This window comes from Methylomonas sp. MS20, from assembly GCF_050275925.1.
In the GTDB taxonomy this organism is placed as follows: domain Bacteria; phylum Pseudomonadota; class Gammaproteobacteria; order Methylococcales; family Methylomonadaceae; genus Methylomonas; species Methylomonas koyamae_A.
Map to the genome: position 1 here is coordinate 3,103,716 of NZ_CP189962.1, position 56,496 is coordinate 3,160,211.

The window sequence follows — 56,496 nt, forward strand, 5'->3', positions numbered from 1 at the left end:
TCAACCCAGTTCCAAAGGCCTTTACGAACGTAGCCGTTGCCGAATTTGCCCGGCTCGTAAGCGTAATTGCCGCCCATCAGCGTGCCATCCGGTCCTACTTCGCTATGGGTCACCTCGGCGTTACTCCCCAGTTTGTTCCATAACACCACATTACCTGTTTCGGCTATGCCGATGGTTGGGGTCGATAAACCCGGCACAATCAGCAGGCAAGCGACCGCAAGGCTTGGTTTGTGTTTGATCTTATTCATAAGAGCCTCCTTGATGGAGTAATGAAATGCGATTTGCCCAAATCCGTTGATACTGTCGGCCAGTCCGGGTGGGCAGGAGAAATTTAGACTTGTTGTAAAAACCAGGATGAAGCCAGACGCCTTTGCCGGCAACCCGCCGAAAAAAGCCAAAATGAGCGTCAAAAATTACGGTATTAAATATAGGGTAATTTAACCCCATTGACCAGCGTTTTCATTCAGTGGCTGGAAAACCGGCTAGGTGTGCTGGTTAATTGTGTTTTGCCGGGTTGAAATTACGTCCTTACAGTGGCCGGGCGATAGCAAAATCAGCCGGCAACTTGATATTGCCGATCGGCTTTCAGCCGACTCCGGGCGGTCATTGAATTTCGAAACGGCGGGCTTTGTGACGTTGCAGACAGCGCAAGCGGTGGGGAAGAAGGTTTCGCGGGCATTGTCGCTGTAACAGCACCTGCATTTGCTTGAAGTATTCTGGACAATAAAAAACCCGCTAAGCCAGACAGCTTGCGGGTTTTTGGACTTCGTTGCACTTGCGTGCATTAATCTGTGGTACGAGGGTCGGAACCTTAATATTCTTAAATAATTGATTTATATGTAATGATTTTTCAACACTTCAAATAAGGACACACTCAAGGACACAGCTCAATCTCCTGTCGGTTGCTTTTCGACAGAAAACAATCAAATCTCGATCGCGAAATTTGCCCTGATTTATCGCCTTCCCGATCCAGAAACCTTGATCTCTCGAATTCCTGAAATCTGCCAATTTGCGCCATTGAAATGTTTACCGTAGTGAGACGCCACGCGGCTTACAGTCTTTCGGTGGCGGATCGACGCAAATCCATGGAAAAAACATTTCGGCACTTAAAGCCATAAATATCAATTATTTAAGAAAAATCGCCGGTTTTTTCGGTGTGCCGTTTGGCCTGTCGAAATGGCGCAAACCGTCAATGATCGGCACTTTGTGAATTTTGCAAATCGGGTAAAAACGCTTCGCTTTGGTGTCTGCAAGCCGCTGCTTTCCTGGCTCTCCGGCAACTTGTCCCGGTTTAAGCCCTTCAAAACGAAATTCGCGTGCAATTTTTTGTGCAAAACCCGCGCAGGTGAGGATGAGTGAATTTAGCCGCTGGTAGCGGTGTCGCAGCGACTGTACCGGTACCGAGCAAGCCGCCATCAGATCCAGGTCGCGAACTCAGGACGTCGAGACGTTACGCCACTTGGGAAAGCCCTCGCGCAGGGTGGTTGGTAGATGAGTTGGACATAGGGTTGAGCAACACCGCATCCTTCAGATGATCCGGCGCCAAGTGGGCGTAGCGCATCGTCATGCTGATGTCGGCATGGCCCAGGATTTTTTGCAGGCTCAAGACGTTGCCGCCATTCATCACGAAATGGCTGGCGAACGAGTGCCGCAATATATGGGTGGCCTGTCCGCGTGGGAATGCCAGCTCGCTACGCTTGGCCGCGCGTCGGAACCGGCCCTTCAATTCAAGGGCGTAGGCCGCATACAGTGCATCGACGCGGGACGGGCAACGTGAGGCTGAAAGAAAAAAAATCGGTATTTAGCCATTAGTAGACTATCAAAATACCTTGATAAATATACAAACACCTTGATAATCTAACCCGCATGAAAAAACTGAGCTTTATCGGTTCCAGCCTGGACGACCTTAAAAACTTTCCCGCCGAAGCTCGCCGCGATGCGGGTTTTGAGCTGGATGCCGTGCAGCGTGGCGTCATGCCATCCGACTTTAAGCCGTTGCTGTCCGTCGGCCCCGGCGCGTACGAGATTCGCATTCATGTGCTGGGCGAGTGGCGGGTAGTCTATGTCGCCAAGTTCGATAACGCGGTGTACGTACTGCATGCTTTTCATAAGAAAACACAAAAAACGCGGCGCGAAGATATTGAGCTGGCCGCTCGTCGTTATAAACAACTGGGGAATATCGATGGATAAAGAACCTGTAATTGAATCATGCGGCAATGTGTTTGCCGACTTGGGCTTTTCGCCGGAAGAGGCCACCTTGCTGGCAATGCGCGCCGAGTTGATGGCACGGTTGCGCGAAACCATCACTGAACGCGGCTGGACGCAAATTCAGGCCGCCGAGCATTTAGGTATTGGGCAATCGCGCGTGTCCGATCTGGTACGCGGCAAGCGCGATAAATTCAGTCTGGACATGCTGGTAACGCTGGCTACCCGAGCCGGCAGACGGGTTGAATTGACGGCGGCATAACATGCCGCATCGAGTAGCGAGAGCGGCTTGAGTTTAACCCGCTTGCTGTATGGCGCGTTCGGCGTTGGCTGTATTCAGTGATTTTTTGCTTGCGCGGCGTATAGTTTTAAACCTCGCCCATTCATCCGGAACGCTCATATGACTGTCTATTGCTCCAACTGCCAACAAAAAGCCCGCATCACGTCCCGCAACAATCTGAACGACGAAAAAACCGTCGCCGATTTGTACTGCCAGTACCTCAATGTCAAGGAATGCGGGGCGACGTTCGTCACCATGCTAGGCTTTAAGCACTACCTCAACCCGCCGGCTCAGTCCACGCTGCAATTGGCGGCCAACTTGTTGAATACTCTCACCAAGGCCGAACGCGCTGCGCTGTTGCAAGGCATGCCACCCGGCTGATCGCCAAACTGGCTTCCACTTCATTGCATTGATTTTCCGCGCGCGTTGTCTTATCGATCGCTTCGGCTGTTGATGATGGCTTTGACAATGCCCAGGATCGGAACGCCGACCAAGGCTATGGATACCGAAGGATGCGCGCCAAAATAGGCGGTGATGGATGCCGCCACAACGGCTGACAAGGCAATGACAAATCCCAGCCATTGGCCGCGTCGGTTGTCCTGGCGTATGGCCTCGAATTTAGCGAGTTCGTACTTGATGGTTTCGGCTTCTCTGGCCAGGCGAGCAGCTTGCTCGGTTTCGGCCATTTTAAGGATGCGTTCGGCGCCGTTTTCTATGGTTGCATCGAATCGTTGAAGCGCGGCGGGTGGCGGTAATGGGCCGCTTCAGCCGACCGATACTTGGGTGTCTGTGTGGAGGTTATGTGCGACGGGCTTTTTCTTGCGCGGATTTTTCACGTTGGATTGCCTTTTTGAAGTCGCCGCCGATTCTCAACCAGTCCCCACGCATATTGTCGAGATCATGTTTTTTTTCGGATATGGACAGGGGAAGATCCGGATAACGAGCATCTGAGTAAAGCATACCGGCAGCGCTCAATCCGCTAAGCAATCCCTTAAAGGTGGATTTATTCATAATTTGCCGTTTGTCCGATAACATTCAATAGGGTTCAACGCAATTCATTCTATAACAGAACGACCGACATTCCCAATCTGGCTTTAAGCCTGGCGCGGGAACTGAATCACCTGCGCGCCGTTTTTGAGGGCGTCCAGGTAATCGGCCCAGGCCTGCATCATCCGTCGACGTTCGTCGAGATATTGCGCGCGGTTGTAGGCGGCGCGGACTTGGTCCTTGGGCATGTGGCACAGTTGCCGCTCGATCGCGTCCGGCGACCAGCCTTGTTCGTTGAGCAAGGTGGACGCGGTGGTTCTGAAACCGTGGGCGCTCATTTCGTCGCGTTCGTAGCCCAGGGTCTTTAACGCGGTACGAATGGTGCCGTCGGACATTGGCCGGCCGTCTCCCCTACTGGACGGGAAGACATAGCGGCCGGCACCGGTTAACAGCTTGATGGCCTCCAATATCTCAATCGCTTGCGCCGATAGCGGAACAATGTGCTGGGTTTCAGTTTTGGTGACGAAGTAGCGCCATTCTTTGGCGGCCATGTCGATGTCTTTCCATTCCATTTGCCGGATTTCGCCGGGCCGCTGAAATAGGTAGGGCGAAAGCCTTAAGGCGCATTGCACGATAAAGGTGCCTTGGTATTGGCCAATGTCGCGCAGCAGCTGCCCAACTTGCTTTGGCTCGGTGACGGCCGCGTTGTGTTTGACCTTTTGCGCCGGAATTTGGGCGCCGACGGCTTGAGCGGGATCGTAGTCGGTAAAGCCGTGAGCGATCGCGTAGGCAAAGGCGGCGCTGATGTCGGCGCGAACCCGATGGGCGGTTTCCAGTTGCTTTTTGATGATCAGCGGCCGGATCACCGCAAAGATGTCTGGCGACTTAACGTCGCCTATCGGTATTTGGCCGATTTCCGGAAACACGTAGAGTTCGAAGCGGCGGTTTTTCTTGTGGTGCGTGGTCGCGCACGGTATGGGCCGTGGATTCCAACCACTGCCTGGTAATGTCTTCGAAGCTGTTGGCGATGGGCAAGCCGGCGGTCACGCGGCTTTTATTTTCTGCGGCTTGGGTTGCTTCCGCCCGCGCTTGTTTTCTGGTCTCGCTTGGATCGGTGCCATTGGCAAGGCTATTGCGTGCGTCTTCGGCTTTGCGTCTGGCGTTTTCTAAGGTGGTATCCGGATACACGCCAAATGAAAGTTTCTTCCGCTTGCCCTCGAAGGAATAGATGAACTTCCAGATCTTGGTGCCGTTTTTGCCGACCACCAGATAGAGGCCACCACCGTCATTGATAAAGTAATCTTTATCACGCGCCTTTGCCGCCCTGTAGACCGTGTCTTTATTGAGGTGAAGCGCCATAGTGTGTCCTCGGTTGTGTCCTCGCCGAGCGCCATTATAGGTAAGGACACAATGAAGGACACACTTTTGCTTGCATGCCCCTGCATTTCGTTGCACTTCTTTGCACAATAAAAAACCCGCTAAGCCAGACAGCTTGCGGGTTTTTGGACTTCGTTGCACTTGCGTGCATAAATCTGTGGTACCGAGGGTCGGAATCGAACCGACACTCCCGAAGGAACCGGATTTTGAATCCGGCGCGTCTACCAGTTTCACCACCCCGGCACAGAAGTAACCATTATACTGCAATTTTATTACCGCGCAACCTCTTTTTAATTGCGAGGTTTAGAGTTTTCATTTTCGCCTCGCCCTACTTAGAGCGCGGTGCGTCCTTGTCGCATTGAAAACCCTAGCGTGTCCTTAAGCTTCCAGCATCACCGCCGCTTTAAGTTTTTTCATCGCGTTTTGTTCGAGCTGACGTATCCGCTCGGCGGAGACCTGATAGCGCTCGGCCAGATCATGCAAGGTGGCTTTTTGTTCCACCAGCCAGCGGCTGGCGAGAATATCGCGGCTGCGCTCGTCCAATCCCGCCATCGCGTCCAGCAATAACTCTTCCTTACGGTGTTCCCAATCGCTGGTCTCCAATAGTAAGGCCGGATCGGCGCCCTGCTGCTCCAGATAGGCAATCGGCGCCGGCGAGTTGTCGCTATCGTCGTCGCTGGGCTCCAATCCCACGTCTCTCCCGTCCAGACGGCGTTCCATCTCGTAAACGGTTTTGACGTCGACATCCAGATTTTCGGCAATCGCCTCGGCATCGTCGCGGCTCAGGTAGCTCAGGTCTTTCTTCAGCTTCCGCAAATTGAAGAACAATTTACGTTGCGCCTTGGTGGTAGCCACCTTAACGATACGCCAGTTTTTGATCACGTATTCGTGTATTTCCGCTTTGATCCAATGCACCGCGAACGACACCAGCCGCACGCCCAGATCCGGATCGAAACGTTTGACCGCTTTCATCAAACCGATATTGCCTTCCTGAACGATGTCCGCCATCGGCAAGCCGTAACCGGCGTAACCGCGCGCAACGTGGGCGACAAAACGTAAATTGGACATAACCAGTTCCTTGGCGGCTTCCAGATCGCCGAGGTCGCGATAACGGACCGCCAACGCATATTCGTGCTCGGCGCTCAATTTGGGCATCCGGGCAATCACGCTTAAATAATTATCGAATGTCCCGACCGACAAGTTGATCGGCAAAGCCAAAGAGTTATTCATAACAGCCTAGACTCCGTTGATGGTTTATGTGTTGACAGAATTCTAGCACTCGAATACAGAGAGTGCTAATAATTTGATAAAAATCTTCTCAGTCAAAAAGTTAGCAGCATTTTCGGCGAATATTCGCCGCGTCCGGACCGGTTCGGCCACTTTGCGAGTACCGTTTAAACTCGTTAAAATGGCCGACAGTGTTCAACCCCGCGAAATTTGCGGCTTTATCCAATTTCCTGTTTCCTACTCCATGTCAGCGACCGATAGCCCCGTTTCTTCGAATTTCATCCGCCACATCATCGCCGAGGATTTGGCCGCCGCTAAAAACAACGGCAGGGTCGCCACCCGCTTCCCGCCCGAGCCCAATGGCTATCTGCATATCGGCCACGCCAAATCGATCTGCTTGAACTTTACGCTAGCCGCCGAAAACAACGGCACCTGCAATCTGCGTTTCGACGATACCAATCCGGAAAAGGAAAGCGTCGAATATATGGAATCGATCGAGCGCGACGTGGCTTGGCTGGGCTTCCAATGGGCCGGCAAATACCACGCTTCCGATTATTTCGAGACCTTGTACGACTATGCGGTGCAATTGATAAATCAAGGGCAGGCTTACGTGGACAGTTCCACGCCGGAACAAATGCGCCTGGATCGCGGCACGCTGACCGAACCCGGTAAGCCTAGCCCGGACCGCGACCGCGCTATCGAAGAAAACCTGGACCTGTTCCAACGCATGCGCGCCGGCGAATTCGCCGACGGCCAATACGTGCTGCGCGCCAAGATCGACATGGCCTCGCCCAACATTAATATGCGCGACCCGGCGATTTACCGCATCCGCCGTGCTCATCACCACCGCACTGGCGACGCCTGGTGCATCTATCCGATGTACGACTACACCCACTGTTTGTCGGACATGCTGGAGGGCATCACCCACTCGATCTGCACGCTGGAGTTCGAAGACCACCGCCCGCTTTACGACTGGGTGTTGGACGAACTGAAAACGCCGTGCCATCCGCAGCAAATCGAGTTCGCCCGCCTGCAACTGGAATACACCATCGTCAGCAAGCGCAAACTACTGCAACTGGTCACCGAAAAACACGTCACCGGCTGGGACGACCCGCGCATGCCGACCATCTCCGGCCTGCGCCGCGCCGGCGTACCGCCGGAAGCGATCCGCGATTTCTGCGAGCGCATCGGCGTGACCAAGAAAAACTCCTGGATCAAAATGAGCTTTCTGGAGACCTGCATCCGCGACAACCTCAACGAAAACGCGTTGCGGGCGATGGCGGTCTTGCGACCGTTGCGCGTCGTCATCACTAACTGGGAAGACGGCAAGAGCGAGACTTACCAAATCGCCAACCACCCGCAAAAACCGGAAATGGGCAGCCGCGAAGTGGCGTTCGGCAAAGTGATATTGATCGAACAAGACGACTTCATGGAAAACCCGCCGAAAGACTTCAAACGTCTGGTGCCGGGCGGCGAAGTGCGCTTGCGCGGTTCCTACGTGATCAAATGCGAGGAAGTCATTAAAGACGCCGCCGGCAATGTCGTCGAACTGCGTTGCAGCTACGACCCGGCCACGCTGGGCAAGAACCCGGAAGGCCGCAAGGTCAAGGGCGTGATTCACTGGGTCTCCGAGCAACACGCACTGTCGGCGGAAATCCGCCTCTACGACCGCCTGTTCAGCCACCCTAACCCGGACACCCTGGACAACTTCCTGGACGGCATCAACCCCGACTCGCTGGAAGTCTTGACAGACGCCCGCGTCGAAGCCAGCCTAGCCAACGCCACGCCCCATACCCGTTACCAATTCGAACGCACCGGCTATTTCTGCGCCGACAGCGTCGATAGCCAATCTGGGAAATTAGTGTTTAACCGGACGGTGACGTTGAGGGATAGTTGGGGGAAGTGATTGACGTGTCAGATATTCGCATTAGGAATATTCCTCTCATGCCAAGTTTTCTAAATTGGACTTCACTGACCTTCATCGTCAGTATTGTCGGTATTGCAGTGCCAATTTGGCTTTGGCAAGCAGACTTACATGCAAAGTCCCTTTCCTTCCGACTTGCTTCTCAAGTTCCTCTGACCGCCGAGACCACTGGTACTATCAAGGGGCTAGAAGTCTTGATGGACGGTATCAAGATTCAATCGCCGATCCTCTCTGTCGTAACACTTGTAAATGATGGAAAGAAGCCGCTACCAACAACGGACTTCGAATCACCACTTCAACTCCGAGTGCTTGAAGGTTCATCGATTGTCCGCGCAGAAGTAACGTCAACATACCCTAAAGATATTGAAGCAAAAATAACTTGGGATAAAACGGCCGTGAGTTTTAAGCCTGTACTTCTCAATCCTGAAGAAACCATAACCATTTCTATCCTCTCGGAGGGAAAACAACCGGATTTTTCGCCTCGCGCGCGAGTCATCGGGATTTCTAGCGTTGAGTTCGTTGATAGCACCAAGAAAGGTCCGGCTTGGCAACGTTCTGCAATGTTCCTTGTGACAGCCATATTCCTTTTTGCGGCATCTGATATAGCCGACGTAAACTATGTTGGCGGCCCAAAGATCGTCTACGTTCGGAAGAGGGCTGCGTTGCTATTGAAGATAGTCTGTACTCTCGCCGGAATGGGTGCTTTCTTTATTTTTACTCAGATCGCAGATCTGAACGGCTTATGGACAGTGATCACCTCTCTCACTGGAACAATTCTTACTGGCATAGCAATCGGCACCGCTTTGAATTTCGGAGCTAAAAACATAGCCGAGTAGGGTACGCAACGCGTACCATCTCGGGGCGTTGCCATTCCGATGGCTAAAAAGATACCTCTGAGCGGGACGGGGTTTGTAACCCCGTCCCCAACGTTTCAACAAGGCGTTGCCGTAAATCAAACGCTTAAGGACGGGTTGAATAACCCGTCCCGCTCGTTCGTTGATCCGAATACCTTGCGCTTTCGGAGCTACAAAAATATTAACGCAAGCTTTTAAAAGAGACCCACCATGTCTGACAACATCAAAAGCAGTCGGATTAGCCCCAGGTGGCAGTCGGGACTTTTAGGATAGCTGTGCAAACGGAGTCTAGGAGACAATCAATTTACAACCTAATGCTTCGACAATTTTGGCGATGGTTTCAAATCGGGGATTACCGCCTTCCGCCAAGGATTTGTAAAGGCTGGCTCTAGTGACTCCAGCTTGCTTAGCAACTTCGCTCATACCTTTGGCGCGAGCGGCAATATTAAGTGCGTGTATAAAATCGGAAGGACTGCCGTTGCTTGCCGTTTCCCGCAAAAATTCACGGACATCGGCTTCTGTTTCCAAATGTTCGGCAATATCAAAAGCGGTAATAGTGTCAGGCATGGTTTAATCCTCCAAGGAATTCAATATAGCTTTGGCTTTTTCAATGTCTTTGTTTTGGCTGGATTTGTCGCCACCAGTTAGCAATAAAACAATTCGTGATTACGGATTGTGTAATACAACCTAATGCCGCCACCAAAAAAGCAGCGTAGCTCAAACAAATTTGCGGACAAGGTTTTGCTGTCGCCGAAATTGCCGTTCTCAATCCGTGCCAGCCTGGACAGCAACTGGTTTTTAACCGTCTTGTCCTTGTGCCTGGAGAACCATTCGGCAAATGTCTGCGTGCTTTGCAATTCGTATTTCATGACTGACATTGTTTCCCAAAGGAAACAAAAGTCAAGCCTTGCGTTGGCGGGTTTCGGGTATTTTCAAGCGCTGCCAAGCCGAACTTACGTGAGGCAGAAGCCGATAGGCGCATCGTTCGAGAGCATTGCGCCTCGGCCAGGCACGACCTATCCGGGATGCGAGCCTTATCGCGTTGCAGCTTGGCCCGCAAAACAGGCCGGTCAACCGGAAACCAAACCGTTACGCAATTTGATTTGCTCCGTTACGCTCCGGTACCAATAACTTTCAGCGTCTGGCCGCCACATGACTCCTCGAATTCATCCTACCCACGCTAAAACCTCACTGAAGGTTATGCTGTCGATTCTTGCGGTTTCGGTAATGCCCTTTGCATACTCATTTTATGCCGCATATCAGCTGAACGACGAATCGCTGGAGACAATAAGCATTGCCGTGCTAATGATGATGTGGATTTTTGTGATGCTGATCGGAGCGCTGCGTATGTACGTCGCCAAGTGCCCGACTTGCAACCGATGGATGCGCCGGCGCACTAAACAGCTTAGCGCGCCTGAGACCATTCACTTCACCTGCGAAAAATGCCGTATCGACTGGGATTCGACAATCGCGAAGAGCGATTAGCCCGCCACTGGTGTCCGGCACATCCGCGCATAAACCGCAACGCCGATTCGCCGATTGCAAAACCCGGCAATCCTATCAACAATAGGGAATATCTTTAGCCTAAGGATCAGGAGCGTCCCATGTCCGTACCCCTACCAAAATCCAACTACATCGGCCCGGAAGATTATCTGGAAATGGAGTTGTCCAGCCCTGTCAAACACGAATATCTAGCCGGCGAGGTGTTCGCGATAACCGGCACCAGCGACAGCCATAACCTCATCGCCGGCAACCTCTACATGCTGTTTCGGGAGCACTTGCGCGGCACGCCGTGCCGAGTGTTCATGTCCGACGTCAAATTGAAGGTCGCCGCGGCGGACGCGTATTTTTACCCCGATCTGATGGTCACTTGCGAGACCGCGCCGGATAGCCATTTCCGCGAACAGCCGAAACTGGTCGTCGAAGTGCTGTCCGATTCCACCGCCAAATTCGACCGCGAGGACAAGCGCCAGCTATACCAGTCACTGGACAGCCTGCAAGAATATGTACTGGTCGCGCAAAGCTGCATGGACGTGCGCGTTTACCGGCGTACCGACGACGGTTGGGACATGAAAATATACACCGACGGCGCCACGATCCCGCTAGCATCGGTTGAACTGAATATCCCCATCGACAGCATTTACGAAACGGCTTGGGATTGACCCGCCGCACTGGAAACTAAATGACCCTGAACGCTGAACTATTACAACATTTGCAACAAACCACCGGCCGCACGCTGCAAAATCCGCGCATCGCTAGCGTCGGCGGCGGCGACATCAATGCCGCTTACCGCTTGCGAGCCGACGGGGTGGATTGGTTCGTCAAGCTGAACCGGGCCGCGCTGGCGGAGATGTTCGCCGCCGAGGCCGCCGGACTGCGCGAACTGCGCGAATCCGGCACGGTCGAGGTACCGGAACCGATTTGCCACGGCCGTTTCGCCGACCAATCCTACCTGGTGTTGCACTTTGTCGAGCTTGGCCCGCTGCATTCGGCCGCCGCCGGCCGTTTCGGCGAAGCGCTGGCGGCTTTGCATCGCATTCGCCAGCCCTGGTTCGGTTGGCACCGCGACAATACGATAGGTTCCACGCCGCAATTCAACCATCGCGCCGACGACTGGGTCGAGTTTTGGCGCGACCGCCGCTTGGGGGAACAATTGCGCATCGCCGCCGATCACGGCCATGGCGGCCCGCTGCAAAGCCTGGGCGAACGCTTGCGGGAACGCGTCGGCGAATTTTTCAGCGATTACCGCCCCCACCCTTCGCTGTTGCACGGCGATTTGTGGGGCGGCAACGCCGGCTGCGACGCGCAAGGCCAACCGCTGATGTACGATCCGGCGTGTTATTACGGCGACCGCGAAGCGGACATCGCGATGACCGAATTGTTCGGCGGTTTCAGTCGCGATTTCTACGCGGCCTACCAACGAGAGTATCCGCTGGACAGCGGCTACAAAACCCGAGTGACGCTATACAACCTGTACCACATCCTTAACCATCTGAATTTGTTCGGCGGCGGCTATCAAAGCCAGGCCAAGCGCATGATGGAGCAGCTCCTGGCGGAATTGGGTTAAACGCCGTCGATGCCCCGCTCCGCTCGCCGTTCCGGGGCGATTGCCGGCGCGTCGATCGCGGCGGAAGCCGCGCTCCGTTCTCCCGCGCTCCGGTGCTAGCTGAATTCGCCAGCCTCCGCCGCCGCTTGCAACAGCTCGGCGAAGGCAGCGCTATCCAAACAGTGGCCGAAAAAATAACCCTGCACTTCGTCGCACTCCAGTTCGCGTAAAAACGCCGCCTGTTCGGCGGTTTCGACGCCTTCGGCCAACACCGTCATCTTCAGACTTTGACCCAGGGCGAGAATGGCGCGGGTAATCGCGACGTCGTTGCTGTCTTGCGGAATGTCCATCACAAACGAGCGATCGATTTTCAGTTTGGCGACCGGCAGTCGCTTCAAGTATCCCAACGACGAATGCCCGGTACCGAAGTCGTCGATCGCCAAGGTCACGCCCAACGCGCGCAATTCTTCCAGCACGCCGACATTGGACTCGGCTTGACGCATGATGTAGGTCTCGGTGATTTCCAGTTCCAGACAGCTCGCGGGCAAGCCGGTCGAGGCCAGGGTCCGGCTGACCATCGCCAGTATATTGCCGCGTTCGATTTGCACGCCGGACAAATTCACCGCGACGCGAGGCAGATTCAAGCCGGAATCCAACCAACTCTTCATTTGCCGGCAAGCCATCAGCAACACCCATTCGCCGATCGGTACGATCAAACCGCAATCCTCGGCGATAGGAATGAATTTGTCGGGCGGGATCATGCCCAATTCGCGATGAAACCAACGCAGCAACACTTCCGCGCCGGCCAGACGGCCGTCGCCGACCCGGTATTGCGGCTGGTAATACAATGTCAGCTCGCCGCGCGCCACGGCTTCGCGCAACTCGCCTTCGAGATGCAGCCGTTCGTTGGCGCGGGCAGTCAAATGAGCTTCGTAAAACTGGAAATTGCCCCTGCCCTGTTCCTTGGCCCGGTACATCGCCAAATCGGCATGTTTGATCAGCGTGGTCGCATCGTTGCCGTCGCCGGGAAAGCGACTGATGCCTATCGAGGTGCCGATGTCCAGGCGATGGCCGGCGACGTTAAACGGCAGGGTCAGCGCGCCGAGAATTTTGGCGGCGATCCGTTCGATGTCCGGTTGGTGGCGAGTGTCTTCAAGCAGAACGATAAATTCGTCGCCGCCCAGACGGGCCACGGTATCGATTTCCCGCAAACTGTCCCTGAGACGCTGCGCCACCGCGCGCAACAGCTCGTCGCCGACCGGATGACCCAAGGTATCGTTGACGTGCTTGAAACGATCCAAATCCAGGAACAAGACCGCCAAGCCCTGGCCGTCGCGCTGCGCGCGCCGCAACGCGTGTTCGCAGCGCTCGTTCAGCAATTGGCGATTAGGCAGACCGGTCAACACGTCGTAATAGGCCAAGCGGTGAATGTGCTCGGCGTTGCGCTTTTGTTCGCTAAGATCGTAAAACACGCCGATGTAATGCAGCAAGCGGCCGTCCATCGCTCGCACCACCGAGATGCTCTGCCACAGAGGAACCACGCCGCCGTCGCGGCGGCGATCCCAAATCTCGCCTTGCCATTTGCCGTCGCGTTCCAGAGTGCGCCACAAATTCCGGTAAAAATGCGCGTCCTGATTACCGGATTTCAACAGTCTGGCTTTGTGGCCCAGCACCTCGGGCGGCGCGTAACCCAGGATTTCCGAAAACGCCCGATTCACCTTGATGATGCGGGTCTTCGCATCGGTAATCATGATGCCGTTCAAGCTGTTGTCGAACACGCTGGCCGCCAGTTCCTGCTCCGACTCGGCATCGCGCTGGGCCGTAATGTCCTGCACCGTGCCGAACGAGCGTAGCGGCCGGCCGTCGCTGTCGTAATGCGTGACGCAACGCTCGTGTACCCATTTGATTCGATCGCCGGCCAGCAACAAACGGTGATCGATCGCGAACGCGCACGGCGAGTTCAGCGACTCGGCGTAGGCCTGATCGACGGCGGCCCTGTCGTCCGGATGCACCAAGGCCAGAAACGCTTGATAGTTGGCCGGCGCCCGCGCCGCGTCCAACTCGAATATCCGGCAAACTTCCTCGGACCAAATCAAGCGGTCCGCCGCTAAATCCAGCTCCCAATGGCCCAACTGCGCGATATGTTGGGCTTCCTTCAACAGGCTTTCGCTACGCCGCAAACGGTTTTGCTGATTCTTCAACGCACTGATGTCGGTGGCGCAAATCACCGCGCCTTCTTCCTTACCCTGCGGGCTGTGCAGTAGGCTTGCTTCCATCCAATAATCGCGGAACGCGCCGCTCGAATCGGCCAGACGGTGCTCGGCCGCGTAACCGTCGGCCCGACGCAGGGTTTCGAACAACGGCGAATACACCGGCCACGGCAATTCCGGCAATTGGTCCATCAAGGTTTGCAATTCGTCGGGAAACAGCCATTCGTCCAAAACGCGACCCTCTATCGCCGCCGCTTGCTCGCCCATCGCTTCGGCACAACGCCGATTGATCTGGCTTATTCTGCCGTCCGGACCCAGCACGATCACTAGCGCGCCGGTGGTGTCCATCACCCGCTGGGTAAAATTGGTTTGATTGAGTTGCCGTAGATTCGCCGCCCTTAGCGCGCTGCTTTGCGTCTCCAACGCCCGAATCATCGCGTCGGTTTGCTCGGCACCCTTCACCATTTGCTGTTCCAACGCGGAATTCGCCAGCCGCAACGCGGCCAGCTCCAACCTTAGCCACTCCAATTCGGCTTGCAGGGCCTGGTCAGTCATCGCCGGCTCCGATGTAACTACGGATCAGCGCCACGGCCGGCGCCACGGCGGCCGCGACCGGCGCGGATAAACCCGGCCGAAAGGCCGACACGTCCGCGGATTCGACCGCGACGATACGGACGCGCGGCGGCGGCTCGGGCATCGCTTGCAAGGCTTGCAACAAATAGCCGACCCCGCCGCCGTGCCCGACCGGCGCGGCTTCGGTCAGCACATCGCCGGCCGTCAATTCCCGCAAGCGGCCCGGCTCGGCGCCCGGCGCCAGGCTATCGACGATGATGGCTTCGCCGCAGTCCCGAAACAACCACAGCGCGTTCAAGCCCGAGGTGCCGGCGTCGAACACCCGCCAGCCGTCCGGCAGCGGAGTTTCACTTAGGCGCGTATACACCGCCGCGCCGAAGCCGTCGTCGCCGTGCAGCGGATTGCCGAAACAAACGATATGCGGCATCAACGTCACCGTCACGGCAGGAAACGCCAGCGTTTGCCGGTTTCCAGCATATGCACGGTACAGACCAGGCAAGGGTCGTGAGAACGGATCACGTGGCCGATTTCAACCGGATCGTCGGGGTCGGCCACGCTCAGCCCCACCAGACTTTGCTCCCAGTGGCCGGGAAGCCCGGCGCTGTCGCGGGGCGAGGCGTTCCAGGCGGTCGGCGTGACGATCTGGTATTTTTCGATCACGCCGCCGCGTATCCGCAGCCAATGTCCCAGCGCCCCGCGCGCCGCCATGATCAGGCCGTAGCCTTCGCCGTCGATTTCGGCATGCTTGGCCGGATTGGCGATATGCGGCTCGCCGAGATGTTCGGCCAATTCGTGCAAATGCCGTTCGGCCTGCGCCAATTCGTAAGCGATGCGGCGAACCCTGGCAAATTGCCGCAACCAGGCGTTGCCGCCTTCGGTCGCGTAAAGATCGGCAATTAAGGCGTCGCCGCCGATCAGCAATTCGGCCAACGGGCCGGTTTGCACGACCTTGTCGGCGTAGCGCGGCGCTTTCGCCCAGGTGTAACGATCGCTGCCCGGTTGGTAATCCGGAATCGTCTCGCCCTGCCAGGGATGGCGACCGCCCGAATACGGCCGGAACCAGGAATGGCGGACGTGCTCGTTAATCAGCGCTTGGTCGAGTTCGGCAATACGCCCGGTATCGCCGTCGTAGAATCCGCCCGGCATCAATCGGGCGCTGTGCGGCGCATCCCAGTTGGCCGGATCGCACCAAGCGCCGAAGCTGATCATGTGCGGCGTACCGGCCGCCAACCTATGCAAACCCAGGTCGCGCGCGCAACGGCTCACCAAGCCCAATGCACTGGCGGCATGCGCCGGCCGCTCCAGCCACTCGAAATAACCGGCGGCGCTATCCAGCGCCAACCATTCGTCCAGCGGCGCGCCGATCACGATGCGCTCGTACCATTCGCGCACTTCGGCGAAGATCGTCCGGCAGGCAAGCAATCGGCGGGCATCGGCCGGCGAAGTGACGCCGCCCGGCACCATGTACGACGAATGCGGCCATTGCCCGCCGAAATGGGCGACGACTTCGACGACCCTTCGGGTAATCGCCAAGGTTTCCCGGTGCACGCGCCCGGCGAACGGCGCGAACTCAGCCTCCGCCGCCGCGAACCACGGCCGGTCGCGGTAACGGGCGTTGCGGAAATCCGGCGCGAAGAACAAGAAAGTTTGCCGCAAATCGTTTTGGATGCCTTCCGCGATTAGGCAAACGTTCCGAATCCGGGTGGCATTGGCCGGAACCGGCACGCGCCAGGCGTGCTCCAAGGCCAGCACCGCCGTGTACAAATGCGCGGTGCCACAAATCCCGCATACTCTCGGTGTGAGAACCAAGGCGTCGCGCGGACTACGTCCGACCAGAATTTGTTCGAAACCGCGATACAGCGTACCGACCGTGCGCGCTTCCACGACCACGCCATCTTCCAGACTCAGCGCCAGTTCCAGGTCGCCCTCGACCCGGTTCAAATTGACATTTAGCTCGACCCGCGCCATCAGACGTCCATATCCTTGCCCTCGACCCGCGCCGGCGCGGCCGCCCTAGCCAGATTCTTGTAAGCCATGTAACGCGCCCGTTCCACGCCCATCGGCAGCCGCACCGGAATGTCGCCGATTTTTTCCGTGCTGAACAAATCGACTTCACGCGGAAAATCCGGCGAAGTGCAGCCGAAACACGGCACGCCGGCGCGGGTCTTGCTGTTTACGCCGTTCCACAAGTCGCTGTTGCACACCGCTTGCGTCATCGGTCCCTGGCAACCCAGATTAAAAAACAGACACGCCTTGCCGCCGAATTCGGTATCTTCGATGTCGTATTCGTGGTACTCATTGCGGGTGCAACCTTGGTGCACGACAGTATTGAAAAAGGCCAGCGGCCGATTCAGCTCGTCCAGCGGCAAGGGCATGCCGGCCGCCAGCCAGGCCAGGGTTTGCGTCATGGTATGCGGATGGGCCGGACAGCCGGCCAGATTGACCACCGGCCAGCCGCGCCGCGAGCGCCATTCCGCCGGCAGCAGACCGCTCGGCAGGTCACGATCGAATTGCAAGCCGATGCAGTCGCTGGGATTCGGCGCGGCGGCATGCACGCCGCCGAACGCCGCGCAAGTCCCCATCGCCACCACGACGCCGGCGCGCTGGGCCAGCTCGCGGACAATCTCCATCCGTGCCCGCCCGCGATAACTGTCGTACAAGCCGGTGCCGCGCGGCGCGGTGACAATGCTGCCTTCGACGCAGAGAATATCCAGCGCCCGTTCTCCGGCGCCTATGGCTTCGATCAGGCGGTCGTGCTCGCGCATAGACGCGCTGGATAAGGACGGATGCCAGAGCAGCTCGACGCCGTGCGTCGCGAACAGTTGCTCGATGCTGGGCGATTGGGCACTGAGTATCGCCAGCGATTCGCCGCCGCATGCGCCGGTTTGTAACCAAAATAACGTCGCCACCACCACTCCCGAATACCGTTTGGGAGGCATTGTATTGAAATTGGCTCAGATCGGCCAATTTCGAGCAAACGGCTGATACATTGCCCGCACGTCGCTATCCCGCCGATACGGATTTAAGCGCCGCTCCGGCCGCGCCCGCGCCGGAGATTGACAGGATTGCCTCTAGGCGAGCGAGAATTAAACGCAACCCACCCTGCCCCGCGCAAACTCGGACCAGCCGCCGGCGACCATCTTGACCGCTAGCGCCGGGTGGCGTCGTATTGCTGACCGTCGTCGGTCACCGCGCTACCGCGCGTCGGCGGCACCATCACGCTGACCGCGCCCTGACAGGACAAACCGGCGTAGCTGGCGGTAAAAGCCACCCGATAAGCCCGGCCGTTGCCGGTGAAAGCCTGGTTTTTCGGTTGCAGGCCCTGGCGCTCCGCCCGCAATTGCAATACATCCAGCGCCAGCGGCTTTTTCGCGCTGCGCTTGGTGCGGGTGATTTTGGCGTCCGGACTGGTTTTGTCTTTCAGCGCCGGGTTTTTCAACGGTTCGTCCTGGCTTACCGCATCGATACGCAAATCGTAATTCGGTTTGGCGATATCAATACCGGGACCGGTGATACCCTGAATCAGCACTTTTTGCATCGCGCCGTTCGGCGACCATAAGTAGGTTTTGCTGGGCCTGGCTTGCGAGCAATCCAGCAAACCGTCGTCGTTGTTGACGACCACATCAACCGTCGCTTCGGCCGAGGCCGGGCTAGCCGCATCGTCGGTCACGGTCAGTTTGAAGCTCAGGGTTTCCGAGCCGCTGGCCAGCCAGGGCGCGGTGAAGCTGGCCGTAGCGCTTTGCGGGTTATGCAAGCTGACGGCGGTACCGCCGGTCTGCTCCCATTGATAACTCAAACCGTCGCCGTCGGCATCGCTGGCGCTGCCGGCCAAGGTCACCAGACTGGCTTCGGCCACCGACTGGTCGGCGCCGGCATCGACGCTGGGCGCGCGATTGCTTGGCGGCGGATTGTTATTGCCGGCGTTGACAGTGATCGTCACGGTATCCGGATCGCTTTGCAGACTACCGTCGCTGACGGCCAACGCGAACACCAGCGTGCCGGCGGTGGCCGGCGCGGTAAAACTGGGCCGTTGCGCGGTGGCGCTGGACAGCATCACCGTCTCGCCGGATAGCTGCGTCCATTGATAAGCGGCGATCGCGTCGCTGTCCGGATCGCTGCTAGCGCTGCCGTCCAGTTGCACGGTGGCGCCGGTATCGACGGCCGCATCCGCGCCGGCATCGGCGGTCGGCGCGTGATTGACGCTGGGCACGCCGGCCGCGATCACGACGGTCGGCACCGATTCTATCGTCTCGCCACCGGTCAGATTGGGCAGACTGCGCACCTTGACCGCCGCCAGTACCGTCGGCGCGCCGGCATCGGCACCGCCGCCGCGTATCGCCGCGACCAGTTTGTCTACCGTCAAGGCATTGGGCAGGCTACCGTCGTTCTGAAACTGAATATGGCCGACTTCGCCGACCGCCAAGCGGGCACCGACACTGCTCGGCGTCTCCGAACGCGGGAAACCCAATTCGCTGGTAAAGGTAAAGCCATCGACGGTGGCCACGTCTTCCTGCGGTTCCCAACGATCGGACTGGGCGCTGTCGTCGCCGAATTGTTCGACCACGATGCCGGGCAATTCCGGCGCGGTGTAGTCGAAGGCCAGCAACAGTCCCGAGATATAGCTGGTGGCGCCGACGCCCGGCACCAGATTGGACGCGACGTTGGTCAGCCGCAAATCGACGGCCGGCAAGCCGTTCGTGTCGATCACGTCCTCGAAATGCGCGGTGGCGACGGTCTGGCCGGTACCGGCGGCCGGCGTCAGCCGGTAATTGAATACCAGGTCCAGTGTGGCGGCGTCGGCCGCGCCGCCAATCAGAGTCGCGGCGATGCAAAGCGCCGATAATGGTTTGTTCATGGCGTCTCCGCGCAAAGCTTAAAATTTCAACCGCACGCCGACCCAGCCGCCGAACGGCGCGCCCGGTCCCAGAAAGCGCGGGTTGCTGTAGTTTTGAAAGCCCGGCAACTCGTTGGCTTCGCCCAACATGCCGAAGGACTCGTAATCGGTGTCGAACACGTTTTCCATGATCAGGAAGGTCGCCAGATTCGGCGTCCACTGATAATTGGCGTGCAGATTCATCACGAAATAGGGATCGGTCGAACCCAGGAAATTGCCTTCGTCGCCGCGCAGAAACTGCCCGGAATTGAACAGGCCGTCGCCGCCGACCGTCAGCGCCGTCGTGACCGGCACGGTCAAACCCAGTTTCAAACTGTGCTGCGGAATACCGGGAATCCGATCGCCTTTTTCCACCGGAATCACCGCGCTGTATTCGCCGTTGGCGCCGAAGGTTTCGATCCGGGCCGGATGGGTGGGACTGCTGACGAAGAAGTTGTTCTGGAAAGTGGCGTCAACGAAGCTGTAGCGCAAATACCAACGCCAATCTTCCCGGAATACGCCGGACAAACCGGCTTCCATGCCCACCCGGCGGGTATCGCCGACGTTCGAGAAAAACCCGACATTGGACGTCGCGCCGCCGGTGGATTGAAAAATGATGTCGTTTTTGTTGATGGTATGAAAAAACCCGACGTTCCAGGCCGTGTCCTTATCGAGCTGGCCGCGAAATCCGGCCTCGAAGCTTTCGGCGACGACCTGCTGCAAATGCGGATCGGCCAAAAAGGCGTTGGGCAGCCGGCATTCGGCGTTGGGATCGGAACAGGCCAGTTCGACGATGGTCGGCGCTCGCGCCGATTCGCTGTAACCGCCGTAAACGCCCAGTTTGTCGGTGACTTTCCAGGTCAAACCGGCTGACGGGTTGAAACGGCTGTAAGCGTGGTTGTCGTTCAATTCCGGACTGTTGCCCAAGCTGTCCAGCAAACGGATCACGGTATCGTTAAAGCGACCGCCGAAGCTCAAGGTCACGCGGTCGGTCAAGTCCAGCGCATCGTTGAAAAACGCCGACCAAGTCGTGGTCCCGCCTTTCAGGCCGGTGGCGTCGTCCGGAATGAAAATGCCGGAGCGGCTGGTACTGCGGTCTCCCAACAAACGGACGATTTCCACCTGCGAGCCATAGTTGACGACACCCCGGTTGTAACCGAAACCGGTAATCAACTGATTGTTCAAACCGAACAATTTATGCTGAAACGTGGCTTGACCGGTGGCACCGAAGCTTTTTTGCTTGCGGGTACTGATGTTGTTGATCGCGTTCAACGGGTGATCGGGATCGTCGTAACCGACCGGATTGCCGTTCTGGTCGCGGACTATCCATTGCGACAGGATGTCGGAACCGGCCATGCCGGCGATGTCGTCGGGACAGTCGCCCGGCTCGGCGCGTTCGCGGGAAATCCCCTGGCTGGCCAGGAAAGACCAAAAGCTATCGCCGCTGTAACCGTCGCTGCCAGGAAACAGCGGATAGGCCGGCAAGCCGTCGAGATTGCGGTCGTACAGCGCGCCGGCTTCGGAACAATCGATGTAGGCGGTATCGTCGCCGTTGAAGGATCGCGTCACCGTATCGCGGTAAAACGCGTTACCGGCCAGTTGCACCTTGTCGTTGAGCCAATGCGTGCCTTCCAACGTGAAAAATTTCATGTCGTTTTCGGTGCGGTCGGGCGAGGTAAATATCGCCGAGCGGTTGTCGCGCAACAATTCGGTGGGGACCGCGCCGTTGCCGATCAAGTCGCTGTTGCCGTACAAAGCGCTGAAATCCAGCGACGATTTGTCCGAGCGCCAGCCCAGCGAACCGTAGACATTGATGGCCTCGGACGGCGAGGAATCCCGCCAGCCGTCTTCGGCGAAGCGCCGAACATTCACGAAATATCCGAGACTGCCGTCGTTGCCGCCGCTTTCGGCCGACACCACGTTGCGGCCCCAGGCGCCGCCGTAAGCCTCCAACTCGTGGCCCGGCGAATTGAAACCGTTCTTGGTTTGCAGCGATACCGCGCCGCCCAAGGTATTCAAGCCGAACAAGGGATTGGCGCCGCTGAACACGTTCATGCTCTTGATCATCGATTCCGGCAGCATGTCCCAGTTGACGGTATCGCCGAACGGATCGTTATAGCGCACGCCATTCACATACACGCTCATCCCCATCGGTAAACCCAGCAACGGCGACGCGGTGAAGCCGCGAAAATTCAGGTCCGGTTGCAGCGGATTGTTTTGCGCGGCATTCAACGTCACACTGCCGGTGGTGCGATTCATGAACGAGGTCAGGTCGTTGGCTTCCGATCGATCCAAATCGCGGTCGGTGGCGGTTTGCACGTTGGCGGGAATTTTGTCCTTGTCCAGGCCGACGCCGTGTACCGGCGTCACGTCGACGACTTCGACCGCTTCCAGGGTATCGTGACCGGCCGTCTCGGATTCGGCGGCTTCGGCGCCGAACGCGGCGCACAGAAAGGCAAAGGCCACCGGCTTGGCGGACTGCTGTAATGGCTTCATGAACTTGATAAACATGGGGGGCTGCGACCGATAGGGCCGCAACCCGGTTGAACCGACGCGCCGACCGGGCGCGCGACTAGCTTTCAGCGCGACCGACGTTTGCCGATCAAACCGATGCCGGCCAGCGCCGATAAAAATAACGGCAGCGCGGCGGGCAACGGGACCGGCGCCATCGCCATCGCCAGCACGTTCAAACGATACTGCGCCGGATTGCCGCCGGTGGCCGAGTTACCCCAGAAGCCGCTGCCGGCAACGCCGCGCAAGGCGGGATCGGCGTTGCCGGTGCCGCGCAATTTGATCCAGCCCAGCGCGTCCGCTTGCTCCGGGTGCAAGGCGTTTTCGACGGCGTTGGCCGGATTCAGTAAATTCGCCACGCTGATGCCGGAAAAGCCGGCGCTGTTGTAAAGGTCTATCGTACTGCTGGTGCCGGCCAACAAGGTCTCGGCGCTGAAGTTGTACTCTTGTTCGAAGGCCGGATCGCCGGCCGCCGCGCCCCAACCGTCGGTGGCACCGTCTTCCTGCCATTCGATGCCGCCGCTCAAGCCGCCGGAAGTGACCGGCGCCAGATTGACGCCACTGACATAGCTCCAATGCTGGTTATTGAATTCGTAACCGTTGTCGGTGGAGGTGCCGGGAAAATTGAGTTCGAACGAAGAGATCCACACCTTGGTACCGGCCACGCCGCTGGAAAATTGCGCCAGGTCGCCGGCGGTCAATTGCACCCGCACGCCGCCGTAGCCCTCGCCGTTCAAGCCCAGATCGGCCAAATCGGTCACGGTAATGCTCGCGACGTTAGCGACGCCACTGCTGCCGTACAGATTGGTGGCGATGTAATTAAAGTTCAGGGTGGTGGTCGCTGCGGACGCGGCGGACAGGTTCAAAAGGGTTGCGCCGGCCACCAGCCAGGATTTCGTTGAAAGTTTCATCGTTATTATTGTTTGAATTGAAATGGAAAAAACAGCCAAGCATTAGCGGCCGCGCCGCCTCCCGGCGGGAGCAGTGCCTGGAGGCGGCGCGGCGCTAACAACGGTTTAAGCGCGGCGGCGGCGCAATACCCCGAAGCCGGCCAAGGCGGAGGCGAATAACGGCAACGCGGCCGGGACCGGCACCGGCGCGGCGGTCGGCTCGACGGCGCCGACCACCAAGGTCGCGACCGACTCGATATTTTCGCCGCCGGTAATCGCACCCAAGCTACGGACTTTGACGGCCGCCATGATGTCCGGAATAGCAGCGTCTGCCGACCCGCCGCGCAAGGCTTCGACCAACGAAGCGACGGTCAAGTCGCCCTGCTCGAGTCCGGTATCCCACCAAAACTGGATATGCGCGCTGTCGCCGACCCGCAAACTGGCCAAGCTGGTCGAGGAAGACGGATTCGAGGTGCCTTTGGGGAAACCCAATTCGCTGGTAAAGGTAAAGCCGTCGACGGTCGCGACGTCTTCTTGCGGCTCCCAGCGGTCGGATTGGGCGTTGTCGTCATCGAATTGCTCGATAATGATGTTGGGCAATTCTTCGTCGGCAAAATCGAAAGCCAGCAACAACCCGGAGATATAGCTGGTGGAGCCAACGCCGGGTACCTGATCCGACGCGACGTTGGTCAGGGTCAAGTCGATGCCTTTAAACCCGGTGCTGGTAATCACGTCTTCGAAATGAGCCGTGGCGATCGTGGTGCCCAGCGCGCCCGCGCCCGGCGTCATGCGGTAATTGAAATCCAGATCCAGCGTGGCCGCCGCCGCGCCTTGGCTCAAGGCCAGACCGATACCCAGAGCCAGCGAATTGACGGAACGGCTTAACGATTTTGGGAGGTAACTCATATTGCGTCCTTTTTTCCGAGATTAAGAAAGAATTTTTCTCGGCTATTCTCGGGAAGCGGCGCGAAATGGCTTAGGGAATTTTTCCCGGTATTTGACCGAATGTTTCCCGATGTTAAATTTGGTTAACGATTAACCAGTTAGCCGGCAAAAAGCCTGCTACGCGGCCGGATCGATCGCCGCCCTCATTGACGCCGATGAAAACCACGGCGCACGGATAGGCAAGGACCCGTCAAAATCGGCGCTTACCCGCGTTTCCAAAGGTCGCTAACGAACAATAAATTGAAGCCCGGTTTGTGGGAACACTCTGGCGTGACCGATAATAGAATCCAGCTGGAAGCCGAGAAAGCCGGGTATCGTTGCCGCTCCACCCGGTCCACCTCCATGGTTTTCCGGCGGCGTAAGCCTCGCCGATTGCCACAACAACCGCGATCGCGCCGGGCGCTTTTTAAGTCTTTCCGGCGGCGGCCGGCACTACGAGGACACAGCATGTACTACTCCAATATGTACGAATTCGGCGTACACAACACAACCGTCGGCGTCACCGGGTTTGTCACCTGCATCGGCGTCGTGTTCGTAACCAACCAACAGCTATACGCCATCCACATTCCTCAAACGCCGGCAAGATATGCCGACGCACACCGCGAATTTGGGATGTTCATCGCCCGTACCGAGGGACCTAGAATTCAGGGCGACATCCTGGTGTTCTGTAACAGTCCGCAGCGAGCGAACGTCGTCAATGAATTGCGGCCTTTAATCGGCGCCCTGAATGTGAATACCAGCACGCTCTACCGGCTGAATGGCCCCGGACTCAATAACGCGGCAAACGCCGCAGCGGTCCAGGTGGACCGGGTAGTTGCGGGCGTGGCCGGCTTTGGCGTGAGCGTGAAGTACGAAGTCAATAACAACATCGCCTGGGTTGCCGGGGGTACCGCGCCGAGCGGCCGATATGCGCCAGGCGGACTGGGTGGCGGCGTCGTCCCGAATGCACCGGCCAATTGGGTCAACGTCACCGCGCAGAATTGCCAAATATCCAACCCCTGGTGATTTTGCCCATCCCCAAGCGCCGAACTTGGGGATGCCTCGCCGGCAAGCTCCGCCCCTGCAAAGCCTGGGAACCGGTGGAATCGTCGGCACACTTGAGTCTGGCGCCAGCGGCGGTCTACATTAATAACTAATACATCGACGCCTTATCGGTAGCGAGATCATGGCTGGAAATACTTCCGTCACTTTAGGCGACCACTTTGATAACTTCGTGCAGGAAAAAATACAGCAAGGCCGTTCGCGCCGGTTTGCGTAAACTGGAAGAAGAGGAACTTAAGCTGCAAACATTGAGAGCCAAGCTACAAGCCGGCGAAGACAGCCCGTTGCAGGAGGATTTCAACCAAGAGCAATTTCTGGCCTCAATGCGAAAAAAACATAGCCAATGAAGCCCAGCTATCGTATTAGGCTGAACGCGACGGTCGGCATGTTCGGCGATTTGCAGGAGATTGAAGGTTTGGAAATGCGGGCGCTTGGAATAGATGATGAGTTGGAGTGAGCTATCGACCCGACGGTCGATCTGGTTCCCAAACTGCAGTTGGGGAACAAGCGGAAAATCTGACCATGAAACCGGAATGGGTTGAACTCGTCTAATGAAAGATTTTTAAGTACTGCTGATGTTTGGTATATTTCATTTAAGTATCTATTTCTTAGAAGGAAAATATGAGCCGCTTGAAATCTACGTTAACTGCATAATAATGAAAAGAAGATACCAGCAGTTTAACAACAAGCGCGTAATCAAAGAGCTAACTGTTTCCGAACGCCAACAATGCAAAGAGCTTGCGAAACAAGTGAAATACGTCGGCAATCCGGAACATAAACAAAACCCCGGCGACTTTGGACTTACACCGCCTAGCGGAGCGCGTCCGGGGAAATCTCTGTGCGATGCGGTCAATATATTTTCCAAGCGTATAGCCCAATCGTTATTGAAATTGGGCTTGCAAAAAGGACTGGTCAGCGAGCGTTATCACGGCGACTGGCCGCAAAATATCTGGTCAGTTACAGAAAAGGGCGAAGCATTGGAAGCGCAACTCGATAACAAAGAACAAGGCACTTATCACGGCTACCCTATGCCGGAATCCGACCCAATGGCAAACGAAGTGATTAAACGATGGAAGCTGTCTAATGGCTGAACTTAAATTTAACTTCGACTGGGCGGCTGCCGGACATGATGTCCCGGAACTCGCCAATACTATGGCTGAATTGGCTTTGCATGTCGGCAATGTCAACCTGACCAGAAACGACAACATTTGGGCCAAATCGGTACGCGATTCGGTTTTAGTATCTGCTTACCCTTTGGCAATGTGGCTAGCCTCGTCATGGTGGCGGCTCAATTTCGAACCTTTACCCGCCCATGGAAAACCGCCCTCTGTTGATTGGCGAATGGCACACGAAATCGGTGCCGCCAACCACGGCTTCGTATGGCCAAAAGCCGTATTTGCATCGGATAGCGAGGTCATACAAATTTGGGCCGAACCGTCCTGCGCTACGATTCAACAATCCGTCAAATACTTGAACAAGTTAGATGCCCACGCTTCTGTCAAATTGGCTGATTTTCAGCGTAGTGTAACTGGGTTTGTCGAGTCCGTTATAAGTCGCCTGGAAGCCGTCGATTGCAAGAACAGTCACTTGTATAACCTCTGGCAGTTAATTCAAGAAGAAATTGCCGATCCTCAGAGTGCCGACTACCGAAAGCTGGAAGCCGAATTAGGCTACGATCCGGACGAATGCCCTGACGCAATAATGGCGCATGCTCAAAAACTTGAGCAACGCATGGGAGCAGAAGCGCTAACCGAATTGGCGCCGGTATATGGCAGAACAGCCGGCACCGAACCTCTGAAAGCCATTGACGAGATAATCGAAGGTCCCGGACTAACCGGAAAGCCGGAAATGCCGCAGTTGGCCGAATCTGAATCCTCGACCGGGCTGCCGTGGCAACGAGCCATAGCCGCCGCAAGAAAATTGCGCCAATGTTTAAGTAACGAAGAAGCTGCCATCGACAACAAACAGCTTTACGGCTTGCTGGGCCTAACGGAAGACAACGTCGAAGGTTGGGTGCCTCTAACACGTAGTAGTGCCACTGTTGCAATACCTACAAACGGCGAGCACTTCAAGTTTGTACCACGAAAAAAACATCCTCAAGCAAAACGTTTTGAATTGGCACGCCTATTAGGCGATTTCGTTTTGACAAGCAACGCCAATCACCATTGGCTTACAAGCACCGATTTATCCACGTCGAGGCAAAAATATCAACGCGCATTCGCCGCCGAATTTCTTTGTCCGATAGATGCGCTGAAAGGTTTCTTGGACGGAGATTATTCGGAATCCGCAATTGAAGAAGCCGCTGAGCATTTCCGTGTAAGCCAAGCAACGGTCGACAGTTTGTTAAAGAATAACGGCCTTGTCTACTCCATGTTGGCCGGATATACGGACACCGCCTTACCTTATCGCTTAGGCGCTTAAATTCCGTAATGGTGGGCACGGATGTTTGTGCTCACGCAAAATATGGTTCGGAACTGGTGATAGTGTCGACTCCCAAGCCGGAGCTTGGAAATCCCAACTCTCAGAAGCGCGAGTTTCCGTTCCAACTAACTCTCCTTAGCCCATGACCCGCAGCCGCTACCGAGTCCTGCAAAATCCAAGCCCGCACTTCCTGACTGCGACGATCAACCGGTGGCTGCCGCTGTTTACTCGCCCGGCGACGGTAAATATCGTGCTGGGTTCCTGACGGACTTTGCCTTACGACAGCGGGTTCCAGCTTTACGGTTACGTGATGATGGAAAACCGTTTCAGCTGATCGCCGCGTCGACGGATTTGAGCCGGGACATGCAACGGTTTAATTCTTATTGGTCGGATTCTCGGTAGTGCTCGTCGTTTCGGCAGGGATTGCCGAAATCCGGACCTCACGGGCGGTTCGAAGCTTGCCAGCCATGGCACTGGATGCCCGCATCCCGGCGGACATGACGGCGTTGCTTAAATCTGACAAAGTAGGGTAAAGGCTTATACCCCCTAGCAAATCATCGGTCATTTGCAGCAACGCGGTTCGGCGCGGGTGCTGGAACTATTGGCATGGTCGAAGGCCGCGTAAGACTGAAAGCGCGCATCAAGTCCGGAACGATTACCACGCCCCGACTAGCGATCCCGGTTGTCCTGGCATAACGCATCGATCCCGGCGCCGTCGCCCAGCCGCCGGCCGAGGCTGTTTTTGCAGTTCGCGGACAGCGGCGAGAAACCGCAACGCAAGTCTTCTGTGACGGCTACGACATCGCCTTCTCCGACCTCGATCAGCGCCAGCGGCGCGTAGTGGTGCTCGACGCCGGCCGGCCGCTTGGACAACGCGACGCGGTTGCCCTGACCGTCGTCCCGGCCCGGCCATTCGATGTCGCCGGTGGCGGTGCGCGCCGGTATCAGCCAGTAATCGCCGCCGCGCAATTCGCCGTTAATCGTAAACCGGACTTCGATGCCGGCTTCGACCGGCAGCCATTCGTCCGGCTTGATCGCCAGACCTTCGGCATCGCCCTGCTGGTCCCAGCGCCGCAACAGCGGGTGCCGGTCAGCCCGATACACCAACGGATTGGTACCGGCCAAGGTGACGATTTTATTGACTCGATCGATCGCCGTAACCTGACATAGCGGAGAAACGGTGTTCAGCAACACGCTGTCGTCGTCTTGCAATTCCACCCAATCCTTTTCGGTTAAGGTCAACTTATCGTCGCGGCCCAAATGCTCCAGCGTCACGGTCAAGGTTGCGACGGCGGCATCGCTAACGAGGTTGGTCACCGGAAAGGCCACCGCGCCATTTTCCCGCGACCATTTGAAAGTCGCCGGGCTTTCGCCGCCGCCTGGGCTGTGAATCTCGATCCGATACAACTGATTTTCCTGGCCGCGATAGCGGGCGTCCGGCTGTTGGCAACAAGCATCGGTCGGCGCGTCAGCCGGTTTGACTTGCGCAGCCAGACAGGCTTGGCTGACGATCAACCGACTATTCAAGGCCTCCCGCCAATCCAGACCTTCCGGCAATTCCAAGGTTTTGACCTGCCACACCAATTGCGAGCGGCTAGCAGTATCGGCGCCGTTCAGGGCTTTTTCGCGGATATCGTCGTCTTCCAGATAGCTGATATGTCGTTCCCAAACGTCCAGATACGCCAGATAGCTGCCAAACTGCAACGGACCGGCTTTTTCGTCCAGACGATAGTTGGGCTGGCTGAGATAGGTCAGCCGCTGTGCTGGGTTTTCGCAGAGCAGGCCATCAACATAATAGCGCCCAGGTCCAATGTTGAAATCGCCGGCCTTGGGTTTGGGCTTGCTATTGATTTCAAAACCGAACGCCGCAGCCGGTCCGGCGTAAGGACCAATCAAATCGGTCGCCAGCGTCTGCAAATAGTGCAACAGGATCGCGCTTTGCTCGTTCCAGTCTGCATCCAACTGCACCCGGCCTTGTTGCATCAATACCCGCAGGAATTGCTTATCCGGGGTAAATGTCATTCTCGAAAAATTGCCTTTCATCTCGTTGTCCTCAATTATGCGGCGGCTTAGCTCGCCAAAATGATGTCGGCATCGGTGCCGGCCGGCGTGTATTCCTGGAGCCGCGTCCGCAAGTTGACCAGACGTTGCGGCTGAAACAAATCGTGAAACGCGCCCATTTCCGATTCGTCTTCGGCACCGCGCACGATTTCCACCGCGCAATCGGCGGCCAATTGCGCGTAGGCCGGCGTTCCGTAACGGCTGCTGCTGAAGTGCGGCACGACTCGCCGTTGTTCTAGCAGTTTGGCGTCGCCGCTCAACTCGGCGGTCGCCAAGTCCGGCTGGCAGTGGTAACGGCGCGGCGTCCGCGAAGTCGGCGGCGCGTAACAAAACCGCATGCAGCCCCATTGGCGGCGGGCCACGCAGACCGTGCCCATGAAAATACTGTCCTCCGCTAAAACCAGCGCATGCATGTTTACGCAACCGAACACGGTGGTTCTGACGATGGTCGCGCTGGCATGGGCAAAACCGGCACCTGGCGCGCCGATGGCTTCGCTTTCCGGGCCGTCGCCGTCCCAGCCGGTGGCATCGACGATGCTGTCGCTGATGTGCAGCTCCAGCGGCTCGGCGTTAACTTCGTCGTTGCCGATCTGTATCGAGCCGACGATGCTGTGTTCGATGCGGATACAAACCAGACTGTTGAGCACGGTCAAGCTGGGTTCGGCCGGCCGGCAAGGTTCGCAGGCGCAATCCAAGGACCAGCCCGGCACCAGCGTGCAATGGCGGATCACCAGACTGCCCAGCGGGCCTTCGACCAGCATGCCGCGCCCGGCAATCAGCAAACCGTCCAATACAAGATGGCTGTCGGCGCCGCCGCGGATGCTGAAGCTGTCGGGCTGGTCGGTCTGCCAATCCAGCAAGCGGATGATGGGCCGGCTGGCGTCGGCGGCGCGAATCTGCAGGACGTGGCCGGGCGCCAGTTCCAGATTGATCGGCAGCACGTAGACGCCGCTGTCGGCAATCTCGACCACGGCGCGGGCCGGCTGTAGCCCGGCGGCTTGGCCGGATTGCCAGGGCAGCAGGGCTTTTTGCAACTCGTCCTGCCCACACACCCGGATCAACTGGCTGGCGTCGGCCTGGCGCAGTTCGCGCGGATATTCGCCGCCGCCCAGCGGCGCGCTGAAGCCGTAGTAATACGACACCCAAACTTTTTTGGGTAACTGCTTACTCGGAAACGCCAGCCGGCCACGTTCGGTATCGATGGCCAATTGGCCCTTGGCCGGCACGAAGCGCCAATCGCTCAGATCGGCGCTGACCAGCAAATCCCTGGGCAAGGGCTGCGGCGTGTCTTTCTTCGGCCAACCCGGCGCCCAGATCGCAAAACTGCGGCCTTCGCCGTAATCGACCGGCGCGGCGGCGGTCTCGGCATGAAACAAGCGGCAGCGAATCGGTAGCGGCAACGCGGTTTCTTCGGCTATCGTATCGGCAACATCGGCCTGGGGCCGGTGATAGAGCGGACTGTCGTTGCCCAGCGCGCTAAACGTATAACAATGCGGCGCCACCTCTTCAACGCAGCAGGCCGAAGTCTTGCTGACCGAGTAGGCTTGAATTCGCCAGACGAACAAGCTCACCGCCGCCGGATGGTAACGTCCCGGCGAGTGACTTGAATGGATGCGCCGCACGTCCACGCCATGGGCAATGGCGTCGAACGGACCGTTCAATAAGGCCAAGGTCGCGCCTTGCCGGACATCGACGCTACGGCCCTGCGCCAGCCGCTGGTAATTCAGATGCTGAGTGCGGCTGAGCAGCGGTAAAAACTCCACGGCCCGCGCCGGCCAGCCGGCCACGTCGGCGGCCAGACTTTCCAGCAAAGCCAGGCTGCCCTTGCGGCGCCGATAGCGCAGGGTGTTGGCGATTTCCCGGCGCGGCGTCAAGGCCCGGTTCAGCAGCCGGCCTTGCGGCGTCGCGGCATCGCCGGGCCGGCCGGCCTCGGCGACCGGCTGGTAGCCGATCAAATCGCCCAAATACGGCACCACCCAATCGTCGCAAGTTTCGATGAACCAGTTTTCGTAGAGTTGGGCGATGTCGGCCTCCAGCAGATCGGCCTGTTCGGTTATCACCCGCAGCAGCGCCTTTAGCGGTTCGCCCTGTTCGGCATCGCGAATGCGGTGTATCGCCGGCAGTAATTCGTAGAGTCTATCGAGTGTCGCGTTCATGCCAGCCTCACAGTATCTGATTCAAGCTCAGGGTTTCCGGAATCTCGGTCGCCAACACCGCGATTTGCGCCGGCCGAATCGCGCCGTTCTCGAATTTGGCCAGATTCACGGCCAAATGCTGGGCCGGTTGGGTTTGCGCGGCGATGGCTTGCACCGCCTCGGCGATTTCGGCGGGCGTTTGCAAACGCCGACCCGCCGCCGCGTCGGGGATTTTTTCCGGCACGCCGCCGAAGGCGTCCACATCGACATACACCACCCCTGCCACACCTTGCATCGCACTAATCACTTCCGACAGACAAACGCCCTGCCCCAATTCGCGGCGCTCGAAACCAAAGGCTTCCAGCAATACCCCGCGCAACGCCGGCTCGACATTTTCCCAGCGGGAATCGGGCGCTATGCGAACCCTGGCGCTGACGACGATCAACAACAATTCCCGCACCGCCAGTTGCAGAGGCTGAAACGGATCGCCATAGTCGTGCAGCGCTTGCCGCAAGTTCAAAAACAAGTCGGAAGTCTCGTCGATGGGAATGTCTTCGGCGCCGGCCACCGTGACGTGAACGATTTGGCGGCGACCGTCGGACAACTCGACCGCGTAAGCCTTGCCGATGCCGGCGTAGGTCCGGGAAAAATCCTGGTAATCGCGTACCGACACCAACCGGTCCAACGCCGCCAGGGTCAGCGGCGCATTGATCCTGGCTTGGTCGCGGCTTTCCGGATCGGCGCCGCCAGAGGCCCGCAATGGATTGATCACATCCCGGACGCCCAACGGCCGGCTCAGCAACAGGTTGATTTGCTCGGCCTTGACATTGCCACCCTTGCCAATGCCGCTACGGTAAACCGCTTGAATATTTTCGACCCCGCTCGGCAAGCGCGCACCGTGCACACCGTCGCCGAAAATCAGCGAGGTTTTACCGTCATCGTCGGTTTGAGTTACAAAAGCGCGGCCAGTCGCGCTCAGACCGTTTAAAGCCTCGGCTTCCCGCCACTGCACGCCATTGACCGACACCGCCAGCGTGCTATCTATGCCGGCGGGATTGTTGGCGGCGACGAAGGTCAACGGCGATTGCTTTAACGTAAACCGTTGCAGGGCCTGGGCGCCGTTGCCGCTGCCCAGCACTTCCTTGCGGGTCTCGCCGTGGCTGGCCTTGACCACGTTGGCGTGTATCTTCACCGTGTCGCGTTTGAAGCAATAGGCCAGCGGTTTGGCTAGCTTGACGAAACTGTGGATGCGGTCGCCGGGCAAGCTGTACTCCAGTTTATCGACGCCGCCGTCTCGGCCGGCCAAACTGTAATAGGTCTGCCGATACAAATCCTGGCGCACCGAAGACAGCATCGCCAATTCGCTGAAACGCACGCCGGAAGTACCCGGCAGATCGGCGCGCTCGCCGCTGACGATGACCCAGCGACCGGCTTGCAAATCCTCGTGGTAGCGGTCCAACTCCAGCAACTCGCTATCGCCGCCGCACACCGGCGTGCTGATCGGCTCCTCGGCCAGGGCCAGGGCTTCGCTTTGAATGTGAACCGTCGTGGTACGCACCGTGGCGAACGGCTCCGGGTTGTTGCCGGTCGGTTCGCCGATCCAGGCCTTATCGCTCGGCAGGCTGACAGCCAGACTTTTACCGCTCAGCCCGTAAGCGGCCAGCGAGCGGTGTTGCAGGGTGTCCTTATCCAGGCGCACCACGATCTCGCTGCCGTTGGCTTTGGCAATGACGATCCAGCCGCCGGTGGTCAATGGATAATCGGCGTCCAGATATAGCGTGGTCGGCTGGTGGAATACCGCGCCGGTAACCGAACCGGTATTAGACGTGGTTGGCGTGTTATACGGGTTGGCTATTTGCCATTCTCGTAGCGTGTAATTACCGTTCGCGAAATCCGTCTGCCGCAACTGCGCGTTATGCCCGAACGGCGATGCCTTGCCGCGCAGCGCATACACCGTCACCGGCCCATCCAGCGTGATCCGGGTATTGGCGGTCGCGGCGGCCAGATGCGTGCGTAAGGCCGGACTGAAGCGCTTGGCGATGGCGTTGTTGGCGTCGGCCACCGCATTCAAGCCCTGGGTCGCGTAGCGAGCAGCGACATCGACCGTTAACGGTCGGGCACGGAAGCGAAGTTCGCCCCCATTTCCGCCGGTATCCCCGCCGCCCGCGCCGCCGCCGGCACTGGGATCCAATAGCGGTGCGGCAAAGAACTGACCGGCCAAATTGCGCGTCAAGGTCGCCTGGTTGCGGGGCTGAAGCGACGGAGACTGCGTCAAGCCGGCGATGATTTGCCGGTAATCCTGCAAGCCTTCCAGGGAAATACGCAGATAGCTCAGTCCAGTCGCGCCGATACCGTCCACCGACTTGACCGCATAGCCCAGTTGCCGGCTGTTCCGGCTTAACACGATTTGGTGACCTTCGGCGCCGATCTGCAGCAACCAGGCCCCGCCGTCGGCCAGCGAATACAGCGTCAAGCCGTCAGCCTCCACCTGTTCGATGTCCACGTCGAAACGAAAATCGAAAAACCCCGGCTGGCCGCTGCCGTCGTCGAGCAGCAACAAGGCGTATTGATCGTTCAGTACATCTTGCCAATTTAAGACGGCGGCAATCGGCGTCACGCCAATCTGCAAACGCACCAGGGTGCGGTCGTGCTCGGGTTCCGGCAGGACTTCGCCGACCCGTAGCAGCGCTGGCTCGTTGCCGCCGATCTGGATCAGCAGCGGATCGTCGACGTTCAGCTTGGTACTGATGCCTTTCAGATAGACGCGCGGACCGCCGGGATCGAAGAACATCGACAGCGACGTTTGCGGGCGGCTCAGGCGCGGCTTCAGCGTATTCCAGGCGGCGCGCGCCTCCAGGTCGTCGCTGGTTTCAAAGGTTTGCGGCGACTCGCCGGGCGCCGGCAGACTCTGTACTTTCGCGCCTTTGGCTATCAGGCTGGGACCTTCGAATTTATCGTCCAAACCATAGGCCAAAAACACGCTGGCCGCGACGCCGGGCCGGGGCTGATAACCGATCAACCGGGCCAGTTCCAACACCGAGCGGCGCTCGGTGGCAGTGCGCAAATAGCCTTCGTTGGCGATGCGTTCCTGATAAAAGCTCAACACTTCGGCGAGGCTAGCCCAAGCTTGCAGCAGCGCAATCGAAAAGTCATCGGGCTGGCGACTGGTCAAGGCCTGCAAGGGATAACGGCCCGCTTCGCCCGGCTCGGCCAGATTCAGCGTGGACAGGCGCGCCAGCGCCGATTCCAGAAACCCGTGGTAATCGCCAATCCGGTAGTGTAAGGCCGGCAAGCCGGGCCGGTTCTCGATGGCCGCCGGCACCGAGACAGAGATGCCCGAGCAACAGCCGCAAGATGAGATGGTATTCATCGTCCGCCCTCCATATTCAGCGTCAATAAGCCGTGTTCCGGAAAACCTTTATCGTTATCCAGACGGGCGATTTCCAGCGGCGCCAGCGTCAACACGCCGGTGGCGATTGCATCGTCGGCGGCTTCGAACAAGCGCCGCAATTCGCTGACTTCGACGCCGGCGACGCCGGCCACCTTTTGTGCCGCCGCGACGATGCGACTCAAATACACGCCGTCGCCGAAACTCAGATTGTCCGGATGAAAAAAGCCGCGCTGGCCATCGGCCAAAACGCGGTTGCTGAACATGGTTTGCAGGCTCGCTTTAATCTGGCTTTGCAAAAAGCCGGGCCGAACGCAGACTTTCAAGATCAAGGCCAGCGGCACTTGCAGCGCGGCAACCACTTCCAGGTCGTGACCGATGCGCCGGTAGCGCCGCAAATGCCGGTCGATGCGGCACAGCAAGCTTCGGCAGTCGGCACTGGCCGCGTAGGCATCGACCACCACCAACACCCTGTAGCCGCTGCCGGTCCAGCGCAGCGTTGCGGCGGCTTTTTGTACCTCGGCGGCGAAATCGCGCATTACAATTTGCGCGTAATCGTCGCAAGTGACGGCGCGTTGCAACACTTGCCGAAACGCGTGCGGCGCCAATAAGCGCGCCTGAGCCACCGGCTCCGCCGCCACGCCGCCCTGGGCCGGCAAGGGATTGCGCACTGAAAGGGTCGCGCCGCTGGGAAAGCGATTACGAAATACGATGCGTGTGATGGTCTCGGCGCCGACCAGACCGGCCGGGCCGTTGCCCGTCCGGTAGCGGGCCGCGAAACGGGTACCGGGCTTGGGCATCCGGCCCTGTTGGCCGTCGCCGAAACGCAGCCAGGCAACCGCATCGTCGTCAATTTCGACGGTAAAGTGACGGTCGCCGGCGTTGCTGTTCAACAAATCGGCTTGCGCAGACCAAGTAGCCGGCTTATCGCAAGCGCCGAGATCGGTTTCGGTCAATTCCAGCCAAGGCAATGCCAGGCGTACATCCTGATCCGCTAAACCGCTGGCCGCGACGACTAGGTCGTGTGCGCCGCACGGATCGGACTGACGGCAGGCCGGCAGTGGCTGGACGTGGGTCAATTCGGGCTTGCTCAAACGTGGCCGGTAACGCAACGGCAACGCCGTCGGTTCGCGCACGCCGCAATCGTCGCAATCCGGCCACTGCCAACTGCCGGGCACCGCTTCCAGCGTTTCGGTCACCGTTTCGCCGTGATCGACCAGCACCACATTGCCACGCGCCACGCTGACGCCGGTCAGCGGCGAACAATCTTCGTCCTTGACCGCCGACAAACACAGTGCAAAAGGCAACGCATCGGCCCGGCTCCAGCGAATATCAACGATGAAGCGCCCGGTCAACGGATCGACGCCCTCCTCGACCGCAATCAGCCGCACCGGATGGCGGTGCTGGGGATCGGCGTCGGCGCGGTTGCCGGTGTGCGGTCCCAGCGCTTCCTCGACAATCAACACGTCGCAGACTTGCAAATGCAGTTGCCGGCTTTCGGTGCCGGGGTCCAGCAAGGTCGCCGAGGTCGCTCCCTTGGCCAGACAGCATTTAGCATCGCCCCAGGTATAAAAATCGATGGCATTATGCGCCGCGTACCAGTGCAGGGTTTGCTGGGCCGGCACCAGCAAGGGTTCGTAGACCAAATAGGCTTGCGGCAAGGTTTGCGGTAAATCCTCGGCCTTGAGCAAAGCCGTGTCGTCGCCGGAATCGAACGCGGTGATAAAAAACACATCGGCGCTTTCGACGGCCAAATCTTGCGATACCTCCAGACACACCCAGGCCCTGGCGTTGCAACCCTCGTGCAAGCGGTAATCGACTAAGCGGGCGTGGCGCCGGACCGAAATCCGCCGCCGCGCGGTGTCCAGATACGCTTCGGTGGCGACCGCATCCTGGTAATAACTGAGATGGTCGCCGACGTAAGCCAGCAATTCGACCAGCGTCACGCCCAAATCCGGGACGTGGCGTTCCCGCCAATCCGGCAGCGTCAGCGCTAACCGGTCGTAAATCAATTGCCGGAAGCTGGCGTAATCCTTGGCCAGATAATTGATTTCCGGCAATTCCGCCGCCGGCGCCGCACAATCCTGCGCCGGCTTACAGTCGATGTCGCCGCCGCAGGCCACCTTGAAATTGAATTCCAGACTCGCGTAACGCGGATCGAAGCCGGCCATGCTGCGCTCGGTAGGCCGGCCTTGTTCGTCCAAAGCCACCGCGTGCAAGCGATAGTTGGAAAAATCGCCGTAACGGTCCAGTCCCACCAGCATGTAATCGTCGCGCTCCGGGTCTTCGTCGCGGACGATTTCAATCGACACCACCCGGATGCCGGTAATCCGCTCGCCACCGACGATACGCAGATTCGCGGCGTCGAGGTGATCGGGAGCCTTGCGCAGAAAAAACACCGTCAAGCTCAGTTGGTCGTCGCCGACTTCCAAGTAATCGAAGCCGTTCAAACTCTCGCTGGCCCGGACTAGCGCTCGGCGACCGTCCTCGCGGCACAGCAATGCCGAGGCGTTCATGTCGGACTCCGCAGAAATTCCGCGCTACGGACCTCGCCGTTGCGCTTGACCCGGTATTGCACCTGTACCCGCAAGGTCGAGTCCTGACTGGTCACTTCCAGGCCTAGCACATCCAGCACGTCGCCCAGCCAGCGCTGCAAGCCGGCCTGAATCGTGAATTGCAAGGTCGCGGCCAATTCGGCGCTATTCGGCGCGAAAATCAGTTGTAGCAAGCCGCTGCCGAAATCAGGCCGGTTGACGCGTTCGCCGTTGTTGGTGAACAGAAATTGTTCGATCATGTCGCGGATATGCTCGTCGTAAGCGGTGACTGCGGTGCGCCCGCGCTGGTCGAAATGCAAAGGAAAATCGACGGCTCTCATGGCATCCTCACAGCGCGCTGACGCGGGTTTGGGTTAATAAAATCAAAAGCGGCGTCGCGGTCGGCGCGCAAATCGCCTGACTGCTTTGCACCACCAGCGGTTGGCCGTTGGACGTGACCCGCGTGGTGCCCATCAGCCATTGCCCGGTCACGCAGGGGCCGTTGGCGGCGGGCGGCGGCGGCAACGCACAGCCGGCCACGATATAAGGCGCCGTCATCAGCACGGTCGGCTGACCGCTGACCGTGACGCGCGGGTTGGGTACGGTCGGCGTCGCCTGGCCGCCGTGGGCGCATAACACCTGCGCGCCGACATGCACTAAGAAGCCGGCCATCTCAAGTCACCACCAGCGCCAGCTTGTTGATCATCACCGCCGGCCCCAGCATTTCCAGGCTGGCGCCCTTGCCGTTGCTGATGAAAATGCCCGCATCGTTGACCACAATGTAAGCGCCAGTGGTGCTGCGTAAGATCACCCCGCCGGTGGTCGGAATCGGCGGCATCACCGGCGGCGGCGGCGCCGGCGGCAGGTCGCTGACGATAATGCCTTGCTGCAACAAGGACTGAATCACGATATTGGGATCGGCGGGATTGCCGGCCAGCGCCGCCAACGGAATATCGGTTTGCAAGCCCCAGCGGCAGCCGACCCAGATCGGTTTGTCCAGATCGCCGTGCTCGAACTCTATCCACACCCCGGCGCCTATCGGCGGCACCATGTACACGCCCATCGGCGGCCCGGTCGGTCCGGCCAACGGCACGCAGGGTTCGGCGAAGGTGGTCGGAATCAGCGAATTGACGTCCGGCACCAGCGCCTGAATCCGCCCGCGCTGTTCCGGATCGACATTGTTGACCACGGTGCCGCGATACTTGCCCCAGTATTTGTTCTCTTCGTTCATACCGGCAGCCTCGGCGTGTTGGAAATCAAGCCGTCGCGCGACAGCGTGAAGTTTTGTTTGTATTCGCCGTGTTTCAGATTGTGGGTAACGCTATCGACGTAATACAAACCGTCGTAAGCCAGACCGGCGCCGCGCACGCCGACCACCATCCGCGCCCGCAAGGCGCTACCGTAACGCAACACATCCAGCGAGCCGCTGCCGGTTATCGCGTTCGCCGAGCCTTTCAGCATTTGCCCTATCATCAGATTGACCACCCCCGGCGGGCGTTTGTCGGCGACGTCCTTGGCAAACCTGACCTTGGCCGGCGGCGTCGGCCGCGCGCCCAACGGCGGTTGAAAAATGCTGATGTTGGGTATCGGCACCGGAATCGGAATTTTGCGGGTGATCGGGTCCATCACCGTGACGATCAGCACCTCCTTGGCCAGACCGTTCAACGAAAAACTCAGGCTATCGACGTTGCTGTGCGCATCCATGTTGATGGTCAGCGCCGGCTGCGGAATCGGGAGGCGAATGTTGGGGCCGAAGTAAGCCAGATTCTGGCCCGGCAACGGCCCGGATTCGACGTAAAACACGTAGCCGTTGCGCGCGGCCAGTTTCTTGATATGCGCCAGATCGGTGGAATCCTGGGATTCGTAGCCCTCGGTCGGCGACATAAAATTCAGAAACAGCGGTGGCGTCACCAACGGAATCACGCCGAAGGCGGCATACGGCGCCAGTATCGTCAGCATTTGCAAGGTTTCGTCCATGCCCGGAAATGGCCGTTTCAGTTCGACGATGTCCATCAGCACGCTCAAATCCTCGCCGGTAATGGTGAGCTTTGCCTGGCCCGGCTCGCTGCTCGGCGACATTTCCTGGCGGGTGACGATGCCGTCGATCAGCACGTTGGGGATGCCGTTCAGCGTGACGATGACCATCACCCGCGTCGTGATAGGATCGAAATAGCCCGCCGGCAACAGCGTGGTGGTCAGCAAGGAGCGAGAGCCGACCGCGAACACCAGTTGAAACCCGCTACGTTCGCCGCCACTGTTGACCTGGACGCTGGTCAAGGCCTCGATCACCGCTGTCGGCGCCGGTATCGGCACCGCTGGGCCGATCAGCAAGGTCAGATTGATGCCGTTAAGCATTACCCGGTCCCGGTATGCCTTCCGGCAAGGTGATGCGCAGTTTGCGACCGGCCTGCTCCAACTCGCGCGGTTGCAAGGCGCGGTTGGCGTCGCACAGCCGCCAGAACTGTTCCGGGTCGCCCAGATAGCGGGCGGTAATGTTATCCAGCCGCTCGTTTTGACTGACGGTATGTTCTTGCAGCAGCTCGAAGCGCTCCGGCGCCGGCACGAAGCGGCGGCGCAGATAGGCAATCTTACGACCGTCGGCGCTTTCCAGAATCGCGGTCGGAATGCTGTAATAACGGCTGCCGGGCGGAAACGGGCTGGCATTGCCGCCGGGTTGCAGAAGTTGTTGCAAAGCCAGGTTCGGATCGGTCATCGTCGTCTCCTAAATACCGCTGATGCCCAGCGCCGCAAACGCGCCGCCGGCAAATTTTTGCGCCAACTGCTCCTTGTTTTGCAGGTAACTGATAAACAGACTGCCACCCTTGTGATCGAAGCCGATGTCGTTGACGCTCAACACCCGCAGGCCCAGACTGAGTTTGGCGCGAATCGGATTCAAGGCCGCGTCGAAGGCTTCCTCGGTGATGCTGAACTCGGTCAGCCGCACCGGCACGATGCGTTGCTTGCTCCAGATAAACAGCATCAACGCCGCTTCGGCGGGGGCGATTTCCAGGGTGCCGGCGTGGGCCAGACTATTGGCGGCCTGGAGCTGAGCACTGCTCGGATAGACGATCAACTCCAGCGCAGCCAGTTGCGGATGCAAACCCACTTGAGTCGCCAGGCCGTCGGCGATTTCCAACTGCTCGGCGGCATCGATTTCGGCGTCCAGCTTGATGGTTTCCACCGGCGGACCTTTCAGACGCAATGCTTCGGAACGGTCACCGCTATCGGCGCCGATACCTTGCACTTGCAAGGAGCGGGTAATCGTATCCGGGTTGTACTGCAAGGCGATGATGCGCCGCACCGCGCCGCTGCCGGGATCGATCAGCACCACCCCACCCTTGATCAGTTTCGGAGAGCCGGGGAAACCGCTCATGAGAAAGCTCCTGGCGGTGGCGTCGCGCCAATCGGTATGACCGACGCATCAGCTGTTTTCAGGAAGTTAGGATTAAGTGCTTCGACAGGTTCGGGATTAACGGCATTAGCTTGATTCGGTTCGCGGAGAGTTTGTCGAACCATGAGCGGAATCAGCTTGTTCAGAACATCCTTAAGATCATCGCCGAAATCTTTTAACTTGGAGGTGGCTGAGCGCATCGTTATTTCTCGTTAAATGTTGCGTTACTCAATAGTGGGTCGGCTAGTCGCTAGCCTTTCGCCGCAGTTCGAAGAAAGTAGGGTTTCACGCACCTTTTCGGTCGTTATTAAAAATTCGCGCCCAAATTTCATCGTTTATCTTATTTACCGTTGCTTGCTACATGTAATGCACCCTACTTGGCTAGCTACCTTACCAGCTTCGGTAGAACCATAGGTTTGTACTAAGCTCCGACAAGCTGCTAGAGGCGACGCCACAGGAAAAGGGCGTCCCACAAATTGTCGTGGGTCATGTCTTGTCCATGCGCCCATTCCAGGATTAGCCCTTTCTCCGGATGGTATTCGAACGCGCTCCAATGCCATTGCGCCTGCGGCGGATAACCATCACCCATCTTGAAACGACCGGTCATGACCATCGTGGCGTTGGGTCCGCCGTTTTCGAAGGCATAGGCACGGCTGGCCAAGGTCATTCTCGGCGTCGCCGCGCCACTGGCGTCCACCTCGACTTTCAGCGCACGCGCCGTGAGAGGCATCACCTGGCTGATGTCGCCAGCGAAGATCTGGCGAAATTCCGGCGTCCAGGTCCCGCTGAGGCCCAAGGTGCGCGACGCCATTTGCGAAGCTGGTTCCGCCGCTTTGTGCTGCGCATAGCCGGGCAGGACCTGTTTGCTCTCGGCGAAGTGAAAACCGGCGTCTGGTCCGGTGCCAGGCACGGCATACTTGTCTCCGAACTGAGATCTGATCTGCTGATCCAGCGTCATGTCGCCCAGGCCCACATGGTCATGGGAATGGCCGCCGGCGTCGTACATGGTCGAGACCGTAGAGGTCGCTGCAGATGGCGGCAACGAGAGATGGCTGACGAACATGTCACGGAACCGGACGACCTGGCTGGGGTCGCCGACACCGGTCGCTAGGGCCGCCACGTCCGGCCGGTCAGGGATTTCTGCGACGACGGTGATCGTGACGTCGATACCCTTTTGGCGGTGTTGTTCGATCGTCGGCTCCAGCGCCGCCAGAGCGTCGAAGGCCTTCTTCAGTTCCGCACCACGCACATAGCTGAGTTGGTGGGCGAGGAGCGCCGACCAAGCGCCCTCCATCGCACCGCGGGTGGCGTTGATGCTTTGTGCATGCGGAGGCACCACGATCTCGCTCACGGACGGACCGCGGCCTTCGGTCGCCGCCGGCTTCGTCTCCGCGACGGGCCTGGCCCCTCCGGGTCCGGTGGACCCGGAGGGGCCGCTTCCGGCGGTCTTACCGTCGATCATGCCCGTTACGATCTTACCTGTGGGCACATTCTTGCGCACGCCGCCGCTCTTGATCATGGAGCCCCCCGCAGTCGGGTCGATCCGTTGGTCAAGAGGTCCGGGTTGCACGCGCATAGGCATGTATTTGCTGCCTGTAGCTGGGAACGACGGGGCGCGGACGCCGCCGCCCGGAAGTGCCGTGGGATCGAAACCGCTGTTGCTTGCCCGGCCCACTTTCGAGAAACCCTGGCCCGCACTACGGAAGTGGACTGCTTCGCCCCAGGTGCGTGGCGCGTCGCCAGCCTGCCATGGCGTACCCGTGCTCGGGTTCGTGCCCTGCGGTACCCTGCCTTTGCTGATCTCGAAACGCACGGCAGTATCGGCGGCGAGCAGCTCCGACTCCGTGTGAATACGCACCGATACCTGGGCAATACCCGCTCTTTCAGCCGCCCACAGGCGCCGGTGATCAAGCGACACCAGTCGCCCATCGCTCATCTTCACGACATCGGCGGGCTGCGAAACGTCCCAACCCGTCTGGCGCATCTGGGCCGCCATCCGGCCAAGGCTGACTCCGCCACCGGTCTTGAAGCTGATGTCTGCCTGTGTGTACTCTATCTTAGCGAGGTCGACCATCTGCGCGTCAGCCGGCAGCTGGGGGCCGGAGCCGAGCTGGCGGTTTGGAGGGGCCGGTGCGCGCGCAATAGCTTGCCGTGCTTCGCCCGGCCGAATCACGCGGGGCGAACGGGGAGCGCCCTTTGCCCCAGCCTGCTGGACTACATGCGTCAGTTCGTGTGCAATCAAACGTCGCCCGTCATGAGTTCCAGGCGCGAAGCGGCCCGTGCCGAACACAATGTGATTTCCCACTGTGTACGCATTGGCATTCACGTCCCATGCCGACTGCTCAGCGGCTCCGCCGGAATGCACTCTCACTCTGGAAAAGTCATGCCCGAAGCGCTGCTCCATGTCCTGTCTAAATGCTGGCTCCAAAGGAGTACCTGGGCTAGCAAGAACACGGTCTACGCTAGCGGGGGCTGCATTCGACCCCTCACTTATTTGCCCGGCGTAGCGCTGAATACGTGGTGGTGCGGAACTTACTGCGGAATGTACCGACATGGACATCACCTGCTCCGCCACCCGATCAGCTTCAAGTTCCAGCGGATCATTACTTGTACCAATAGCAAGCTTCCGTTGTAGACAAGTCTTGCTCTTCGCACACACCGGACACTCCCCACCCGCAACCGTATGATTGCCGCAAGCGCACTTGCGTTGCAGCAAGCCTTGTGCGGGCGGCACAAAGCTTGCGGTTTTTGCTTGTTGGGCAGTGGCGGTTTTATTCATGACCTCTTAGTCCACGTACAGATTGTGTGATTTTCTGGCCCAGTCGATTGTATTTGGAAGTATTCATAAAGTTTCATCAGTGGTCTTATTTACGTTGTTTGCTGCACGTGATGCACTCTATTTGACTACGGACAAACCCTGACTCCGGGAATGTGATGCTGACGGTTGTATTGGTCAATCGTAGTACCAACACAATCTACAGATTGATTAGCCCTCGCTCTGCCAGCCTGAACATCATCAAAGAATGCTCGCCGAGCTTGTATGTAAGCTGTTAGTAAAGTGTTGTATTGCGCCACCGGGGTACCATTCGGCACGTTAAGCGGCGGTGGAAAGGGGTGTCGACTGTTCGCGTTAACGATAAGCGTCAAATACTCTTGGCCGTGACTGCCCTCGTGAACACGTAACGTCTTGGCATCCAGGGACTGTTCCGCCGCCGTCGTGCCGCGACCGTAGCCGGATGTAACATCAGGACCAGCGCTAGGCGGGTAACTAGTTTGGATTGTTATAACGAGCGGTGGCGGCGGATTGAAATTGTTGATCATCCCTTGACGATCGGGCCGTAGAGCTGGGATCGCCGCCAGCTGTAGTGTGAACTCGGTAACGGGACGTGCTATTCCAGAAGTGCCTGTATTGTCTGGCAAAACTACCAAGGTCAGATTTCCGACCTTAGCACTAAGCGTGCCGTTAGGTTGCCTAGTGAGCCCTTGCCCCAGCGGCGTTGAGACAGTCAAGAGGCTACCGGCGTACTGCTTGACTGCTGGATCCGTACTTTTGTCACGAAATTGCGTTAATCGAGCGCTGGAGAGTCCGCGAATGCGCAGAGTGATATCCTCATCGTTGAGATCCTCTTTAAAAATTCGGAAATTCTCTACAGACCATTTGTCGACTTGCTTAAGTTCCTCTCCGATCTTCGTCTCCTGATCCCCTTCGGGTAGCGCCAGGAAGGTCTTGCCAAAATAAAGCTTTGGTGCACTAACCGAGACGTTTACTTTGCCAACTTGAACGTTTACTGCTTTGAACTCTGTTGCCAAGCCGGGCAAATTCGCATCGTATGAACTCCCGGCAAGCCTTCGGCCTTTCTTCGGAAACTTATCGTTGATGATTTTCCATACCTTGGCTGTACCTGCCGATGCCTGTGGATCAGGAATTGCCTTGAGACCCGAAGCGGAAAGACTTTCACCCAACTCTACGATTCTCTCGCGCAACGTGTCAGCAGAAGTATCTTCCACGAACCGTTTGCCTACGGTTACGGTCGCCGACTGAATTTTCTTACCTTGGCGATCAATCTCCTTGACGTTGACCTTCACACCCTGCTCTTTCTCGTCATATCCAACAGCAGCCACATTCCCCGAATATTCCGGAAAATATCGCGTCAACATGCGCCACACAATTTCCCAAGCTCGACCCGTCAAATTTCCTGTCGTTCTTTTGCTAAGGTTGACGATTTTGTCGTGTTCTTCATCTGCCTGGCGTTGGATTCCGAGCGATCCTACGGAACGCTGCTGCACCACATGAGTCAGCTCGTGCGCAATCAGTTTGCGCCCCACCTGCGTCCCGGGCGCAAATCGGCCTGCACCGAATACAACATTATGACCAACCGTATAGGCGTTAGCGTTCAGATCTCTCGCCGATTGCTCGGCAGCGGGATCGGCATGCACCCGAACGCTTGCAAAGTCGTGGCCGAAGCGCTGTTCCATATCCTGACGTAATACAGGCTCCAGTGGTCTACCCGAACCTGCGAGAACCCTATCTACGCTGGCGGGCACGAATCCGCTCCCTTCCGTTACTTGCCCCATATAGCGCTGAATACTCGGCGGTGCGGCGCCAACCGCTAAATTTAGCGGTGCTGCCATTACCTGATCGGCAACCCGATCCGCCTCAAACTCCAGCGGATCATTACTAGCGCCAATGGCAAGCTTGCGTTGTAGACCGCTCTTGTTCTTCGCACACTCAGCGCATTCCCCACCTGTAATCGTGTGGTTGCCGCAAGCGCATTTACGTTGCAGCAAGCCTTGCGCGGGCGGCATAAAGCTTGAAGTTTTTACTCTCGGACTAAAGATGGTTTTATTCATTGCCTATACCTCTATACACCGATTGTGCGATTTGCTGGCCAATTTGCGTGGGGTTGTTGCCGGTCAATTGAACGGCATTTGTAGACAACCTCGGTAAAGCTCCACCTCCGACAAGATGGGTAGCCAAACCGCCCTCGCTCAGCAAGCGGGTCAATTCCGCCGTCATACCTGCTTGCAGTTCGCCGCGACTATGGCCGGCCAAATCGACACCGTCCAGCACCAGCCGCTCGATGTGCAAGTGAATGTTCACGATGCGCTCCCGACGACGCCCAACAGCCGAAACTCGGCTTCGTTGACCGGTTTATCCAGCTTGCGGAATTCGGCGCGTAGCGCTTCGAAAATCAGCGCCATCGTTACTTGCCGAGCATCGCTGGCGGCCGCCAGAAACGCCGCGTTCAGGGCCACGTTGTGGATGCTGCCGCCGGTCAGATTGAAACGGGCCAAATGCTGGTAATCCAGCTGGGCTAGCGGGGTTTGCGGCGGGAACACCTTACGCCACATGTCGGCGCGCTCGGCGGCGCCGGGAAACGGAAAATTGACGATAAAGCGCAAGCGTCGCATGAAAGCCTGATCCAGGGCGCTTTTCATATTGGTGGCCAGAATCGCCAGACCGCGATAGGCTTCCATGCGTTGCAGCAAGTAATTGATTTCGATGTTGGCGTAGCGGTCGTGGCTGTCCTTGACTTCGCTGCGCTTGCCGAACAGCGCGTCGGCTTCGTCGAAAAACAAAATCGCGCCGCCGTCTTCGGCGGCATCGAACAAGCGCCGCAGGTTTTTTTCGGTTTCGCCAATGTATTTGCTGACTACCGCCGACAAGTCGATCCGGTACAGATTCAGTTGCAAGGCGTTGGCGATCACTTCCGCCGCCATGGTTTTGCCGGTGCCGCTTTCGCCGGCGAATAACACGCTCAGCCCCAGACCGCGATTCATTTTATCGACGAAGCCCCAATCGTTGTAAACCAGGCCGCGCCGCTGGATCTGGCCGGCGATCTGGTTTAACAGCGCCAGCGGTTCCTTGGGTAATACGATGTCCGACCAGGCCGCTTTGACGTCGATTCGCCGCGCCAATTGATCCAGCTTGGGGCTGGTTTTACGCAAGCAGGCTTGCCAGAGCCGGTCGCGGCGTTCGCCAGCCGCCGGCTGGCCGGCCACCGAATCGGCAATTTCGCGGATCGCGGGCAATTCCAGGCTGAACTGGCCGGCCAGTTGCGCGGCCAACACAGCGGCATCGTCGCCGAGCGCCTCCCGCCAGGCGTGTTGCTGTTCCTCGGCATCGGGCTTGGCGATTTCGACGATCAAGCCGTCGAATTCCGGTTGCGGGTCGCGGACACCCAAAATCAATACGCCGTTGCAGGCGCCAAGCAAACGTCTCAGTAACGCGGCATGGGTGTGCTCGTCGACATGGCCGGCGTCCAGATACAAAGCCACCGGCAGCAACAAGCGCTCGCGCTCCCACAGCCGCAACAAGTTTTCCAGGTCGGCGGTCTGAGTCGGCAGACTCTCCAAACTCATCGCCATCCCGCCGAGTCCCAGTTCCGCCAAGGCCAGCCTGACCACTTCCGCTTTTGCCCGGGTCGACGGGCCGGCCAATTGTACCAACACGCACTGACTAAGGCCGCTGGCCCGGCTTTGCAAGTAAGCGGCAATCTCCCCGACGACCCGCCGTTGCGACGGCGCCAGCGCGGCGGCATCGCTGGCACCGAGCAGCGGGGCCATGAACGGCAATAAACGGTCGTCGATATTGTGTCTGGGTTCGACCAGAAAATTGACGATGCGCTCGTCGGCCCGCAACGCGCTGGTGGTCAGCGCTTCGGCGCCGGGCTGGTTGATCTCCAGCAGGCGCCAGTAGCGCAAGGGCCGGTCGGCGGACAAGGCTTGCCAGTTGGGTTGTTCGAACAAACGCAGCGCCAACGCGAAGGTCGGATTTGGTTTATAAGGATTGTCTTGGGCCTTGGCGCACAAGGCGGCGGTTTTGCCGTCCAGCTCGATGGCCGCGCACAACAGCAAAATTTGTTGCTCGAAGCGATCCAGGCCAAGCTGGCGGCTTAAAATAATCAAGGCCGGCGGCGGATCGGCGCTTTCGGCGGCCGCCAGTTTTTTACCGAGCGCGCGGATCGCGGTTTCGGCGTCGTCGGAGCCTTGCTCCGTTTCAGGCTCCCGGCATTTGAACCAGCCACGTTTGGCCGGTGGCGCGGCATGAGTCAGTTCCGCGATTTGCCGCTCCAGCAAGCGGTGCAGCCAGGCGATCGCATCGCCGAGATAATCGTTATTGGCTTGCAGCCAGCGTTGATGCTCGTTCATACGATGGTCACCCGTTGGCTGTCGGCGAAGGCATAGCGCGGCGGATGATCCAAAAACGCGAACGGCAAACTGTCGACACCGTCGACGCGGATATACACCGGTTGCAAACTGACCGGCGCGGCGTTTTCGATGACGAACACCAGCGGATCGCTGGGATTGATGCGCGCTTGCGCGGCGACTTCGCGGTCGCCCAACAGCAGCAGCGGCGCTTGCTCGGTTAATACTTGCGGCGTCGCGGCCATCGTCAGCGTGGCGTCGCCGGCCGCGCGGGCCACCGGATTGGCCGGCAAGATGCTGTCGACGCGGATCGCCAGCGGCAGACTCAAGCGGTTGGTGGTGCGTTCCGTGCCGTCGCGGCTGACGATGGCGGCGACTTCGTAAAGGCCTGCCGCCCAGTCGGTTTGCGCCGCCGCATCGTCGGGCAAGGTAAAGCGTAGACTGGTGGCATCGCGGTCCGCTTCCGGGATCGCCACGTCGCGGCTGCCCAGACGCGGATGCTGAAAGCGCAGCGTTACGCTGTCGCCTTGCAAGTCCTGCCCGCCGAAGGTCAAAACCAGGCCAGGCCAGGCATTAGGCAAGGACGGCAGCGGCACATCGCGGTTGTCGGCGAAGCCAATCCGGATTGTTTCCAAGCGCGGAAACCGGCCCAGCAGCGTCTCGACACCACGGTCATCCCGGCCGCGTTGCAACACCGGCGGCGCCGGATTGACCGCGTCGTCCGATTCGATCAGCACGACGCTGGCCCGGTAGGCAATAGACAAGGCGTAGGGCGTTTGGAAGAACACCGACCATAACTTGGACAGCTCGTCGAGGTTCAACGGCAACGGTGTCAGCCGAACCAATTCCGGCGCCTGGTCCAGGTTGGAGTCGTTCAGCGGGGCATGACTGAGAGCGGCATTGTGGACGGCTTGGCGCGTCAAAGCCGGATGGGCGTGCAGGTCGCGGGCCACCGCGCCCAGCATGCGCTGCGCTTCGAAGGCGGTTTCGTCGCCGTAAAACGCCAATAAATAATGTAAATCCAGGGCGATTTGCGGGCGCTGGCTAATCCGTCCGCTAGGATCGCGGGTCGGTAGATCGGCGTTACGCAAAGCCGGATTCGGCGTGACCTGATACAAACACAGTTGCACCCAGCGCAAGGCATTGGCCGGCGGCGCGGTTTGCGGCCTGCCAAGCACCACTTCGGCGCCGCTGACGGCCTGTTGCGCGGCATTTTGAATCAGCGTCGCCAACGCGGCCGTTACCGTGGCGACAGCCAGTGAATTGCTCATCGCCGGCCTCCGTCGCGCTGCTTTAGATAATCGTCCAGACTCATCGTCGCCTGAGCCGGGCGCGGCTTGGCGGCGGATTTTTCGCTGGTTTGGGTAGCGCGGATTTCGATGCGGCCTATCGTGACCTGTATCGTCGGCGCAGGCGTGGGCTCCGGCCGGGCATCGGCGAGTTGCTGCGTTGCGGCGTCCTTGAAACCGGTCAATGCCGGGACGATGGGTTTAAGCTCGGCCACGAGCGGATTCATCGGTTTAAGCGGTTCGGATTCCGGCTGGCGTTGCCGACCGGCGGCTTCGCTGACTGGCGTTACCTCCCGACTGAGCACGCGCTCATGCTGGGTCAGAATGCTGACGCGTTCCTCGATTCGAGTCATTTCCCGCTCGACCGCCGGCGCGGCCACGTTGGTGCCGCTATTGGTCGGTGTCCGAGGTTCGGCTGGTATTTCGCGGCGGCTGGACAAGGGCGGGATTGCCGGCGCAACGGGCGTCAACAACGGTTGCGCCGCTGGCTGTTCGGCAGGCGTTTGCGGCTGCCAGGAGAAGGGTGGATCGAAATTTGGCGCCCGTTGTCCGACTGCGTCATCCCGCCCGACCGCGGTGTTTGGGATCGTGGGTATAGGTTCGCGGATAGCCGGCCCAAGGGTCGGCTCTGGCGGCAAAGGTTGGGTCGGCGGATCGAACGGATCCGCCGCGAACGGTTCGCTTGAATCCGCCTCGAAACGCCCCGGCAAACGCGGCGGCAAGGCTTCTATTTGATGCAGCGTCAGCGCCGCGAGTTGTCCCAGAAAGCCGTTCATTGCCGCACCCGTTCCAGATAGCATTGCCGGCGCAACGGACTCATTGCCAGGATGTCGGCTTCACTCCAGCCGTAAGCGCGGGCCAGCAAATGCACGTCGTTGAATAAGCGTTGCGCCCAGGCCTGAATTTCCCGCCACAAATAACCGGCAATATCGAAAGCCGCCAGCCACGCATGCCGGCAACTCGGGCAATTCAAATCCAGGCGGATGTCGGCTTGCGGATCGGCGGCGGCCAGTAAAGCTTCAGCCGAAGCAATCAAGGCTTCCGGGACGGTTTCCGGGACAACCGGCTCGCCACTGGCTAACACTTCAACGCAGCAGCGGGCGAACAAAGTCCGCCGTGCGGCATCGACGTCAGCCAATGTTCGAATGTGCAATAAATCGCGGCTATCCGGTAAACGCAATTGGATGCGGAAACCGTCTTGCACCAGCAGCAACGGCGCCTCGGCCGACGGCGGCAATTGCAGATCGGCGACATTAAAATTCAGTTCCAGCGTCTCCGCGCAGTTAGGGCAGGCCGCCAAGCTGGCCATTCGCGCGCCGAACAAGCGTTCGCGTAGCGCCAACAGCCGGCCGTTGCGTTGCCCGAGCGGCAGACTTCTCAACGTGGTTTCGCTGAGTTCGGTATCCAACATGACCAGCAATGTCAGTGCGCGTTCAGTATCGGTCTGCAGCAGACAGCGTTCCCAGGCGGCCAGCAAGGTCGAGGCGATGCCCGCGCTCATGGCTATTGCGGCTCGGTAAAGGTTTCCTCGGCCGGCTCGGCGACTTCGTAATCGCGTTCCCAGCCTTCGTTTTCCAGCTTGATGTGCTGGATCGCCACGGCGTTGGCGTTGGCATCCAAATCCGGCAGGGCCTGAAATTCGGACACCCAGCAGCGAAACAATTTGTAAGCCACCGCGAGCTGGCCCGACTCGTTGTAGAGTTCGATGATGATGTCCTTGCGAAAATCCTTGAGCGACACTTCCGCGCCCAGCCCGGAACCGAAATTCCACACCTTGTTAGCCCATTGCTCGAATTCCTTGTCGTGGGTGACGCCGCGCTCCAGGCTGATGGCCTCGTATTCGGTACGGCCCGGCGATTTGCGGCTGCTGCTGGGATCGCCGCCTTCCCGGTGTTTGACTACTTCGGTGGTGCGTTTGAGCGCGCCGACCTTGCTGACGCCGGCGACGTATTTGCCGTCCCATTTGACCCGAAATTTGAAATTTTTATAGGGATCGAACCGTTGTGCGTTGACGCTGAACTGAGCCATGGCGGATTCTCCTTAGACTTCGATTTGTCCAGCCATTTGCTGGAGTTTGATGACGACAAATTCGGCGGGTTTTAGCGGCGCGAAGCCGACCACGATATTGACGATGCCGGAATTGATGTCGGTTTGCGTCGTGGTTTCCCGATCGCACTTAACGAAGTAGGCCTCCCTGGGGGTACTGCCCTGAAAAGCGCCCTGGCGAAACAGGTTGTGCATGAAGGCGCCGACGTTCAAACGAATCTGTGCCCACAGCGGCTCGTCGTTCGGCTCGAACACCACCCACTGCGTGCCGCGATACAGGCTTTCCTCGATGAACAACGCGGTGCGGCGCACCGGCAGGTATTTCCATTCGTCGGCCAACTGGTCGGCACCGCGCAAGGTACGCGCGCCCCAGACCACCCGGCCGTTGACCGGAAACGCCCTCAAACAATTGATGCCCAACGGGTTGAGCATGCCGTTTTCGGCGTCATTCAAATTTACTTGCAAACCTTGAATCCCGCTCAGCGAGGCATCCAGCCCGGCCGGCGCCTTCCAAACGCCGCGCGCGGTGTCGGTGCGCGCCATGATGCCGGCAATCATGCCACTGGGCGCGAACACGTCGAGCTGGCCTTCGCGCAAGGGATCGCTTTGAATCACACGCGGAAAGTACAGCGCTGCGTTACGAGCTTCGACACCGGACAGACCCAAGCCGCTCAATCCGTCGCGAGCCGTTGCAGCGGCGGTATCCTTATTCGCGCCCCACGCCGCCGGCGGATCGACGATCAGCACGGCGCGCCGGTCGGCGCAGTATTTCATCCCCTTTTGATAGACTTCCTTCAAGGTATCGCCCTCGCGGGTGTCGGGCGGTATGCACAGCAAATTGAACAAATCGGCCTTATCCAGCGCGTAAAGGCCGGTTTTGTTGTTTTTGTCGCCGACCACGTCGGCTTCGGCGGTCAACAACGCACTATCGCCGCCGCCGGTAAATTTTTTAAAGCTGGCCGGCGTGGCCGCCGGATCGGCCGGATCTTCGGCGGCGGTCGAGTCGGTGGGCCGGCCGGCCACCAGATCGGCGCTGCCGTCGGCTTTCTTCTGCACGCGGATCAAATTGGATTCCGCGGCTAACACTCGATCCAGGCGGCGGGCGCCAGCGCCGACAGTGACAGCCAAATTCAGGAAGCGTTCGACGCGGCCCTTGCCGGGTTCTTCGTACACCGTCATATTGAATAAATCGGCCTGCGCAATGCCGTAACGGCCGGCGACTTCGGCGGTAATGCCCTTGGCGTCTATCGTGTAAGTGAGCTTGTCGCCGCGCAAACCAACGCTGGCGGCTTCCAGTTTCAGATCGGCGTTTTTCGAGGCCGTGGCGTTTTTCGCCAGCCTGACGATCAAGGCCTGTTGGCCGCCGTTCAGATAAAAGTCGCGTACCGCATAGGACAGCGGAAAATCCGGCGACAAATCGCCAAACACCCGGATGAAATCGCCGAAGCTGTTGACGGTGATCGGCTCATCGGTCGGTCCGCGCAAGGCCCGGCCAAGAAACGCGGTAATCGAGGTGGCGACGCCGGTAATCGTGCGAACGCCGCTGGGGACCTCTTCGATGTAAACGCCGGGATAAGAAAGTGCTACAGGCATGACGTGCTCCTTTAAAACGCTACTGGAACCGGATTACCACCCCGTGGATGCTTAATCTAGTGCGACGATGCGGCGCGGGCGGACTAGGCGGCCGCGGACCGAAAAAGGCTGCGAAGCCGCCCTAAGCTGGCGGCTTTTGTTGAACATCATGTTGAGCGTATTTCCGGCAACAAACAATGACGCATTTGTGCCAGTACAAATGTACTGCATCGCTTCTATTGTCGTCTCCGCCTGTAAAGGCGATTGCCAAAAATAGCTTACTAGCAGCAGCGCTTGACGCCGTTCCATTTACGGCGGGTTTCGGCGGCGAAGAAAGCCTTGCGGCTCAGCGGCGCGGATTCGCTATCGGCATGGTGGGTTTGCCAGTGTTGCAAGTAACGGCGGTAGGCGGTTTCGCCGTTCAGCGCTTCCCAGATTCGCCGGAGCATGCCGGCCGAGGTGGTCCGTGCCATCCTCAGTCTTCGTCGGCCGGCGGCGCGAATTTCACGCACTCGAACATCAAGTCGTCCAGATCGTGTTCGGCATGCCGCTCGCTGTCGTACTGCAAGCCGCATTCCTGATGCTCGTCGCGTAAATGTTTGATCATGCCGTGTATCGACACCGGCACTTTCGACTCGGGCAACACGATGGAAATCCGCAGCTCGGCTTCCTCGACTGTCCGGGCCAGCGGTTCTTTCAAACGGATTTTGATGCCGCTGTAACTCATGTCCACGACCAAGCCGTCGATGACGATTTCACCGCCGGGCGGCGGCGGGTCGATGATGATGTGCGCCGCCAATCCCTCGGGGCAAAACCGCCGATGACTGCGTTTTTCAATTTCCATGCATAAGCTCCCGCGAATAATTTCGAGAGTATAGGCAGAAATTCCGGCGCCGTTAAGTGTTATCGGCCGGCTTCCGCCGCCGGACAGGCGTCGTCCGCCATCCAATAGCGACGATGCCGGCAACGTTCGCCGTGGATAGCGACCGGTATCTCGGCGGTGTCGACGATGATCGCGCCTTGTTCGGCGGTATTCGCCCAGTTTGCGCCCATCCGGCGATAGCGTTCCAGTACTTGCGGATGCGGAAAGCCGAAGCGGTTCGAATACCCGGCCGGAATCAGCACCCAAGCGGGCGCGACTTGTTCCAGAAACGTCAGCGTCGAAGAGGTCTTGCTACCATGATGCGGCGCGACCAAAAAGGTGTTGGCCAGTTGATCGCCGTATAGCTCCACCAAGCGGCGTTCGCCGGCCTGCTCGATGTCGGCGGTCAATAGCAGGCTAGCGCTGGCGGTGCGGACTTGCAGCACGCAGGAATTGTCGTTGTCGCCCGGCAGGCGCGGGTCGGACGGCGCCAACATCCGGAATTCGACGCCGTCCCAATTCCAAGTCTGGCCGGCCCGGCAATATCGGCCTTCCAGCCGCTCGGCCCAGGCCGGCACGCTGCTGAATACTTGGTCCGCCGCGACCTCGGCCAGCACCGATTCCGCGCCGCCACAGTGGTCGATATCGTCGTGACTGACGATCAAGCCGTCCAGCCGGCGTATACCCCGCGAACGCAAATAAGGCAAAATCACCGAGTCGCCCATGTCGGAGTCTTCGGAATAACGCGCGCCGGTGTCGAACAGCAAGCGATGCTCGGCGGTTTCGACGACCGCCGCCAACCCTTGGCCGACATCCAACAGCGCCAGCCGGACCTCGCCGGGCGGCGGTCTGGCCACGTCCGCGACCAACACCGGCAACAACAGCCAGACGCCCAAATAACGGCCGGGAAATCCGCGCGGTGCCAGCAACAGGACGCTGCCGATGCCGGCCGCCAATAAGGCCGGCCACGCCGGTTCCGGTAAAGTCGCGTTAGACAGCGGCAATTTCGCCAGAGCTTGCAAGGTCCACCAAAGGCTTTGCAGTATCCAATCCGCCAGTTGCAACAAAAATTGCGCGAACATTGGCCAAACGAACAGCAAGGCCACAGCAGCCAAGACCAACGGCACCACGACGATGCCGATCGCCGGCACCGCCAGCCAGTTGGCCAGCGGCGAAATCAGCGATACTTGCTGAAAAAACAGGATCAGCAGCGGCGCCAACCCGGCCGCGGTCGCCCATTGCGCCAACGCCGCCTCGCGCCAATAGCCCGGCCGGCCGAGCCGGCCGGCGGAAACGTAAATCAACAGTCCGACCGCCGCGAACGACAACCAAAAGCCGACCGCTTGCACCGCCAGCGGATCGACGATCAACACCGCCAGCAAGGCCAGCAACAGGATGCGCCAGGCCCCGACGTGACGCTGCCAACTCAAGGCCGCGAACGCCACGGCCAGCATCACGACCGCACGCAGCGTCGGAACCGAATAGCCGGCCAATCCAGCATAAAAAGCCGCCGCCAGCCAGGCCGTCAGCGCGGCCACCCGTTGCGGCGACCAACGCGGATTGCCGGTCCAGGCCCAGGCTCGCCGTACGACGAGAAATACCAAGCCCGCCACCAAACTGATGTGCGACCCGGAAATCACGATCAAATGCACGGTGCCGGTTTTACGAAACACCTGCCACTGCGCCTGACCGATGCCATCCTGGCTGCCTATCGTTAGCGCCTTGATCAAACCGAGGTTGGAGCCGCCGGGCAAGGCCTGATCCAACCTTGCCGAAATACTTTGTCTGGCGCGCGCCAAGACTGCTCCCACGCGCCCATCGTCGGCCAAGCGCGACGGCGCCGGCTCGTCGCGCACATAGCCGGTGGCACCGATGCGATTGGCAAACAACCAAGCTTCGTAATCGAAACCGCCCGGATTCAAGCGGCCGTGCGGCTGTCGCAACTTGACGGTCAAACGCCAGCTCTGCCCCGCCGCCACATCCGCCGTGGTTCGATACCAGTTCAATCGCAGTTTGCTTGGAAAATCGCCAGCCGGACGGGTGACCGCGAAGTCGAAGCCGATACGGTTGTCCATGTGCTTGGGCATGCCGGCGATATAACCTTCGACGTCGACCGCTTGATTCTGCAAGTCTTCGGGCAATTGCTGCGCCAACCGCCAGGCCCCGAAACCGGCCGCCCACAGCGCGCCGGCCAATAGTGCGACCAAGCCGATCTGACGGCGACACGCGCACAGCAATAATAAAGCCGTCAGCGCCGGCCATTCCCAGCCCTGCGGCAGCCGCTGCCATTGTTGCACCCAAACGATGCCGGCCAGCGCCGCCAATACCGCAACCGCCATCGGCTACGCCCACGCGTTCGCGGTAGCGGTGCGAGGTCTTGTCACGCTAGGCCTGATCGTCCGCCGGCAGTCCCGGCAATTCGATCAAGGGTCTGACTTCGACCGTGCCCTTGCGCGCCATCGGGATACGCGCGGCGATGGCGATCGCCTGATCCAGATCGGCGGTCTCCACCAAGTAGTAGCCGCCCAGTTGCTCGCGGGTTTCAGCAAACGGGCCGTCGGTCACCAAACACTGCCCGTCGCGCACCCGCACGCTGGTCGCCAACGCGGTGGGTTGCAGCGGACTGGCCGCCAGATATTGGCCGCGCTCCGCCAAATCGCGCGCCAATTGCAAGGACTCCCGGTAACAGGCCTGACGATCGTCCT

Annotated in this window: 52 protein-coding genes, 1 tRNA gene and 2 pseudogenes (2 of these 55 running past the window's edge); 12 read left to right on the forward strand and 43 right to left on the reverse strand. The window is 58.9% G+C overall.

Annotation, left to right across the window (positions count from 1 at the left end; all coding sequences use genetic code 11):
• The 3 genes from ACQE3D_RS13855 to ACQE3D_RS13865 all read right to left on the reverse strand — a co-directional run.
• Positions 1 to 248: the 5' end (the start) of a hypothetical protein gene (locus ACQE3D_RS13855; protein ID WP_313730064.1), read on the reverse strand. 877 nt of this gene lie to the left of the window's left edge; only the first 248 of its 1,125 coding nucleotides appear in the window; its start codon is at positions 246 to 248; the stop codon falls past the left edge of the window.
• Positions 249 to 1,125: 877 nt separating this feature from the next.
• The gene (locus ACQE3D_RS13860) at positions 1,126 to 1,416 is read right to left on the reverse strand and encodes a hypothetical protein (RefSeq protein ID WP_313730063.1); all 291 of its coding nucleotides are present in this window, start codon (positions 1,414 to 1,416) and stop codon (positions 1,126 to 1,128) included.
• A gap of 34 nt (positions 1,417 to 1,450) precedes the next feature.
• Entirely contained in the window at positions 1,451 to 1,726 is a 276-nt protein-coding gene (locus ACQE3D_RS13865; RefSeq protein WP_409521117.1) for a tyrosine-type recombinase/integrase, read from the reverse strand.
• Between the two features lie 140 nt (positions 1,727 to 1,866).
• Between ACQE3D_RS13865 and ACQE3D_RS13870 the strand changes: the two genes are divergently transcribed.
• The 3 genes from ACQE3D_RS13870 (at position 1,867) to ACQE3D_RS13880 (ending at position 2,866) form a co-directional block, all read left to right on the forward strand.
• Positions 1,867 to 2,190: a type II toxin-antitoxin system RelE/ParE family toxin gene (locus ACQE3D_RS13870; RefSeq protein WP_168029364.1), complete on the forward strand. Its 324-nt coding sequence runs from the start codon at positions 1,867 to 1,869 to the stop codon at positions 2,188 to 2,190.
• Positions 2,183 to 2,467 (forward strand): helix-turn-helix domain-containing protein, encoded by a 285-nt coding sequence (locus ACQE3D_RS13875; protein ID WP_071158158.1) that lies wholly within the window; start codon positions 2,183 to 2,185, stop codon positions 2,465 to 2,467. Before ACQE3D_RS13870 ends, ACQE3D_RS13875 begins: the two co-directional genes overlap by 8 nt.
• A 138-nt stretch (positions 2,468 to 2,605) precedes the next feature.
• Positions 2,606 to 2,866, forward strand: a complete 261-nt coding sequence (locus ACQE3D_RS13880) for an ogr/Delta-like zinc finger family protein (RefSeq protein WP_313730062.1) — start codon at positions 2,606 to 2,608, stop codon at positions 2,864 to 2,866.
• A gap of 50 nt (positions 2,867 to 2,916) precedes the next feature.
• Here the strand turns inward: ACQE3D_RS13880 and ACQE3D_RS13885 are convergent.
• The 6 genes and pseudogenes from ACQE3D_RS13885 to rpoH all read right to left on the reverse strand — a co-directional run.
• Positions 2,917 to 3,225 (reverse strand): annotated as a pseudogene (locus ACQE3D_RS13885) (DUF2335 domain-containing protein); the annotation flags it as partial.
• Positions 3,226 to 3,283: 58 nt separating this feature from the next.
• On the reverse strand, positions 3,284 to 3,496 hold the full coding sequence (locus ACQE3D_RS13890) for a hypothetical protein (protein ID WP_313730061.1): 213 nt from the start codon (positions 3,494 to 3,496) through the stop codon (positions 3,284 to 3,286).
• Positions 3,497 to 3,579: 83 nt separating this feature from the next.
• A complete protein-coding gene (locus ACQE3D_RS13895) occupies positions 3,580 to 4,398 on the reverse strand; it encodes a tyrosine-type recombinase/integrase (protein WP_313730060.1) in 819 nt (272 codons plus the stop codon).
• Positions 4,358 to 4,831, reverse strand: a complete 474-nt coding sequence (locus ACQE3D_RS13900) for an Arm DNA-binding domain-containing protein (protein WP_313730059.1) — start codon at positions 4,829 to 4,831, stop codon at positions 4,358 to 4,360. The genes ACQE3D_RS13895 and ACQE3D_RS13900 overlap by 41 nt, the downstream gene beginning before the upstream one ends.
• Positions 4,832 to 5,007: 176 nt before the next feature.
• Positions 5,008 to 5,092: transfer RNA gene (locus tag ACQE3D_RS13905), tRNA-Leu, on the reverse strand.
• A 135-nt stretch (positions 5,093 to 5,227) separates the two neighbouring features.
• Complete coding sequence (rpoH, locus tag ACQE3D_RS13910; protein ID WP_313730058.1) at positions 5,228 to 6,079, reverse strand: RNA polymerase sigma factor RpoH; 852 nt, start codon at positions 6,077 to 6,079, stop codon at positions 5,228 to 5,230.
• Positions 6,080 to 6,320: 241 nt separating this feature from the next.
• On the opposite strand from rpoH, the gene ACQE3D_RS13915 reads away from it, so the two are divergent.
• Both ACQE3D_RS13915 and ACQE3D_RS13920 read left to right on the forward strand, forming a co-directional pair.
• Positions 6,321 to 7,982 (forward strand): glutamine--tRNA ligase/YqeY domain fusion protein, encoded by a 1,662-nt coding sequence (locus ACQE3D_RS13915; RefSeq protein WP_427550943.1) that lies wholly within the window; start codon positions 6,321 to 6,323, stop codon positions 7,980 to 7,982.
• Positions 7,983 to 8,020: 38 nt separating this feature from the next.
• Positions 8,021 to 8,836, forward strand: a complete 816-nt coding sequence (locus ACQE3D_RS13920) for a hypothetical protein (RefSeq protein WP_313730054.1) — start codon at positions 8,021 to 8,023, stop codon at positions 8,834 to 8,836.
• Positions 8,837 to 9,142: 306 nt separating this feature from the next.
• Here the strand turns inward: ACQE3D_RS13920 and ACQE3D_RS13925 are convergent, their stop codons facing one another.
• Together ACQE3D_RS13925 and ACQE3D_RS13930 are read right to left on the reverse strand one after the other, a co-directional pair.
• Positions 9,143 to 9,421 (reverse strand): addiction module antidote protein, encoded by a 279-nt coding sequence (locus ACQE3D_RS13925; RefSeq protein WP_168029371.1) that lies wholly within the window; start codon positions 9,419 to 9,421, stop codon positions 9,143 to 9,145.
• Positions 9,422 to 9,498: 77 nt separating this feature from the next.
• Complete coding sequence (locus ACQE3D_RS13930; RefSeq protein ID WP_427500658.1) at positions 9,499 to 9,732, reverse strand: type II toxin-antitoxin system RelE/ParE family toxin; 234 nt, start codon at positions 9,730 to 9,732, stop codon at positions 9,499 to 9,501.
• A gap of 274 nt (positions 9,733 to 10,006) precedes the next feature.
• Between ACQE3D_RS13930 and ACQE3D_RS13935 the strand changes: the two genes are divergently transcribed.
• The 3 genes from ACQE3D_RS13935 to ACQE3D_RS13945 all read left to right on the forward strand — a co-directional run bounded on the left by ACQE3D_RS13935 (position 10,007) and on the right by ACQE3D_RS13945 (position 11,921).
• Complete coding sequence (locus tag ACQE3D_RS13935; protein ID WP_313730052.1) at positions 10,007 to 10,339, forward strand: hypothetical protein; 333 nt, start codon at positions 10,007 to 10,009, stop codon at positions 10,337 to 10,339.
• Positions 10,340 to 10,458: 119 nt separating this feature from the next.
• The gene (locus ACQE3D_RS13940) at positions 10,459 to 11,016 is read left to right on the forward strand and encodes a Uma2 family endonuclease (protein WP_313730051.1); all 558 of its coding nucleotides are present in this window, start codon (positions 10,459 to 10,461) and stop codon (positions 11,014 to 11,016) included.
• A 20-nt stretch (positions 11,017 to 11,036) separates the two neighbouring features.
• On the forward strand, positions 11,037 to 11,921 hold the full coding sequence (locus ACQE3D_RS13945) for a fructosamine kinase family protein (RefSeq protein ID WP_313730049.1): 885 nt from the start codon (positions 11,037 to 11,039) through the stop codon (positions 11,919 to 11,921).
• A gap of 95 nt (positions 11,922 to 12,016) precedes the next feature.
• On the opposite strand, the gene ACQE3D_RS13950 is transcribed toward ACQE3D_RS13945, so the two are convergent.
• The 8 genes from ACQE3D_RS13950 to ACQE3D_RS13985 form a co-directional block, all read right to left on the reverse strand.
• On the reverse strand, positions 12,017 to 14,665 hold the full coding sequence (locus ACQE3D_RS13950; protein ID WP_313730047.1) for a sensor domain-containing protein: 2,649 nt from the start codon (positions 14,663 to 14,665) through the stop codon (positions 12,017 to 12,019).
• Entirely contained in the window at positions 14,658 to 15,110 is a 453-nt protein-coding gene (locus ACQE3D_RS13955; RefSeq protein WP_313730046.1) for a hydrogenase maturation protease, read from the reverse strand. Before ACQE3D_RS13955 ends, ACQE3D_RS13950 begins: the two co-directional genes overlap by 8 nt.
• An 11-nt stretch (positions 15,111 to 15,121) precedes the next feature.
• Entirely contained in the window at positions 15,122 to 16,651 is a 1,530-nt protein-coding gene (locus ACQE3D_RS13960) for a nickel-dependent hydrogenase large subunit (RefSeq protein ID WP_313730045.1), read from the reverse strand.
• Positions 16,651 to 17,592: an NADH:ubiquinone oxidoreductase gene (locus ACQE3D_RS13965; RefSeq protein WP_064030275.1), complete on the reverse strand. Its 942-nt coding sequence runs from the start codon at positions 17,590 to 17,592 to the stop codon at positions 16,651 to 16,653. The genes ACQE3D_RS13960 and ACQE3D_RS13965 overlap by 1 nt, the downstream gene beginning before the upstream one ends.
• Positions 17,593 to 17,831: 239 nt before the next feature.
• On the reverse strand, positions 17,832 to 19,538 hold the full coding sequence (locus tag ACQE3D_RS13970; protein WP_313730044.1) for a PKD domain-containing protein: 1,707 nt from the start codon (positions 19,536 to 19,538) through the stop codon (positions 17,832 to 17,834).
• Between the two features lie 18 nt (positions 19,539 to 19,556).
• A complete protein-coding gene (locus ACQE3D_RS13975) occupies positions 19,557 to 22,067 on the reverse strand; it encodes a TonB-dependent receptor (protein WP_313730043.1) in 2,511 nt (836 codons plus the stop codon).
• 68 nt (positions 22,068 to 22,135) lie between these two features.
• On the reverse strand, positions 22,136 to 22,978 hold the full coding sequence (locus tag ACQE3D_RS13980) for a VPLPA-CTERM sorting domain-containing protein (protein ID WP_313730042.1): 843 nt from the start codon (positions 22,976 to 22,978) through the stop codon (positions 22,136 to 22,138).
• A 105-nt stretch (positions 22,979 to 23,083) separates the two neighbouring features.
• Positions 23,084 to 23,863, reverse strand: coding sequence for a VPLPA-CTERM sorting domain-containing protein (locus tag ACQE3D_RS13985; RefSeq protein WP_281020609.1), 780 nt, complete (start codon positions 23,861 to 23,863; stop codon positions 23,084 to 23,086).
• Positions 23,864 to 24,349: 486 nt separating this feature from the next.
• On the opposite strand from ACQE3D_RS13985, the gene ACQE3D_RS13990 reads away from it, so the two are divergent.
• From ACQE3D_RS13990 to ACQE3D_RS14005, 4 genes and pseudogenes are all read left to right on the forward strand, one after another.
• Positions 24,350 to 24,907 (forward strand): hypothetical protein, encoded by a 558-nt coding sequence (locus tag ACQE3D_RS13990; protein ID WP_313730041.1) that lies wholly within the window; start codon positions 24,350 to 24,352, stop codon positions 24,905 to 24,907.
• A gap of 220 nt (positions 24,908 to 25,127) precedes the next feature.
• Positions 25,128 to 25,290: pseudogene (locus tag ACQE3D_RS13995) on the forward strand (type II toxin-antitoxin system ParD family antitoxin); the annotation flags it as partial.
• Between the two features lie 228 nt (positions 25,291 to 25,518).
• Entirely contained in the window at positions 25,519 to 26,034 is a 516-nt protein-coding gene (locus tag ACQE3D_RS14000) for a hypothetical protein (protein ID WP_254786781.1), read from the forward strand.
• On the forward strand, positions 26,027 to 27,364 hold the full coding sequence (locus tag ACQE3D_RS14005) for an ImmA/IrrE family metallo-endopeptidase (protein ID WP_071158128.1): 1,338 nt from the start codon (positions 26,027 to 26,029) through the stop codon (positions 27,362 to 27,364). The genes ACQE3D_RS14000 and ACQE3D_RS14005 overlap by 8 nt, the downstream gene beginning before the upstream one ends.
• Positions 27,365 to 28,033: 669 nt before the next feature.
• Here ACQE3D_RS14005 and ACQE3D_RS14010 read toward each other — a convergent pair.
• From ACQE3D_RS14010 to ACQE3D_RS14125, 24 genes are all read right to left on the reverse strand, one after another.
• A complete protein-coding gene (locus ACQE3D_RS14010; protein ID WP_313730040.1) occupies positions 28,034 to 29,407 on the reverse strand; it encodes a DUF6519 domain-containing protein in 1,374 nt (457 codons plus the stop codon).
• 26 nt (positions 29,408 to 29,433) lie between these two features.
• Entirely contained in the window at positions 29,434 to 31,581 is a 2,148-nt protein-coding gene (locus ACQE3D_RS14015; RefSeq protein WP_313730039.1) for a hypothetical protein, read from the reverse strand.
• Positions 31,582 to 31,588: 7 nt separating this feature from the next.
• The gene (locus ACQE3D_RS14020; RefSeq protein ID WP_313730038.1) at positions 31,589 to 34,930 is read right to left on the reverse strand and encodes a putative baseplate assembly protein; all 3,342 of its coding nucleotides are present in this window, start codon (positions 34,928 to 34,930) and stop codon (positions 31,589 to 31,591) included.
• Entirely contained in the window at positions 34,927 to 37,464 is a 2,538-nt protein-coding gene (locus ACQE3D_RS14025) for a putative baseplate assembly protein (protein ID WP_313730037.1), read from the reverse strand. Before ACQE3D_RS14025 ends, ACQE3D_RS14020 begins: the two co-directional genes overlap by 4 nt.
• Positions 37,461 to 37,823, reverse strand: a complete 363-nt coding sequence (locus ACQE3D_RS14030) for a GPW/gp25 family protein (protein ID WP_313730036.1) — start codon at positions 37,821 to 37,823, stop codon at positions 37,461 to 37,463. Before ACQE3D_RS14030 ends, ACQE3D_RS14025 begins: the two co-directional genes overlap by 4 nt.
• Before the next feature lie 7 nt (positions 37,824 to 37,830).
• Positions 37,831 to 38,154, reverse strand: coding sequence for a hypothetical protein (locus tag ACQE3D_RS14035; protein ID WP_313730035.1), 324 nt, complete (start codon positions 38,152 to 38,154; stop codon positions 37,831 to 37,833).
• A 1-nt stretch (position 38,155) separates the two neighbouring features.
• Complete coding sequence (locus tag ACQE3D_RS14040) at positions 38,156 to 38,713, reverse strand: phage baseplate assembly protein V (protein ID WP_168029401.1); 558 nt, start codon at positions 38,711 to 38,713, stop codon at positions 38,156 to 38,158.
• On the reverse strand, positions 38,710 to 39,837 hold the full coding sequence (locus tag ACQE3D_RS14045; protein WP_313730034.1) for a hypothetical protein: 1,128 nt from the start codon (positions 39,835 to 39,837) through the stop codon (positions 38,710 to 38,712). Before ACQE3D_RS14045 ends, ACQE3D_RS14040 begins: the two co-directional genes overlap by 4 nt.
• On the reverse strand, positions 39,830 to 40,195 hold the full coding sequence (locus tag ACQE3D_RS14050) for a LysM domain-containing protein (RefSeq protein WP_313730033.1): 366 nt from the start codon (positions 40,193 to 40,195) through the stop codon (positions 39,830 to 39,832). Before ACQE3D_RS14050 ends, ACQE3D_RS14045 begins: the two co-directional genes overlap by 8 nt.
• A 9-nt stretch (positions 40,196 to 40,204) precedes the next feature.
• Positions 40,205 to 40,855: a hypothetical protein gene (locus ACQE3D_RS14055; protein WP_313730032.1), complete on the reverse strand. Its 651-nt coding sequence runs from the start codon at positions 40,853 to 40,855 to the stop codon at positions 40,205 to 40,207.
• The gene (locus ACQE3D_RS14060; RefSeq protein ID WP_064027793.1) at positions 40,852 to 41,073 is read right to left on the reverse strand and encodes a hypothetical protein; all 222 of its coding nucleotides are present in this window, start codon (positions 41,071 to 41,073) and stop codon (positions 40,852 to 40,854) included. Before ACQE3D_RS14060 ends, ACQE3D_RS14055 begins: the two co-directional genes overlap by 4 nt.
• Before the next feature lie 239 nt (positions 41,074 to 41,312).
• On the reverse strand, positions 41,313 to 43,652 hold the full coding sequence (locus ACQE3D_RS14065) for an eCIS core domain-containing protein (RefSeq protein ID WP_427500661.1): 2,340 nt from the start codon (positions 43,650 to 43,652) through the stop codon (positions 41,313 to 41,315).
• 125 nt (positions 43,653 to 43,777) lie between these two features.
• Positions 43,778 to 45,724, reverse strand: coding sequence for a DUF4157 domain-containing protein (locus ACQE3D_RS14070; protein WP_313730031.1), 1,947 nt, complete (start codon positions 45,722 to 45,724; stop codon positions 43,778 to 43,780).
• Positions 45,717 to 45,974 carry a hypothetical protein gene (locus ACQE3D_RS14075; protein WP_313730030.1) on the reverse strand — a complete coding sequence of 86 codons (258 nt, stop codon included), beginning with the start codon at positions 45,972 to 45,974 and terminating at the stop codon, positions 45,717 to 45,719. The genes ACQE3D_RS14070 and ACQE3D_RS14075 overlap by 8 nt, the downstream gene beginning before the upstream one ends.
• Positions 45,971 to 48,025 carry an ATP-binding protein gene (locus tag ACQE3D_RS14080; protein WP_313730029.1) on the reverse strand — a complete coding sequence of 685 codons (2,055 nt, stop codon included), beginning with the start codon at positions 48,023 to 48,025 and terminating at the stop codon, positions 45,971 to 45,973. The genes ACQE3D_RS14075 and ACQE3D_RS14080 overlap by 4 nt, the downstream gene beginning before the upstream one ends.
• Positions 48,022 to 49,293 (reverse strand): DUF4255 domain-containing protein, encoded by a 1,272-nt coding sequence (locus tag ACQE3D_RS14085; RefSeq protein ID WP_313730028.1) that lies wholly within the window; start codon positions 49,291 to 49,293, stop codon positions 48,022 to 48,024. Before ACQE3D_RS14085 ends, ACQE3D_RS14080 begins: the two co-directional genes overlap by 4 nt.
• A complete protein-coding gene (locus ACQE3D_RS14090; RefSeq protein ID WP_313730027.1) occupies positions 49,290 to 50,087 on the reverse strand; it encodes a hypothetical protein in 798 nt (265 codons plus the stop codon). Before ACQE3D_RS14090 ends, ACQE3D_RS14085 begins: the two co-directional genes overlap by 4 nt.
• On the reverse strand, positions 50,084 to 50,812 hold the full coding sequence (locus tag ACQE3D_RS14095) for a hypothetical protein (protein ID WP_313730026.1): 729 nt from the start codon (positions 50,810 to 50,812) through the stop codon (positions 50,084 to 50,086). The genes ACQE3D_RS14090 and ACQE3D_RS14095 overlap by 4 nt, the downstream gene beginning before the upstream one ends.
• Positions 50,813 to 50,814: 2 nt before the next feature.
• Positions 50,815 to 51,339, reverse strand: coding sequence for a phage tail protein (locus tag ACQE3D_RS14100; RefSeq protein ID WP_064027807.1), 525 nt, complete (start codon positions 51,337 to 51,339; stop codon positions 50,815 to 50,817).
• 12 nt (positions 51,340 to 51,351) lie between these two features.
• On the reverse strand, positions 51,352 to 52,950 hold the full coding sequence (locus ACQE3D_RS14105; RefSeq protein WP_313730025.1) for a phage tail sheath family protein: 1,599 nt from the start codon (positions 52,948 to 52,950) through the stop codon (positions 51,352 to 51,354).
• Positions 52,951 to 53,210: 260 nt separating this feature from the next.
• Positions 53,211 to 53,402 carry a YbdD/YjiX family protein gene (locus tag ACQE3D_RS14110; RefSeq protein WP_313730024.1) on the reverse strand — a complete coding sequence of 64 codons (192 nt, stop codon included), beginning with the start codon at positions 53,400 to 53,402 and terminating at the stop codon, positions 53,211 to 53,213.
• A gap of 2 nt (positions 53,403 to 53,404) precedes the next feature.
• Positions 53,405 to 53,773 carry a PilZ domain-containing protein gene (locus ACQE3D_RS14115; RefSeq protein WP_313730023.1) on the reverse strand — a complete coding sequence of 123 codons (369 nt, stop codon included), beginning with the start codon at positions 53,771 to 53,773 and terminating at the stop codon, positions 53,405 to 53,407.
• Positions 53,774 to 53,832: 59 nt separating this feature from the next.
• Positions 53,833 to 56,130: a DNA internalization-related competence protein ComEC/Rec2 gene (locus tag ACQE3D_RS14120; protein WP_313730022.1), complete on the reverse strand. Its 2,298-nt coding sequence runs from the start codon at positions 56,128 to 56,130 to the stop codon at positions 53,833 to 53,835.
• A gap of 46 nt (positions 56,131 to 56,176) precedes the next feature.
• On the reverse strand, positions 56,177 to 56,496 hold the 3' portion of the coding sequence (locus tag ACQE3D_RS14125; protein ID WP_281020632.1) for a YciI family protein. Its footprint extends 46 nt past the window's final position; the window shows 320 of its 366 coding nt (coding positions 47–366); the start codon falls outside the window, past its right edge — the gene reads right to left on this strand; it ends in the stop codon at positions 56,177 to 56,179.

What these genes read in the sequence shown, in the direction of transcription:
- ACQE3D_RS14090 (WP_313730027.1), bottom strand. Translation starts at nt 50,087, where the DNA reads ATGAACGGCTTTCTGGGACAACTCGCGGCGCTGACGCTGCATCAAATA.
- ACQE3D_RS14115 (WP_313730023.1), bottom strand. Translation starts at nt 53,773, where the DNA reads ATGGAAATTGAAAAACGCAGTCATCGGCGGTTTTGCCCCGAGGGATTG.
- ACQE3D_RS14015 (WP_313730039.1), bottom strand. Translation starts at nt 31,581, where the DNA reads ATGAACGCGACACTCGATAGACTCTACGAATTACTGCCGGCGATACAC.
- ACQE3D_RS13930 (WP_427500658.1), bottom strand. Translation starts at nt 9,732, where the DNA reads ATGTCAGTCATGAAATACGAATTGCAAAGCACGCAGACATTTGCCGAA.
- ACQE3D_RS13890 (WP_313730061.1), bottom strand. Translation starts at nt 3,496, where the DNA reads ATGAATAAATCCACCTTTAAGGGATTGCTTAGCGGATTGAGCGCTGCC.
- ACQE3D_RS13950 (WP_313730047.1), bottom strand. Translation starts at nt 14,665, where the DNA reads ATGACTGACCAGGCCCTGCAAGCCGAATTGGAGTGGCTAAGGTTGGAG.
- ACQE3D_RS13960 (WP_313730045.1), bottom strand. Translation starts at nt 16,651, where the DNA reads ATGGCGCGGGTCGAGCTAAATGTCAATTTGAACCGGGTCGAGGGCGAC.
- ACQE3D_RS13925 (WP_168029371.1), bottom strand. Translation starts at nt 9,421, where the DNA reads ATGCCTGACACTATTACCGCTTTTGATATTGCCGAACATTTGGAAACA.
- ACQE3D_RS13990 (WP_313730041.1), top strand. Translation starts at nt 24,350, where the DNA reads ATGTACTACTCCAATATGTACGAATTCGGCGTACACAACACAACCGTC.
- ACQE3D_RS13870 (WP_168029364.1), top strand. Translation starts at nt 1,867, where the DNA reads ATGAAAAAACTGAGCTTTATCGGTTCCAGCCTGGACGACCTTAAAAAC.
- ACQE3D_RS14100 (WP_064027807.1), bottom strand. Translation starts at nt 51,339, where the DNA reads ATGGCTCAGTTCAGCGTCAACGCACAACGGTTCGATCCCTATAAAAAT.
- ACQE3D_RS14105 (WP_313730025.1), bottom strand. Translation starts at nt 52,950, where the DNA reads ATGCCTGTAGCACTTTCTTATCCCGGCGTTTACATCGAAGAGGTCCCC.
- ACQE3D_RS13880 (WP_313730062.1), top strand. Translation starts at nt 2,606, where the DNA reads ATGACTGTCTATTGCTCCAACTGCCAACAAAAAGCCCGCATCACGTCC.
- ACQE3D_RS14030 (WP_313730036.1), bottom strand. Translation starts at nt 37,823, where the DNA reads ATGAGAGCCGTCGATTTTCCTTTGCATTTCGACCAGCGCGGGCGCACC.
- ACQE3D_RS14000 (WP_254786781.1), top strand. Translation starts at nt 25,519, where the DNA reads ATGTTTGGTATATTTCATTTAAGTATCTATTTCTTAGAAGGAAAATAT.
- ACQE3D_RS14020 (WP_313730038.1), bottom strand. Translation starts at nt 34,930, where the DNA reads ATGAATACCATCTCATCTTGCGGCTGTTGCTCGGGCATCTCTGTCTCG.
- ACQE3D_RS14005 (WP_071158128.1), top strand. Translation starts at nt 26,027, where the DNA reads ATGGCTGAACTTAAATTTAACTTCGACTGGGCGGCTGCCGGACATGAT.
- ACQE3D_RS14040 (WP_168029401.1), bottom strand. Translation starts at nt 38,713, where the DNA reads ATGAACGAAGAGAACAAATACTGGGGCAAGTATCGCGGCACCGTGGTC.
- ACQE3D_RS13935 (WP_313730052.1), top strand. Translation starts at nt 10,007, where the DNA reads ATGACTCCTCGAATTCATCCTACCCACGCTAAAACCTCACTGAAGGTT.
- ACQE3D_RS13955 (WP_313730046.1), bottom strand. Translation starts at nt 15,110, where the DNA reads ATGCCGCATATCGTTTGTTTCGGCAATCCGCTGCACGGCGACGACGGC.
- ACQE3D_RS14070 (WP_313730031.1), bottom strand. Translation starts at nt 45,724, where the DNA reads ATGAATAAAACCATCTTTAGTCCGAGAGTAAAAACTTCAAGCTTTATG.
- ACQE3D_RS13985 (WP_281020609.1), bottom strand. Translation starts at nt 23,863, where the DNA reads ATGAGTTACCTCCCAAAATCGTTAAGCCGTTCCGTCAATTCGCTGGCT.
- ACQE3D_RS13975 (WP_313730043.1), bottom strand. Translation starts at nt 22,067, where the DNA reads ATGTTTATCAAGTTCATGAAGCCATTACAGCAGTCCGCCAAGCCGGTG.
- ACQE3D_RS13970 (WP_313730044.1), bottom strand. Translation starts at nt 19,538, where the DNA reads ATGAACAAACCATTATCGGCGCTTTGCATCGCCGCGACTCTGATTGGC.
- ACQE3D_RS14045 (WP_313730034.1), bottom strand. Translation starts at nt 39,837, where the DNA reads ATGCTTAACGGCATCAATCTGACCTTGCTGATCGGCCCAGCGGTGCCG.
- ACQE3D_RS13915 (WP_427550943.1), top strand. Translation starts at nt 6,321, where the DNA reads ATGTCAGCGACCGATAGCCCCGTTTCTTCGAATTTCATCCGCCACATC.
- ACQE3D_RS13945 (WP_313730049.1), top strand. Translation starts at nt 11,037, where the DNA reads ATGACCCTGAACGCTGAACTATTACAACATTTGCAACAAACCACCGGC.
- ACQE3D_RS14060 (WP_064027793.1), bottom strand. Translation starts at nt 41,073, where the DNA reads ATGCGCTCAGCCACCTCCAAGTTAAAAGATTTCGGCGATGATCTTAAG.
- ACQE3D_RS14085 (WP_313730028.1), bottom strand. Translation starts at nt 49,293, where the DNA reads ATGAGCAATTCACTGGCTGTCGCCACGGTAACGGCCGCGTTGGCGACG.
- ACQE3D_RS13920 (WP_313730054.1), top strand. Translation starts at nt 8,021, where the DNA reads ATGCCAAGTTTTCTAAATTGGACTTCACTGACCTTCATCGTCAGTATT.
- ACQE3D_RS13860 (WP_313730063.1), bottom strand. Translation starts at nt 1,416, where the DNA reads ATGGCGGCTTGCTCGGTACCGGTACAGTCGCTGCGACACCGCTACCAG.
- ACQE3D_RS14025 (WP_313730037.1), bottom strand. Translation starts at nt 37,464, where the DNA reads ATGAACGCCTCGGCATTGCTGTGCCGCGAGGACGGTCGCCGAGCGCTA.
- ACQE3D_RS14065 (WP_427500661.1), bottom strand. Translation starts at nt 43,652, where the DNA reads ATGAATAAAACCGCCACTGCCCAACAAGCAAAAACCGCAAGCTTTGTG.
- ACQE3D_RS13980 (WP_313730042.1), bottom strand. Translation starts at nt 22,978, where the DNA reads ATGAAACTTTCAACGAAATCCTGGCTGGTGGCCGGCGCAACCCTTTTG.
- ACQE3D_RS14010 (WP_313730040.1), bottom strand. Translation starts at nt 29,407, where the DNA reads ATGAAAGGCAATTTTTCGAGAATGACATTTACCCCGGATAAGCAATTC.
- ACQE3D_RS14035 (WP_313730035.1), bottom strand. Translation starts at nt 38,154, where the DNA reads ATGGCCGGCTTCTTAGTGCATGTCGGCGCGCAGGTGTTATGCGCCCAC.
- ACQE3D_RS13900 (WP_313730059.1), bottom strand. Translation starts at nt 4,831, where the DNA reads ATGGCGCTTCACCTCAATAAAGACACGGTCTACAGGGCGGCAAAGGCG.
- ACQE3D_RS14080 (WP_313730029.1), bottom strand. Translation starts at nt 48,025, where the DNA reads ATGAACGAGCATCAACGCTGGCTGCAAGCCAATAACGATTATCTCGGC.
- ACQE3D_RS14055 (WP_313730032.1), bottom strand. Translation starts at nt 40,855, where the DNA reads ATGAGCGGTTTCCCCGGCTCTCCGAAACTGATCAAGGGTGGGGTGGTG.
- ACQE3D_RS13940 (WP_313730051.1), top strand. Translation starts at nt 10,459, where the DNA reads ATGTCCGTACCCCTACCAAAATCCAACTACATCGGCCCGGAAGATTAT.
- ACQE3D_RS14120 (WP_313730022.1), bottom strand. Translation starts at nt 56,130, where the DNA reads ATGGCGGTTGCGGTATTGGCGGCGCTGGCCGGCATCGTTTGGGTGCAA.
- ACQE3D_RS14095 (WP_313730026.1), bottom strand. Translation starts at nt 50,812, where the DNA reads ATGAGCGCGGGCATCGCCTCGACCTTGCTGGCCGCCTGGGAACGCTGT.
- rpoH (WP_313730058.1), bottom strand. Translation starts at nt 6,079, where the DNA reads ATGAATAACTCTTTGGCTTTGCCGATCAACTTGTCGGTCGGGACATTC.
- ACQE3D_RS14110 (WP_313730024.1), bottom strand. Translation starts at nt 53,402, where the DNA reads ATGGCACGGACCACCTCGGCCGGCATGCTCCGGCGAATCTGGGAAGCG.
- ACQE3D_RS14050 (WP_313730033.1), bottom strand. Translation starts at nt 40,195, where the DNA reads ATGACCGATCCGAACCTGGCTTTGCAACAACTTCTGCAACCCGGCGGC.
- ACQE3D_RS13875 (WP_071158158.1), top strand. Translation starts at nt 2,183, where the DNA reads ATGGATAAAGAACCTGTAATTGAATCATGCGGCAATGTGTTTGCCGAC.